This is a genomic window from Micromonospora foliorum, from assembly GCF_022229015.1.
GTDB lineage: Bacteria > Actinomycetota > Actinomycetes > Mycobacteriales > Micromonosporaceae > Micromonospora > Micromonospora foliorum.
Genome location: NZ_JAKKFF010000003.1, coordinates 1 through 45,670 on the forward strand (window position 1 = coordinate 1; position 45,670 = coordinate 45,670).

At 68.0% G+C, this 45,670-nt stretch carries 40 protein-coding genes and 2 pseudogenes; 27 read left to right on the plus strand and 15 right to left on the minus strand.

Going from position 1 to position 45,670, the window contains the following annotated elements:
• Positions 1–92: 92 nt before the first annotated feature.
• The 3 genes and pseudogenes from PSH25_RS00110 to PSH25_RS00120 all read right to left on the minus strand — a co-directional run.
• A pseudogene (locus PSH25_RS00110) lies at positions 93–794 on the minus strand (serine/threonine-protein kinase); the annotation flags it as partial.
• 83 nt (positions 795–877) lie between these two features.
• Positions 878–2,215 carry a glycosyltransferase family 4 protein gene (locus tag PSH25_RS00115; RefSeq protein ID WP_238656979.1) on the minus strand — a complete coding sequence of 446 codons (1,338 nt, stop codon included), beginning with the start codon at positions 2,213–2,215 and terminating at the stop codon, positions 878–880.
• A gap of 136 nt (positions 2,216–2,351) precedes the next feature.
• Positions 2,352–4,295: an amylo-alpha-1,6-glucosidase gene (locus tag PSH25_RS00120; RefSeq protein WP_238656980.1), complete on the minus strand. Its 1,944-nt coding sequence runs from the start codon at positions 4,293–4,295 to the stop codon at positions 2,352–2,354.
• A gap of 42 nt (positions 4,296–4,337) precedes the next feature.
• Between PSH25_RS00120 and PSH25_RS00125 the strand changes: the two genes are divergently transcribed.
• The 15 genes and pseudogenes from PSH25_RS00125 (at position 4,338) to PSH25_RS00185 (ending at position 26,047) form a co-directional block, all read left to right on the plus strand.
• A complete protein-coding gene (locus PSH25_RS00125) occupies positions 4,338–7,046 on the plus strand; it encodes an MGH1-like glycoside hydrolase domain-containing protein (protein ID WP_238656981.1) in 2,709 nt (902 codons plus the stop codon).
• 135 nt (positions 7,047–7,181) lie between these two features.
• Entirely contained in the window at positions 7,182–15,827 is an 8,646-nt protein-coding gene (locus PSH25_RS00130) for a golvesin C-terminal-like domain-containing protein (protein WP_238656982.1), read from the plus strand.
• A 5-nt stretch (positions 15,828–15,832) separates the two neighbouring features.
• On the plus strand, positions 15,833–16,336 hold the full coding sequence (locus PSH25_RS00135) for a hypothetical protein (protein WP_238656983.1): 504 nt from the start codon (positions 15,833–15,835) through the stop codon (positions 16,334–16,336).
• A gap of 260 nt (positions 16,337–16,596) precedes the next feature.
• Complete coding sequence (locus PSH25_RS00140; protein WP_238656984.1) at positions 16,597–16,848, plus strand: DUF3349 domain-containing protein; 252 nt, start codon at positions 16,597–16,599, stop codon at positions 16,846–16,848.
• Positions 16,849–17,009: 161 nt separating this feature from the next.
• Positions 17,010–17,177 (plus strand): hypothetical protein, encoded by a 168-nt coding sequence (locus tag PSH25_RS00145; protein WP_238656985.1) that lies wholly within the window; start codon positions 17,010–17,012, stop codon positions 17,175–17,177.
• An 835-nt stretch (positions 17,178–18,012) separates the two neighbouring features.
• Positions 18,013–18,735, plus strand: coding sequence for a DUF4184 family protein (locus PSH25_RS34095; protein ID WP_372492680.1), 723 nt, complete (start codon positions 18,013–18,015; stop codon positions 18,733–18,735).
• A gap of 134 nt (positions 18,736–18,869) precedes the next feature.
• Positions 18,870–19,009: pseudogene (locus tag PSH25_RS34280) on the plus strand (transposase); the annotation flags it as partial.
• 230 nt (positions 19,010–19,239) lie between these two features.
• Complete coding sequence (locus tag PSH25_RS00155) at positions 19,240–19,452, plus strand: hypothetical protein (protein WP_238656987.1); 213 nt, start codon at positions 19,240–19,242, stop codon at positions 19,450–19,452.
• Positions 19,453–19,512: 60 nt separating this feature from the next.
• On the plus strand, positions 19,513–19,815 hold the full coding sequence (locus tag PSH25_RS00160; RefSeq protein WP_238656988.1) for a hypothetical protein: 303 nt from the start codon (positions 19,513–19,515) through the stop codon (positions 19,813–19,815).
• Between the two features lie 455 nt (positions 19,816–20,270).
• Positions 20,271–20,675, plus strand: coding sequence for a hypothetical protein (locus tag PSH25_RS00165; RefSeq protein WP_238656989.1), 405 nt, complete (start codon positions 20,271–20,273; stop codon positions 20,673–20,675).
• Positions 20,676–20,693: 18 nt separating this feature from the next.
• Positions 20,694–21,038: a hypothetical protein gene (locus PSH25_RS00170; protein ID WP_238656990.1), complete on the plus strand. Its 345-nt coding sequence runs from the start codon at positions 20,694–20,696 to the stop codon at positions 21,036–21,038.
• A 161-nt stretch (positions 21,039–21,199) separates the two neighbouring features.
• A complete protein-coding gene (locus PSH25_RS00175; RefSeq protein ID WP_238656991.1) occupies positions 21,200–21,877 on the plus strand; it encodes a hypothetical protein in 678 nt (225 codons plus the stop codon).
• 328 nt (positions 21,878–22,205) lie between these two features.
• Positions 22,206–22,628: a hypothetical protein gene (locus tag PSH25_RS34335; protein ID WP_502361340.1), complete on the plus strand. Its 423-nt coding sequence runs from the start codon at positions 22,206–22,208 to the stop codon at positions 22,626–22,628.
• Positions 22,629–22,950: 322 nt separating this feature from the next.
• Entirely contained in the window at positions 22,951–23,916 is a 966-nt protein-coding gene (locus PSH25_RS00180) for a hypothetical protein (protein ID WP_238656992.1), read from the plus strand.
• A 247-nt stretch (positions 23,917–24,163) separates the two neighbouring features.
• Positions 24,164–26,047: an AfsR/SARP family transcriptional regulator gene (locus PSH25_RS00185; RefSeq protein WP_238656993.1), complete on the plus strand. Its 1,884-nt coding sequence runs from the start codon at positions 24,164–24,166 to the stop codon at positions 26,045–26,047.
• Positions 26,048–26,084: 37 nt separating this feature from the next.
• On the opposite strand, the gene PSH25_RS00190 is transcribed toward PSH25_RS00185, so the two are convergent.
• Both PSH25_RS00190 and PSH25_RS00195 read right to left on the minus strand, forming a co-directional pair.
• Complete coding sequence (locus tag PSH25_RS00190) at positions 26,085–26,372, minus strand: hypothetical protein (protein WP_238656994.1); 288 nt, start codon at positions 26,370–26,372, stop codon at positions 26,085–26,087.
• Positions 26,369–27,241, minus strand: a complete 873-nt coding sequence (locus tag PSH25_RS00195; RefSeq protein WP_238656995.1) for an FAD-dependent oxidoreductase — start codon at positions 27,239–27,241, stop codon at positions 26,369–26,371. Before PSH25_RS00195 ends, PSH25_RS00190 begins: the two co-directional genes overlap by 4 nt.
• 100 nt (positions 27,242–27,341) lie before the next feature.
• On the opposite strand from PSH25_RS00195, the gene PSH25_RS00200 reads away from it, so the two are divergent.
• Positions 27,342–27,941 carry a TetR/AcrR family transcriptional regulator gene (locus tag PSH25_RS00200; protein ID WP_238656996.1) on the plus strand — a complete coding sequence of 200 codons (600 nt, stop codon included), beginning with the start codon at positions 27,342–27,344 and terminating at the stop codon, positions 27,939–27,941.
• 71 nt (positions 27,942–28,012) lie between these two features.
• Here PSH25_RS00200 and PSH25_RS00205 read toward each other — a convergent pair whose 3' ends face one another.
• Positions 28,013–28,396, minus strand: coding sequence for a DoxX family protein (locus tag PSH25_RS00205; protein WP_238656997.1), 384 nt, complete (start codon positions 28,394–28,396; stop codon positions 28,013–28,015).
• Positions 28,397–28,575: 179 nt separating this feature from the next.
• On the opposite strand from PSH25_RS00205, the gene PSH25_RS00210 reads away from it, so the two are divergent.
• Both PSH25_RS00210 and PSH25_RS00215 read left to right on the plus strand, forming a co-directional pair.
• Positions 28,576–29,469 carry an RNA polymerase sigma-70 factor gene (locus PSH25_RS00210; RefSeq protein WP_238656998.1) on the plus strand — a complete coding sequence of 298 codons (894 nt, stop codon included), beginning with the start codon at positions 28,576–28,578 and terminating at the stop codon, positions 29,467–29,469.
• A gap of 105 nt (positions 29,470–29,574) precedes the next feature.
• Positions 29,575–30,693, plus strand: a complete 1,119-nt coding sequence (locus PSH25_RS00215) for a serine hydrolase domain-containing protein (RefSeq protein WP_238656999.1) — start codon at positions 29,575–29,577, stop codon at positions 30,691–30,693.
• Positions 30,694–30,753: 60 nt separating this feature from the next.
• On the opposite strand, the gene PSH25_RS00220 is transcribed toward PSH25_RS00215, so the two are convergent.
• Positions 30,754–31,956 carry a low temperature requirement protein A gene (locus PSH25_RS00220; RefSeq protein ID WP_238657000.1) on the minus strand — a complete coding sequence of 401 codons (1,203 nt, stop codon included), beginning with the start codon at positions 31,954–31,956 and terminating at the stop codon, positions 30,754–30,756.
• 178 nt (positions 31,957–32,134) lie between these two features.
• Between PSH25_RS00220 and PSH25_RS00225 the strand changes: the two genes are divergently transcribed.
• Entirely contained in the window at positions 32,135–32,752 is a 618-nt protein-coding gene (locus tag PSH25_RS00225; RefSeq protein WP_238657001.1) for a TetR/AcrR family transcriptional regulator, read from the plus strand.
• Here the strand turns inward: PSH25_RS00225 and PSH25_RS00230 are convergent.
• The gene (locus PSH25_RS00230; protein ID WP_238657002.1) at positions 32,745–33,389 is read right to left on the minus strand and encodes a hypothetical protein; all 645 of its coding nucleotides are present in this window, start codon (positions 33,387–33,389) and stop codon (positions 32,745–32,747) included. The genes PSH25_RS00225 and PSH25_RS00230 overlap by 8 nt on opposite strands.
• Positions 33,390–33,507: 118 nt before the next feature.
• Between PSH25_RS00230 and PSH25_RS00235 the strand changes: the two genes are divergently transcribed.
• Positions 33,508–34,218, plus strand: a complete 711-nt coding sequence (locus tag PSH25_RS00235; RefSeq protein ID WP_274526787.1) for an HAD family hydrolase — start codon at positions 33,508–33,510, stop codon at positions 34,216–34,218.
• Positions 34,219–34,629: 411 nt separating this feature from the next.
• Entirely contained in the window at positions 34,630–35,415 is a 786-nt protein-coding gene (locus PSH25_RS00240) for a L,D-transpeptidase family protein (RefSeq protein WP_238657003.1), read from the plus strand.
• A gap of 13 nt (positions 35,416–35,428) precedes the next feature.
• Here PSH25_RS00240 and PSH25_RS00245 read toward each other — a convergent pair whose 3' ends face one another.
• The 5 genes from PSH25_RS00245 to PSH25_RS00265 form a co-directional block, all read right to left on the minus strand.
• The gene (locus PSH25_RS00245; protein ID WP_238657004.1) at positions 35,429–35,704 is read right to left on the minus strand and encodes a hypothetical protein; all 276 of its coding nucleotides are present in this window, start codon (positions 35,702–35,704) and stop codon (positions 35,429–35,431) included.
• Between the two features lie 47 nt (positions 35,705–35,751).
• Complete coding sequence (locus tag PSH25_RS00250; RefSeq protein ID WP_238657005.1) at positions 35,752–36,183, minus strand: RusA family crossover junction endodeoxyribonuclease; 432 nt, start codon at positions 36,181–36,183, stop codon at positions 35,752–35,754.
• A 185-nt stretch (positions 36,184–36,368) separates the two neighbouring features.
• Positions 36,369–37,073, minus strand: a complete 705-nt coding sequence (locus PSH25_RS00255; RefSeq protein WP_238657006.1) for a VOC family protein — start codon at positions 37,071–37,073, stop codon at positions 36,369–36,371.
• Positions 37,074–37,266: 193 nt separating this feature from the next.
• Positions 37,267–37,449 carry a DUF397 domain-containing protein gene (locus tag PSH25_RS00260; protein WP_238657016.1) on the minus strand — a complete coding sequence of 61 codons (183 nt, stop codon included), beginning with the start codon at positions 37,447–37,449 and terminating at the stop codon, positions 37,267–37,269.
• Positions 37,443–38,243 carry a helix-turn-helix domain-containing protein gene (locus PSH25_RS00265; RefSeq protein ID WP_238657007.1) on the minus strand — a complete coding sequence of 267 codons (801 nt, stop codon included), beginning with the start codon at positions 38,241–38,243 and terminating at the stop codon, positions 37,443–37,445. The genes PSH25_RS00260 and PSH25_RS00265 overlap by 7 nt, the downstream gene beginning before the upstream one ends.
• A gap of 279 nt (positions 38,244–38,522) precedes the next feature.
• On the opposite strand from PSH25_RS00265, the gene PSH25_RS00270 reads away from it, so the two are divergent.
• Positions 38,523–38,777, plus strand: coding sequence for a flavin reductase (locus tag PSH25_RS00270; RefSeq protein ID WP_238657008.1), 255 nt, complete (start codon positions 38,523–38,525; stop codon positions 38,775–38,777).
• An 18-nt stretch (positions 38,778–38,795) separates the two neighbouring features.
• Here the strand turns inward: PSH25_RS00270 and PSH25_RS00275 are convergent, their stop codons facing one another.
• Both PSH25_RS00275 and PSH25_RS00280 read right to left on the minus strand, forming a co-directional pair.
• Positions 38,796–39,194, minus strand: a complete 399-nt coding sequence (locus PSH25_RS00275) for a hypothetical protein (RefSeq protein WP_238657009.1) — start codon at positions 39,192–39,194, stop codon at positions 38,796–38,798.
• Positions 39,191–39,517 (minus strand): hypothetical protein, encoded by a 327-nt coding sequence (locus PSH25_RS00280; RefSeq protein ID WP_238657010.1) that lies wholly within the window; start codon positions 39,515–39,517, stop codon positions 39,191–39,193. The genes PSH25_RS00275 and PSH25_RS00280 overlap by 4 nt, the downstream gene beginning before the upstream one ends.
• Before the next feature lie 409 nt (positions 39,518–39,926).
• Between PSH25_RS00280 and PSH25_RS00285 the strand changes: the two genes are divergently transcribed.
• From PSH25_RS00285 to PSH25_RS00305, 5 genes are all read left to right on the plus strand, one after another.
• Positions 39,927–41,213, plus strand: coding sequence for an ABC transporter substrate-binding protein (locus tag PSH25_RS00285; RefSeq protein ID WP_238657011.1), 1,287 nt, complete (start codon positions 39,927–39,929; stop codon positions 41,211–41,213).
• A complete protein-coding gene (locus PSH25_RS00290) occupies positions 41,210–42,193 on the plus strand; it encodes a carbohydrate ABC transporter permease (RefSeq protein ID WP_308193598.1) in 984 nt (327 codons plus the stop codon). The genes PSH25_RS00285 and PSH25_RS00290 overlap by 4 nt, the downstream gene beginning before the upstream one ends.
• 1 nt (position 42,194) lies before the next feature.
• A complete protein-coding gene (locus PSH25_RS00295; RefSeq protein ID WP_238657012.1) occupies positions 42,195–43,031 on the plus strand; it encodes a carbohydrate ABC transporter permease in 837 nt (278 codons plus the stop codon).
• 10 nt (positions 43,032–43,041) lie between these two features.
• Positions 43,042–44,250, plus strand: a complete 1,209-nt coding sequence (locus tag PSH25_RS00300) for an ABC transporter ATP-binding protein (protein WP_238657013.1) — start codon at positions 43,042–43,044, stop codon at positions 44,248–44,250.
• Between the two features lie 199 nt (positions 44,251–44,449).
• Positions 44,450–45,670 (plus strand): 4-alpha-glucanotransferase (locus PSH25_RS00305; RefSeq protein WP_238657014.1); only part of this gene is annotated, 1,221 nt, incomplete at its 3' end.

Genomic DNA, 45,670 nt, shown 5'->3' on the forward strand with positions numbered 1-45,670 from the left:
GGTGATGTCGACGTTTGCGTGTTCTTGCTTTCTTTTTTTCAATCATACGCCGCCCCCCGAGATTTCCCCCCTTTCCCTACCCCACTCTCTTCCGATCTCGGGGCGGGGTCCGGCGGGCCGGCGGCCAGTGCGCTCAGGGTGGCCATCGCGGTGCTGCGGGCGTACGGGGACTGCCCCTCCACGGCGGCGTGCAGGGTCGCCCCGAGCGACCACAGGTCGGCGGCCACCGTGGACGCCCCCTCGGCGGCCCGCTCCGGGGCCACGTACTGCGGGGAGCCGAGGACCATGCCGGGGCGGGTCATCGCGCCGTCGCCACCGTCGAAGGTGGCCAGCCCGAAGTCGGTGAGCATCACCCGCCCGTCGTGCGCCACGAGCACGTTCTGCGGTTTGATGTCGCGGTGCAGCACCCCGGCGGTGTGCGCGGCCCTCAGCGCGTCGAGCACGGCCAGGCCGATCCGGGCCGCGCGGGCGGGCTCCAGGGGGCCCTCGGCGTCCACGACGTCCTGCAGGGTGCGGGACGGGACGTACTCCATGACGATCCATGGGCTGCCCTCGACCGCGACGACGTCGTAGAGCCGGACCACGGCGGGGTGGTTGAGTCGGGCGGCGGCGCGCGCCTCCCGCATGGTGCGCGAGCGCAGCTCTTCCCGTTCACGATCGGCCAACCAGCTCGGTGGAACGATCTCCTTGACCGCCACCTCGCGGTGCAGCATCTCGTCGTGGGCGCGCCACACCCGACCCATGCCCCCGCGACCCACCAGGTCGAGCAGCCGGTACCGACCGGCGATCAGCACCTGTGCACGCTCCTCCTCAGCCGCTGTCCGGGCTACACCCTAACCAGCGGATCGGAAGTCACCTATCGATCGTCCGACTCAGCTCAGCATGCGGCGTGGTCGACGGCGGCGGCGAGAAGGTTCCCCTCCGGGATGGCGATCCGGGTCCGCCCGCCGGCGAGTCGGGCGGTGGCGCGTCGGGCCTGCACGGGGCCGTGTTCGCGACGGGCGGTGGCGTAGCTGGCGGCGGTGCGGGCCGCGATGGTGGCCCAGCCGTACCGCTCACCGACCATCGTGCGGGCCCGGCGGGCCAACCGCCGGGCGAAGACCTCGTCGCCGAGCAGTTGGCCGACCGCGCCGGCGAGCGCGTCCGGGTCGCTGTGCGGGAACGTCACCCCGGTCACGCCGGGTTCGACGATCTCGGCGAGGCCGCCGGTACGGGCCACGGCGAGGGGCGCTCCGGCGGCCGCCGCCTCCAGCGCCACCATGCCGAACGGCTCGTAGAGGCTGGGGACCACTGTCGCGTCGGTGGCGCCGAGCATCGCCGGCAGTTGGGTGGAGTCGAGGAACCCGGTGAACCGGACGGTGGAGCTGAGCGCCAGCCGCCGGGCCTCCGCCTCCAACTCGGCGCGGTAGGGGCCGTCGCCGGCGATCACCACGCGCAGCCCGGGGTGCCGTTCGCGGAGCCGGGGTACGGCGTGCACCAGGTGCTGGACGCCCTTCTCGTAGACCAGCCGCCCGGCGTACCCGACAAGCGGGCCTTCACCGGCGAACCGGGCCCGAGCCGACGCGACCGCTCGGGGGCGGGCCCGCCAGGCCCGGTCGTCGACCCCGTTGGGCACCACGTCGACCTGGGCGGCCGGTACGTCGAACAGCGCCGTCACCTGGTCGCGCATGTACCCCGAGCAGGTGATCACCCGAATGGAGGAGCTGCTGAGCCAGTGCTCGACGCCGTGGATGGTGCGGTTCATCTCCTCCGGGAGCCAGCCCTGGTGCCGGCCGGCCTCGGTGGCGTGCATGGTGGTGACTAGGGGGAGGTCCAGGTGCTCGGCCAGGGTGACGGCCGTGTGGGCGACGAGCCAGTCGTGGGCGTGGATGACGTCGTAGGAGCCGGCCTGGGTGGCGCGCAGCGCGGTGCGGGTGAGGGTGTGGTTGAAGGCCATGGTCCAGGCCAGCAGGGAGCCGGTGGCGAGGGGGAAGGTGACCGGGTCTTCGGGGGCGCGCAGGATGCGGACGCCGTCGGCGTACTCCTCCAGGGGTGCGCCCTCGCTGTGGCGGGTGACGACGGTGACCTCGTGGCCGGCGGCGGCGAGGGCGACGGAGAGGGCGTGCACGTGTCGGCCGAGACCGCCGACGAGCACCGGCGGGTACTCCCAGGAGAGCATCAGCACCCGCAGCTGTCGGGCGGGGTTGATGTCGATCACGTGGGCATCGGGTGACATGCGGCCCCCTTTGAGTTGTCCCCGGGCGCGCGCCGACCGACACCGAATCGATGTCGCCGTCGCGTCTGGATCGAGGCCAATCCTGCCGGGATCGCGATAACCAGCGGCGACACCACCGTTGCGGTCGTGTAAAGCGCTACTGGCTCTTTCGCCGCACCCGCAGCAGCTCGGCCACCGACCATGCCTGGAACGGGCACCCGGTGGCGGTGTGCGGCGCGAGGCCATCGGCCGTCTCGCTCACCGAGCCTAACCCATATTCCATCAAATGGGCCTCAATGCCGACGAATACGTCATCGACGGACATCTTCCCCCGTCGGGCGGCGTCCACGTACGGGCCGAGCAACCACGGCCAGACCGTGCCCTGGTGGTAGCCCCCGTCCCGGTCGGCCGGGCCACCCCGGTGCCGGCCCACGAACTCGGTGGAATCCGGGGCGAGACTGCGCGGCCCGAGCGGGGTGAGCAGCCCGCCCGCGACCCGCCGCAGCGTCGCCTCGTCCGGCTCCATCGGCGCGTACGGCAGCGACCAGGCCAGCAACTGGTTCGGGCGCAACGCGTCGTCGTCGTGCAGGGCGGCGCCACCCAACGGGTACGCCGGCGCGGGCGCGTCCAGCACGTCGTGCAGCCAACCGGTCGGGGCCGGGAACCGCTCCCGGAACGAGGCGGTGGCCTGCCCGTGCCGTCGCCACAGCTCGTCCGCGTCCTGCCCGGCCAGCTCGGTCAGCTCCGCGAGCCCGGCCAGCCCGTTGATCCACAACGCGTTGACCTCGACCGGCTTGCCGGTGCGCGGGGTGACCGGCACCCCGTACACCCGGGCGTCCATCCACGTCAGCGCGGTGCCGGCGGCGCCCTGGGTGAGCAGCCCGTCGGCTGGGTCGACGCGGATCCCGTACCGGGTGCCGGCCGCGTGGGTGTCGATCACGGCGCGCAGCGCGGGCAGCAACTCGTCGCCGAGGTCGGTGTCGCCGGTGACGGTGACGTGCCGGCTCACCGCGTGCAGGAACCACAGCGTGCCGTCGACGGTGTTGTACTCCACCCGACCGGTGTCGGCCGTGTTGGCGAGCATCCCCTCGGAGAGCGTCGCCGCGTACGCCCGCAGCAGCTCCCGACCCTCGTCGGCGCGACCCGTGCAGAGGAACAACCCCTCGTACGAGATCATCGTGTCCCGCGACCAGGCCCCGAACCACGGGTAGCCGGCGACCACGTCCACCGCCGCCTGGTTGGTGCGCACCACGAACGCGTCGGCGGCCAGCGCCAGGGTGGCGTCCACGTCGTCGGCCGGCTTCGCCGTCGCCACCACCTGACGGTTGCGCCGTCGGGCCGTCGCCACGATCTCCGTGGCCGGCGGCGGCTCCTCGTCGAGTCGACCGGCCCAGGCTCGCACCGACACCGTGTCGCCGGGGCGTTCCAGGTCGCCGGAGAAGCGGCCCGCGTACCAGAGGTCCTCGTCCGGGTGCAGCCCTCGGTTGGCCTCCTCGCGGTGGTGCACGCCCAGCCACCACTGCCCCTCGGGCGCCCAGCCCGGGCCGGCGAGCCGGTACGCGCCCTCGACCACCGCGCCGTCGGCCACCGCCTCGACCTGCGGGACCGGGCCGTCGGCCCGCCGTTCGCCGTGCGCGTCCCGCCAGGTGCAGGCGGCCGACAGCTCCAGCCGGACGGGACCACCGGCGACCAGCCGGTGCACCACCGCGACGCAGGAGCGGCCGGGCAGCATGGCCAGCTCCCGTTCGATCACCACCGCGCCGATCCGCCACCGCCAGCGGGGCAGCCCGTCGACCAGGTCGAAGCGTTCCAACAGCTCGAAGCCGCGCGGGTCCACGTCGCCGGAGGCCCACTCGTGCGCGCCGAGGCGCACCCGCGCGCCGGACGGCAGGGTGACCGCCGGATCGAGACTGACCAGTCCCACCTGACGGGACGCCGGCGTTTCGCCGGGAACCACCAACAGGCCGTGGTAGCGACGGGTCCGCAGCCCGCCGACCGTGCCCATCGCATAGCCGCCGAGGCCGTCGGGGACCAGCCACTCCCGGCTGGCCGCGCTGGTCAGATCGCCACAGATCTGCGGGCCGAAGTGAATGTCGATCAACTTTCCTCCACCGGCGGCGGGGTGTAACACGCCACGACGAGAATGGCCGCTGTGGTCAAGTACCGCGGCGACGTCAAAGATGTGCACGTGATCACTGACCGATCGTCCTCCGACGCCTCGCCACCCGACGCTGAGCGGCTCCGGCTCGCCCAGGCTGACTCGGGGGAGCAGGACTGGCGTGCATGGGGTCCCTATCTGTCCGAACGGGCGTGGGGGACGGTACGGGAGGACTACAGCGAGCACGGTACGGCCTGGGACTACTTCCCGCATGACCACGCGCGGTCCAGAGCCTACCGGTGGAATGAAGACGGGATGGCCGGCGTCTGCGACGAACGACAGACCTTCGCGTTCGCCCTGGCCCTCTGGAACGGCAAGGACCCGATCCTCAAGGAGCGGATGTTCGGCCTCGGCGGCGACGGCGGCAACCACGGCGAGGACGTCAAGGAGTACTGGTGGTACGAGGACTCCACGCCCACCCACTCCTGGATGCGCTGGCGCTACCACTACCCGCAGGCCGCCTTCCCGTACGACGAACTCGTCGCGGTGAACGCGTTGCGCGGCCGCGACGACACCGAGTACGAGCTGGTGGACACCGGGATCTTCGACGACGACCGGTACTGGGCGGTGACCGTCGACTACGCCAAGGCGTCCCCGACCGACCTCTGCATGGTGGTGACCGTCGCCAACCGGGGTGACCGGGCGGCGACCCTGCACGTCCTGCCCACCCTGTGGTTCCGTAACACCTGGTCCTGGGGCCTGCCCGGCGGTGACCGGATCCCCCGGCTGACCGGCCAGGGCACCCGGCTCGTCGGCGAACACCGGGTGCTCGGCCAGCTGCTGCTGGAGGGCGACGGCGGGCCGGTGCCGCTGCTCTGCGACAACGACACCAACGCCGAACGGCTCTGGGGCCTGCCCGGCCGCACGCCGTTCCCGAAGGACGGCATCAACGACCACGTCGTCAACGGCGCGGCCACGGTCAACCCGGCCCGGGAGGGCACCAAGGGCGCGCTGCACTACGTGCTCGACGTGCCGGCCGGCGAGCAGCGCCAGATCCGGCTGCGGCTGACCCGTACCGCGTCGCCGCCGGCCGCCGCGCCGCCGCCCCCGGCCGACCTCAGCGACGGCTTCGAGGCCGTGGTGTGGGCGCGGCGGGCCGAGGCGAACCGGTTCTTCGCCGGCGTGATCCCGCCGGCCGCCACCCCCGACGAGGCGCTGGTCGCCCGGCAGGCCATCGCCGGGCTGATGTGGGGCAAGCAGTTCTACCACTTCGACGTCAAACGTTGGCTCGAAGGCGACCCGGGCTCGACACCGCCGCCGGCCGGGCGTCGGCACGGGCGCAACAGCGCCTGGTGGCACATGACCAGCTTCGACGTCATCTCCATGCCCGACCCGTGGGAATACCCCTGGTACGCGGCCTGGGACCTGGCCTTCCACTGCGTGAGCATCGCCCGGGTCGACCCGGGCTTCGCCAAGGAGCAGATCCTGCTGCTGCTCCGCGAGTGGTACCTGCACCCCAACGGGCAGATCCCGGCGTACGAGTGGGCGTTCGGTGACGTGAACCCGCCGGTGCACGCGTGGGCGGCGCTGAAGGTGTTCGAGATCGACGGCGGCCGGGACTACGAGTTCCTGGCCCGGGTGATGCACAAGCTACTGCTCAACTTCACCTGGTGGGTCAACCGCAAGGACACCGGCGGCAACAACGTCTTCGAGGGCGGCTTCCTCGGGCTGGACAACGTCGGTCCGTTCGACCGCTCGGCGGCGCTGCCGGTCGCCGGGGTGCTGGAGCAGTCCGACGGCACCGGCTGGATGGGCATGTACGCGCTCAACCTGCTGGACATGGCGATCGTGCTCGCCGAACACGACCGGACCTGGGTGGACACCGCCACCAAGTTCTTCGAGCACTTCGCCTACATCGCCGCCGCCGCGTACGAGCAGGGGTTGTGGGACGACGAGGACGCCTTCTTCTACGACGTGCTGCGCCTCGCCGACGGCACGAAGGTGCCGCTGAAGGTCCGGTCCGTCGTCGGGCTGCTGCCGTTGGCGGCCACCACCCGGCTCACCGCCAGGACCCTGCACCACCTACCGGAGTTGGGCGCCCGGCTGCGCTGGTTCCTCACCAACCGCCCGGAGTACGCCCAGGTGATCGGCACCCGCCGGCTGGGCCCGGACGGCCGGCAGCAGCGGCTGCTGTCCATGGTCGGCCCGGAGCAGGTGGTACGCCTGCTCGCCCGGATGCTCGACCCCGACGAGTTCCTCTCCGACTTCGGCCTCCGTACGCTGTCCCGCGCGCACCTGGACAAGCCGTTCTCGGTCACCCTCGGCGGGCAGGAGTTCTCCGTCGGCTACGAGCCGGCCGAGTCGACGAGCGGGCTGTTCGGGGGCAACTCGAACTGGCGTGGTCCGATCTGGATGCCGACGAACTTCCTGCTGATCAGCGCGTTGCGGGACTATGCGGCGTTCTTCGGCGACGACCTCCAGGTGGAGTACCCGACCCGCTCCGGGGTGAAGCACACCCTGGACGAGATCGCCGACGACCTCTCCGCCCGGCTGATCGCGCTCTTCACGCAGGACGACTGGGGTCGACGGCCGATCTACGGCGCCTGCCAGCTCTTCCAGACCCACCCGGACTGGCGTGACCTGATCGCCTTCCCCGAGTACTTCCACGGCGACAACGGGGCCGGCCTGGGCGCCTGGCACCAGACCGGCTGGACGGCCCTGGTAGCCGACCTGATCCTCACCCTGCGCCGCTGACGTCCTCGTGGAGGCGTCCAGAACCCCTGCTCGGCCAGGGGTGGCTGCTGGAAAGTAGCTGAGTGATGCCCCTGCGTATATCGCCCGTTCCTAGCCTCCACCCGACGTGTCTGTCTCCAGACCGGAGGAAAACGGGTGAAGAAGAAATTGCGGGGTCCCCTGATCGGGGGACTGGCGCTGGCCCTGGTGGCCACGCTGGGCGGGACGGAGGTCCTACCGGACCACCAACCCGACAGCGCGGATCGCGCGGCGAGCGCCGCCGAGGACGACGGTTTCCTCTCCAGGATCGGGAAGGCCGCCGACAACCTTGTGGGTGGAAGCGGATCGGATCGGGCCAAGCCCGAGGCGGTCAGCGCCGCGTTGGCGGTGCAGGAGAAGCCGCCGGCGGCGAAGAAGTGGCCGCCGCAGAAGCGGGTCAAGGAGCTCACCGGCAAGCGGACCGCCAACGGCAAGGTCTACCAGCTCTCGGACGGTCGGACGCAGGCCGAGATCTCGATGGTTCCGCTGCACTACCGGGACGCGAACGGCACGTTCCAGACCATCGACACCCGGGTCCGTCCGGTCAAGGACAAGGGGTACGTCCAGGGCAACCGGACGAACAGCTTCACCAGCCTGTTCGGTGACAGCTCGGATGATCTGGTCCGCTTCGAGCAGGGTGGGCGGAGCATCGAGCTGGGTCTGGAGGGCGCGGCGAAGGGCGTGACGCCGACGGTGTCCGGCTCGACGGTGACCTACGCCGGTGTGGCCGGTGGCGCCGATGTCGTGTATGACGTCACCTCCACGGCGCTGAAGGAGAAGATCGTCCTGCGCCGGGCCCCGAGCGGCCCGGTGTCGTACACGTTCACGTTGGACACGGCCGGCCTCACCGCCCAGCAGCGGGAGGACGGCTCGATCGCTTTCGTCCGTCCGGGCGGCGGTGAGCCGGTCTTCGTGATGCCGGCGCCGTTCATGTACGACGCGAAGGACGACAAGGCGTCACCGGTCGGCAAGGTGTGGAGCGACAAGGTCACCCAGAGGGTGAGCCAGACCGGCGGCCGGTCGACGATCACGGTTACCGCCGACGGTGGCTGGCTGGCCGACCGGGCACGGGTCTACCCGGTGGTCATCGACCCGACCATCAAGGTCCAGCCGGTGCCGACCGACGCGCAGGACGTGCAGATCAACTCCGCCGACCCGGCCCACGCGTACGGGCAGGACATCACCAAGTGGCCGTTGTCCGTCGGCACGTCGGGCTCGGGCAAGTGGCGCTCGCTGGTCAAGTTCGACACCAGCCTGGTTCCGGCGAACACCACGATCGACGACGCGCGTCTGGAGATGTACTACTCCCAGACGCACACCGCCTGGCAGTACGACGTGCCGATCGAGGCGCGTCGGGTCACCGCCGTGTGGGACGAGGACACCGCGACCTGGAACTCGATGTACAACAAGGTCGACACCGGGCTGGCGGGCAACTTCGTGACCGTCGACGACGGTAACACCGGCTCGTCGGCGCAGGGCGCCTGGACAGCGTCGACGAGCACGTTGACCTCGGAGGCGGTCGGTACCGACTATCGCGTGAACAAGGACGCGGTGACCGGGGAGACCTACACCTGGACGCCGACCCTCACCGAAGCCGGTGACTACAAGGTCGAGGTGCACTACGTCGGCGCCTTCGACCGGACCGACACCGCCAAGTACACCGTCCACTCGTCGGGCGGGAAGAGGACCGACTACACGATCGACCAGCGGACGCCTGACGAAAAGGGAGCCTGGAAGACCCTCGGCATCCACCAGTTCGACGCCGGCACCACCGGCAAGGTCGTGCTCGGCGACGTGGCCAACGAGGTCGTGATCGCCGACGCCGTGCGGTTCAGCAAGCAGGGCGCGGTGAAGGACGCGGCGAAGTCCAGCGCCTGGCTGTCCTTCCCGGTGCGCAGCGTGGTGCAGCAATGGGTCAACAAGACCCAGGCCAACTACGGCTTCTCGCTGCAGGCGAAGAACGAGACGACCCTCGGCCAGGGCGGCCCGATCTTCGAGGCGTCGGAGTACGCCTACGCCAACGACCGGCGGGACTACAACCTGCCGAAGCTTGTCGTCACCTACGGGCGACCCGGTGTGGCATTGAACCCGCCGACGACTGTCACGTCGACCGGCGCCGTGTTGACCTGGCCGTCGTACGGTGACCCGACGCCCACCACGGCCGACAACGACGACGTGGTCGAGTACCAGGTGCACCGCAGCGTGCACCAGAACTTCACGCCGTCGGCCACGACGCTCATCGCGCCGGTCTCGTCGAGCACGCTGACGTATCAAGACACCACCGCGGTGCCGACGGCGGCGGACAACACCAACCCGATGGACCGCAAGTTCTACTACTACATGGTGGCGGTCAAGACCCGGGGCGGGCAGCTCTTCGCCGGTCCGACCCAGCCGGCGATGCTGCCGAAGGCCGGCCAGATCACCCGGATCTACCGGACCGCCGGCACGAACGCGACCGGCACCGACGGCGTCATCGACACCACACTGTCGAAGACCCGCTCGACCGAGAACGTCGACGTCTACGACGGTGACCCGTACGTCAGTCCGGGCAACAACTCCGACTACTACGGCGACACGCGGGGCCTGATCAAGTTCCCCGCCCTGGCCGGTGTCCCGACCAGCGCCCAGGTGGTCGACGCCCAGCTGAGGATGTACAACACCTACCTCTACCCGGGCACCGACACCGACGAGTACGTCGACGTCCACAAGCTGACGACGGCGTTCGACGAGAGCAAGGCGACCTGGAGCACCAGCAACGGCACCGCCGCGTGGCTCACGACGGGTGGTGGCGGTGACTACGACACCAGCTGGAAGGCGAGCTTCAACGGATTCACCAACGACCCGGAGTGGGCGAACTGGAACGTCACGCCCGCGGTGCAGGGCTGGCTCACCGCGCCCAGCAGCAACAAGGGTTTCCTCCTGCGCCAGCGCGACGAAACGAACCTCACGGCGCGGGCCATGCTGTTGTCGTCCGAGGCGGAAGAGCCCCTGCTGCGGCCGACGCTGGAGGTCACCTACCTCGAACAGACCGCCGAGTCGACCTACTACGCGGCCGCCACGCCGACGCTCACCACGCCGAACGCGACGTACAGCGTGCCGGTGACCCTGTCGAACCCGACGCTCGCCCCCTGGAACCCGACCGACTGGGAGCTGGCGTACGACTGGAAGCGGGCCGACGGGCTCACCGACGGCGCCGACACCACCTACGAGCTGAGGACGCCGCTGCCCAAGAGCATCCCGGCCGGTGGCACTGTCGACGTGACCGCGCAGCTGAAGACTCCGCCGTCGTCGACGGAGGGGAACAAGCGCACCGACTACGTGCTGCAGTGGGACCTGCGCAACAAGCTGACCAGTAAGAAGCTGTCGGAGACCGTCCCGGCGATCCAGCCGTTGCCGCAGAACGTGGCGGTGGAGGAGCCCACTTCGGACCAGCTGGGTCTGGAGAAGTTCTACTCGTACGCGGGGAAGAACACCGGTGCCGGCGGCACCCTGATGAACAACCTGTACGCCGGCAACACCGTCTGGTCGTACGACGCGCTGAGCAATCCGTCGCGCGGCCTGTCGACGTTCGTCCGGATGTCCTACAACTCGTTGGACACGTCCGACACTGTCGCCGGGTACGGCTGGTCGCTGCAGGCCTCGTCGCTGATGCGGCTGGGCAGCCCGCTGGACTTCCACCCCAACCCGAACCCCACGAAGGTCACCATGACCGATGGTGACGGCACCAGTCACTGGTTCACCTGGGACTCGGCGACCTCCACGTGGAAGAGCCCCAAGGGCGTGCACCTGTACCTGGAAAAGGTCACCGCGCTCGACTGCAAGCCGAACACGCAGGAGCAGCGGGCCTGGCGGCTGACCAAGCCGGACCGCACGCAGTTCTACTACGACTGCGAGGGCTTCCTCACCAGCACGGTGGACAAGAACGGCAACACGATGACGTTCACCTACGAGGAGCGGAAGTCGAACAACAAACCGACGAAGTTCCTCCGGTACATCACCGACGCGGCCGGCCGGAACACCCTGACGATCGACTACTACGCCAAGGGTCAGACCTACGACTACATCAACGACACCACCTGGGCCCGGGTGTCCGGGGCGACCAACCTGACCAACCCGAAGATCATCGACCACATCTCGCAGATCACCGACATCTCCGGTCGGAAGATGACCTTCACCTACACGGACAAGGGCCTGCTCGGCGAGCTGGTCGACGGGTACGGCTCCAGCGGCCCCATGGGTGCGCCGAAGACGTTCAAGTTCGCCTACGACATGACGCAGGGGAACAAGAACGTCAAGCTGGTCAAGGTCACCGACCCGCGGGGCAACGCCACCGAGCTGCAGTACTTCTCGCCGTCCGCCGGGGACGACCCGACGTGGCACTGGCGGACCAAGCACTACACCGACCGGAACGACAAGGCCAACCTGACCCAGTTCGCCTACGTCGACCCGGACGCCACCAGCAACATCCGTACGACGGTCACCGACGCGGAGAACCACTCCACCGGCTACCTCCAGGACGGCTACGGCCGGCCGATCGAGACCACCAACGCGAAGAACCAGGTCACCAAGCTCGAGTGGGACGGTGACCACAACGTCACCAAGCTCACCGAGGACAACCAGGCCGTCTCGACCTGGGCGTACGACGCCAAGACCGGCTACCCGACGGAGATCAGGGACGCCGAGGCGGTCAAGAACGGCACGCCGGGCACGGTGCTGACCTACCAGCGTCAGCTCAACGGCTACGTCGCCGACCTCACGGAGAAGACCAGCCCCGAGGGGCGCAAGTGGATCTTCAGCTACGAGGCCGACGGTGACCTGGCGAGCGTCACCGACCCGATGGGCACCTCCACCGCGACGGCCGGTGACTACACCACCTACAACACCTACGACGCGTTTGGACAGCTCGACACGGCGAAGGACGCCAACGGCAACAGCACCAAGTACAGCCGTTACGACGCCAACGGCTACCCGCAGACGATCACGGATTCCCTGACCAGGGCGACCACCTTCGTCTACGACGTCCGCGGCCAGGTCACCACGGTCACCGACGCGCTGGGCAAGAACACCACCCAGGCGTACGACACCTTTGGCCGTCCACTGGAGAGCAGGACGCCGAAGGACCAGGCCGCCGGGGTGTACATCACCAATCCGGCACCGACCTACGACGCGAACGACAACGTCACCCAGTCGACCGCGCCCAACGGGGCAGTCTCCACGGCCTTCTACGACGCCGCCGACCAGCTCACCTGGACCAAGGCGCCGGTCGACGTGGCCGGCGACCCGGAGCGCAAGACGTCGTTCACGTACGACAAGGCCGGCAACCTGCAAACCACGACCGAGCGGAAGGGCAATCTCCCCGAGGCGAACCCGGCCGACTACCGAACGACGAACGCGTACGACGAGATCTACCAGCTGGTTTCGGTGACGAATGCCAAGGGCGACAAGATCACCTACCAGTACGACAACGTGGGCAACGTGGAGAAGGTGGTGGACCCGCGTAAGAACGCTACCACCGACACCCTCGACTACACGTCGACGATGACGTACGACCTCGCGCACCGGGTCACGAAGGCCACTGATGCGCTGGGCAAGTTCACCAGCAGCACCTATGACAAGGACGGCCTGGTCACCGGCAGCACCGACCAGCTCGGCAACACCACGCTGGTCAATCTTGACCGGCGAGGTAAGCCGACCGAGGTCAAGGTGCCGTACAAGAACGTCTCCGGCACCATCTCGTACCGCATCACGAAGTACGAGTACGACCAGGTGGGTAACACCACCAAGGTCATCAGCCCGCGGGGTGTGGCGACCACCGACGACCCGGACGACTTCGCCCAGGTCACGGTCTACGACGCGCTGAACCGGGTGAAGGAGACCCAGTCGGCGTACGACAAGGACGACGCCCGCTACACCACTGCGGACAAGACCACCTACACGTACGACGAGGTGGGCCGTCTGGCGACGTTGTCCGCGCCGCCGTCGGCGGGTCAGTCGGTGCGCAACGACACCACGTACAGCTACTACGACAACGGGTGGGCGAAGTCCTCCTCGGACCCGTGGGACATCGTCACCTCGTACGACTACAACGAGCTGGGTGCGCAGACGGCCCGGACGTTGACGTCGGCGGGCGGCTCCTCCAACCGGACCATGAGCTGGTCGTACTTCCCGGACGGGAAGCTGAAGGCCCGGTCCGACGACGGGGTGCCGGTGGGTAAGCACGTGGTGCTGGTCGACAACTCGGAGTTCAACAACACCACTGCGACGGGCACCTGGCCGACGGCCAACACGGCCACCAACAGGTACGGCATCGACTACGCCACCCACGCGGCGGGCACGGGTACCAACGTGTTCACCTGGCAGTTGAACGTGCCCCAGGCGGGCAGCTACCAGGTGTACGCCCGCTTCCCGACGGTGTCCGGGGCGGCGACCGACGCGAAGTACACGGTCAACTCCAGCGCGGGCCCGACGGTGAAGACGGTCAACCAGACCGCCGGCGCCGGCACCTGGGTCAGCCTCGGCTCGTACAGCTTCACCGAGGGCAACGCCCAGAAGGTGACGCTGTCGGACCAGGCCACCGGCACGGTCGTCGCCGACGCGGTGAAGCTCGTCCGGGACAACGCGGCCGATGTCGACAACGAGAAGCACGACTACAGCTACCGGTACGACACCAACGGCAACCTGACCACGATCACGGACGCCTCCCCGGGCACCCGGGTCGACAGCTACGCGGTGACCTACACGAAGCTGAACCAGGTCGACAAGGTCACCGAGTCGAAGTCGGGCGCGGTGGTGAACTCGACGTCGTTCACCTACAACGAGAACAGCGCGCCGCTGACCACCGATCACGACAAGCAGTACGCGTCCTACACCTACGACGAGCGCGACCTGGTGTCGAAGGTGACCAACGGCAAGTCGGCCACCGACGCGTCGCCGAAGGTGACGACGTACACCTACACCGACCGGGGAGAGAAGCTCAAGGAGGTCAAGGGCAACGGCAACACCGTCGACTACACGTACTTCCTCGACGGGCGGCTGAAGTCCCAGACGGAGAAGAAGCCGAACGGGACCACCCTGGTCTCCGAATCGGTCCTCGACTATGACCTCAACGGCAACCGGTCGCACGACGTCACCAAGAAGATGAACGCCGACAACCACGGCGCTTACCTGAGCACGACCAGTGACTTCACCTACGACCCGCGGGACCGGTTGGCGTCGCTGACGAAGACCGGTGACGGCGCCGGCACGGAAACCTACGTGCACGACGCGAACAACAACGTCACCAGTCAGACGGTGAAGGGCACGTCCACCACGTTCAACTACGAGCGGAACCGGCTGCTGACCGCGGTGACCGGGGGCTCGACGGCGTCGTACAACTACGACCCGTTCGGCCGCCTGGACACCGTCACGGCGGCGGGGACGGTGATCGAGCGCAACGTGTACGACGGTTTCGACCACGTCGTCGAGAACCGGAAGAACAACGGCACCGCCACCTCGGTCACGAAGTACACCTTCGACCCGATGGACCGCACGACGACCAAGACCACCGACGCCGGCGGAGCCAAGGAGAAGGCCACGACCTTCAACTACCTCGGCCTGTCGGGCGAGGTTCTGGATGAGGAGGTCGCTGGAAAGCTGACCAAGTCGTACCAGTACTCGCCGTGGGGCCAGCGACTGTCGCAGGTCACCCACAACACCGATGGCACGGACGAGGACGCCTACTACGGCTACAACCCGCACACCGACGTCGAGACCCTGACCGACAAGACCGGTGACACCAAGGCCACCTACGGCTACACCGCCTACGGCGCCAACGACGACACCCAATTCACAGGCGTCGACAAGCCCGACGCGGCGGATCCGACCAAGGAGCCCTACAACGCCTACCGGTACAACGCCAAGCGGTGGGACCAGTCCTCCGGCAACTACGACATGGGTTTCCGCGACTACAGTCCCGGCCTGAACCGGTTCATGTCCCGAGACAGCTACAACGGCGCTTTGGCCGACATGAAGCTGGGCGCCGATCCCTGGACGGCCAACCGATATGCGTTCTGCGGTGGCAACCCGATTTCGGCCGTGGAGCTTGATGGTCACATTCCGTTGGGGCCGGACGATCAAGCCCTGATTGCTGCTGCCAGCACTCAGTTTGATACTCCCGATATCCCCGTTGTCGATCAGCTCCTCGAATATTCCGACACGGTTAAGGAAACTGCAGCCGCTGCTGGGGTCGATCCAGTCACCGTGATGGCGCTCTTGATTAAGGAGAGCAGCCTTCGGACGATGGGGGGTGGGGCGGCCAGGACCTACGAGGGCGGGCAGGTAGGACTGGATAAGTTGGGCGTCTGGTCAGCTCTGGTCGGCCACGGTCCCTCGATTGGCATGTGCCAGATGCAAGAAAATACGTTCAAAAAGACGGCGGAGCGGTACCCCGAGGTCTTTGCGGGTCGGGCCTGGGAGGAGATGATCAACGATGACGAGCTCGCCATCACGGCTATGACTTACCAGGTGAAGATGTTGCAGGAGACTGCCGACAGTCAGAACAATAACAGCGTGTTGACGACGGACCAGCTCGTGGCCGTCGGGTACAACCAAGGGGGAGACCGGATGGTTGATATGATGACATCAGGCAACCTCAATGAGGATGCCCAGAAATACGTGTACGGCCAAGATGTCAGACCAGGCTACTCGGACTTCAGATCCATCACCGAGTTTGCCTGGGGAGGGTACAAGAACACTATGCTTGATCCTGGGTGGCTGATAATGTAACTGTCATGACCAGTTCTCAACAGGCCCGCGCTGTCAGACCGACGGCGCGGGCCGTTAGCTTTCCTGCAGCGTGGCTGTTGTTGTTTCTTCTCGTTGCCTCCCTCGCCACTCTTGCCGGTTGTGCCGGGCAGCGGAAGGCCATCGAGGATCTTAAGAGATGCTCGTCGCGCGTCAGTCTCGACGGATACCGGGAGGTTGCCTCTTACGTGGACCGGGCGTCGTGGAATGTCGCGTATGTCGGGACTCCGGAAGCTGATCCGATGCAGCTTCTGACCGGGGATGCTGCCGACGTTTCCCTTGTCGATGAAATGCCGGACGGCCCATTCACTGTCATCGGCCAAGGTAAGGTCAATGGCGCTGAAGTATGTAAATTCTTCATTAAGCGGTGGAACAAGCTGACTGGGCCAACCGTCCTCGTGCAAGTTGACCAAGCGACCTTAGAGAACATCGAAAGTGGAAGAGAGCAACTTCTGCTTCTCTCCTTCATCTCCGTCAGCGATAAGAAATGATGCAGGCGCCGGTGCCCAGCGCCATGGTGATCGCGTAGTCGATCGGTGGGTGCCTCAAGCCTGGTGGTCTGCATTGACGCAAGCCATTGACCTTTGGAAAATAGAGAGTTCGTCCATGCCGTTGACCTTTCCGTTGCTTCCGCTCAAGCTCTGGCTCCCCGTGGGTTCGATGGGGTAGCGCTGATGACCGAGCGATTGCAGCTGACGTCAGATACGCATTCCTGGGCCTCTGAGCCGTGTTTCCACCTCATCTAAGGCCCATGCTGAAGATTCTCCGTCACGCATATCCCGAAGGTCGCTTGGGCAAGGACTACTGGCCCTTGTTGGCCGCGCTGCATGCCGATCCTACGGACGAGAATCTGGCTCTGTTGGTGGCCGAACTGATTGGTGGAGAGGCAGTCATTGTAGATAATGACGCGGCAGCTGCCGTCGGTCGGACGGCGGGCGCCTGCCTCGGCGCCGCTCTGGATTCTGGCCAAAACCGCATATCCAGGTTATTGCTGATGTGTTAGTCTGAATAAGGGGCAGAGGTGTCGATTGGAGATCGGTTCGGCTCCTACCTCCTGATCCACGCCATAAGTCGCCTCCGGGGCAACCTATGATGCTGTAGGCAACTTCTCGAGCCAATCAAAATCAGATTACGAAGCATCTCGACAAGGCGTACTACGTTTTGATGGATGTATCGCAGTTTACGCCAGAGCAGGTAGCGAAGGTGGAAGAGTTTATTGCTCCGCTTGGGGGCGAGTTTTCACGGTTGGAGGGCGGCAACGGACATGGCAGGCTTGATTTCTTTGTCGGAAAATCGAGACCTGGCATGGTCGGCACCGTCATGGCTCTTTGACTGGGTGGTTCGCCGGCTATCGCGGAGTCTTGTAGACAAAAGTGCGGCTGGCGCGCTTGATGAAGTTGTAGATAAGAACCTGGGAATAGTTGTACTGGACCAGTTCGATGAGGATGTGCGGCAGGAGTTGCTGCTGTCGATCAGAGACCGGTTGGTGTCTTGGGCGGAATCCGAACTTGTTCTACGCCCTGGGGCGGATCGAGAAGGTGCGTTGAATCAGATACGCGATTTCGCAAAGATGGCTAGGTTTCATTAAAACAGTTCCAATAAGCAGTTGTGGGCGGCTGGTGAGACCGAACGACTAGTGGCAGGATATGTGGACGTGAAGATACCCGGATACGAAGATTTTTCCTTGATCGACGGCACGCTATTCCTGGGTGACCCGATCTTTTGGCCAACATATCTGTGCGACACGGCTGATCGACTGGATCGAAAGCACCACCAGACAGCGGAAACGGCAGGGCGACCGGAGCTTTCGGCCACCCTGCCGTTCGGATCTGCTGGCGTGAATCGGCGGCAGGCTTGTCCTCACTCCGATTCGCAGGAGGCGACGGGGCGACATGATCGCACTAAATGATTGCCCGGGGATGGTTGAGAATCGGCCAATCTGGGATTGGCGCGGTCGGGCGAGCATTTTCAGTCCTTGCGGCTGCCCGTCGGATAGAGTCCTGGCGTGTTGTGGTCGAGAGTTGCGCGCTCCACGATGTCCTCGGGGACTTCGCGCTTCGCCCTACGACCCGTTAGGTCGCCTTGACACGGATGGAGGCGTTGTCGCGCCTCATGCCGCAGTTCTTGTCGCGCGAGAAGCCTCGAAGGAAGCAGGTAGCCTGCTCTTGTGCCGCTAACATTCCCCTCGCATCTGGCTGCAGTACTGCCGCTGAAGCTTTGGGCCCCAAGGCGGTTTGATGGAGTCGCACTCGCGGCCGGAACCGTTGCGCCCGATGTCGCCTACCTGACTATGGGTACCCGTATGTGGATCGCTGACACGCATTCAATACCGGCCCTTTTTTGGTGGTGCTTGCCGGTTGCCTTGACGTATGTTTGGATCTTCCGCCAACTCGTTCCTGTCGTCGCGCCGTATTTTCCAGGAAGATGGTCAGCCTGTGCCGATCTCGGTCAGGTCCGCTACGCCTGGTGGATCACCGTTAGTTCTGTCCTGGTCGGCGCGGTGACTCACATCGCCTGGGATTGGCTCACACACACCGACAGATGGCTCTGCGTGGTGTTTGGAATCCGCTGGTACGAGACCACGGGAGTTCCGTGGTGGACCGTCTCGGATTCGCTGAGCACCCTTGTGGGAGCTTGTTTGGTGGTTGTGCTCCTCCCTCGGGCACTTCCCGGCCGGGATGCACCGGGTCGAGGGGATAAGTCGGTTCCCGTTTCTCCCCGACTGTTCTGGGGGGTCGTTGCTGCTGCAGTTGTTGGGGGGCTGGCGTCCTTGCCTTTCCTGCCAGCCTCGGGAATCCCTGCGGCGTTCGGAGTTCGGATTCTGCATGTAATGGCGTTAGCGCTGCTTGTAGGTGGGCTGGTGGCTAAGGTTAGGGGCGACAGGCGTTGAGAGCGCAGTTTTCTGGATCTTCGAAGTTGAGTGGGGTTCGCGGCTGACGGCGACCCGGACATGGAGGGCTCGCAGCTCACGGGTGATCATCCGATTGGCCAGTTCGGATGGTCACAAGTGAAGAGCTGCGAGGGCTCGCCGCTCGCCGACCGGTTTGGCGCGAGCAGATCCAAGCGGGGCGATCGACATGTGCACCGTGTTCAAGGCCGCCATCCGGCAGGTTCTGCCGCACGCGCTGCTGGTCGTCGCCCATTTCCACGTCGTGCAGTTGGCAGCGCCGGTCGGCTTCCACATCACCGCCAACGGCACGAATCCCGACGGCACATCCGGCATCGCGATCGACGACATCGTTCCGAACACGTACGACGGGACTAACCTCGGAGCGTTCAACGATCCCAACACCGGGGCCCCGGTACCAACTGGGGGCATGAGTTGATCGCCGAGTTGAGGAGACGTGGTGCCTGAACCCGCGGAGTTGGAGGGTTGTTGCTTCTCATGCCGCCCGTGACGGACAGCGACACGGTGGTCGACTGGGACGAGATCGCCGAGTCCTGGGGGAGGGCCTTCCCGGCCGCGTACCAGCGCTTCATCGCAATCTATGGAGCGGGGATGATCGAGGACTATCTGGTGATCGGTACACCGGAGCCCTGGGTCGATCCGCCCGACGGGGACGGCGCTGACATGCGTGCCGGTACGGCGTTCGCCAGGGTCCTGTAGCAGGAGTCGCGTAAGGAGCGTGACCTTGAGGGCGCGACCCCGCGGCTGATCCTGTGGGCCGTGGACTCCAGTGGCGACAACCTGTGCTGGGACGCCTCCGACCCGGACCCCGAGAAATGGCCGGTGCTGGTCTACAACCGCGGCGAGAGCATCTGGCGTCGCTACGACTGTGGGATGGTCGAGTTTCTCGTCCGCCACCTGGAAGGAGACTCCCCCACCTGTCCTCTGGGTGACGTCGGCCTTTTCGGCCGTAGGAGGGCCGCCTTCCTGACCCGGACGGAGTACATGCGCCGGCTGCGGTCCGGGGTGGACCCGTGGACCGGCGAGCCCGACCCCTACGCCGGCATGTTCAACTACGGATAGCACGACCACGAGTTGAGGCCCGGCCGATGACGGCCGGGCCTCAGCCCTCCGTTAACAGCCTCCAAGTCGACGTACACGACGCAGGTGAAGACCCCGCCGTCGTCGACGGAGGGGAACCGGCGCACCGACTACGTGCTGGACTTTTTCGGCACCATCTCATACCGCTTCACCAGGTGCGAGTACGACCAGGTGGGTAACACGACCAAGGTCATCAGTCCGCGGGGTGTGGCGACTACCGACGGCCCGGACGACTTCGCCCAGGTCACGGTCTATGACGCGCTGAACCGGGTGAAGGAGACCCAGTCGGCGTACGACAAGGACGACGCCCGCTACACCACTGCGGACAAGACCACCTACACGTACGACGAGGTGGGCCGTCTGGCGACGTTGTCCGCGCCGCCGTCGGCGGGTCAGTCGGTGCGCAACGACACCACGTACAGCTACTACGACAACGGGTGGGCGCTGGCAAGCTGGAGAACCCGCCAGGGAAGGGTGGTGGAGGCACCGGAGGCGGCCCGAAGGTCACCAAGACCAACGGACTCGACCCGGGCGATAGGAACCTGCGTAGGGATTGGGAGTCCAACGGTACGACTTATCAGATCAACACGGAGAACGGATTCAACCGTCCGCATCGCACTGGTACGGATCTGCGGAGCGCCAACCTCACCCCGGACCAGGTCGAGCAGGCGATCATCGCTGATATCGAGAAGTTCAAGTCGGGTGGCGGTGCGCTTCCCCAAGTCGGGCGAAATGTGGGCACGGAGGAACGCGTGATCGATGTGGATGGGAAGTCGATCACCTACAACGCAGTCCAGATCGGTCCTGATAGGGTCGGCGTCAGCACATACTGGCTCAACTGACGGGGATGTGGAGGCCGAGTGGAAACCTTGCTTGACCTGGCTCGGACGTTGTCGTCGGGTCAGTTCGGCGAGCGCGGTCTGGCCGAGGTCAGGAACATCGAGCAGGAGTTCGTCGAAGTGATCACATTCACGCCGGCGGATGAAATCGTCGCCGTGCTCCATACCGTGCTCGACGAGGATTGGATGGGCCTACCGGTGTGGGCGCGCAATCTCGCGTACCGGATGGCCTGTCTACAGAGGCCGGACGACGTGGCTCTGCTGAGAGAGGCGGCGACGGATCTGCGAAACTTCGGTCCCGACTGGGATGAAATCGCCGCAGCGTTGAATGAAAGAGCGGAATCGCTGGAGAAGGATCAGGATTGAGAATGGCGACGATGCCCACCGGATGTCCATCCGGAGGGCATCGTTCCGCACAGCCGTTTCATGATCGATAGTGGCGGGGAGTGATGATGCCCGCGTTGGCGTGTCGGATATGGGCGAAGCTCCGTTGAGATCGAGCGCATGGGCTGGGTGGATATGGGGATGTGGGGAGTTCCCTGGCGATCAACCCCCGAGGCGGTCTCTACACCGACCGGGGCGAAAAGCTCGAGGAGGTCAAGGGCAACGGCAACACCGTCGACTACACGTACTTCCTCGACGGGCTGTTGAAGTCCCAGACGGAGAAGAAGTCGAACGGGACGACCTTGGTCTCCGAATCGGTCCTCGACTACGACCTCAACGGCAACCGGTCGCACGACGTCACCCAGAAGATGAACGACGACAACCACGCATGTTCCTGGCCATCGTCGGAGGTTGAGGTGCTGAAGAAGGTCGGATTTTTCCCGGAGCTGGATCCGAAGCGAGCTGTGGAGATGGGCGAGCCCAGCATCCACGCATCGGTGCGCGCCGTCGGGGAGCCAGACGAAGGGCAGATCCTGCAGTACCTGGATGATGGCCATATGATCATCCCGGCCATGGAGGGTGGGCCAGATGTCATCACTGGTGAGTACGGTTACCAGGAGGCTTCGGGGTGTTCCTCGTGGATCAGCGATGGGACTTGGGTGTGGCGCTATGACCTTGCGCATTACCTGAGAAGACATCACGTGGAACTCTCAACGGATTTTCTTTCGCACGTCGTGTCCAGTGGTTACATCGTTCCCCCGCTCAGTGATGAGGAAATGCTGGAGCTTGCAGATCAATTGGCCGCTGATTGGAAGCGCTGATTGAGTAACCAATGCGAGGCGCAACTTCGATGTTCTCGTCTACCATAAACAAATATCCCCGGGCGCTGTGGCCCGCCGACTGCCGGTGAGCCACAGCGAGCGTCTGAGGGAGATACGGGACGACTCATTCGATCGTTTGATTTGCCAAGCCCTGTTTGATCACTTGGAGGACCTTGAGAGCGAGGCGTAACCAGCCGGGCTGATTCACAGCATCGAGCCGGGGTCGTAAAGGATCCCGGCTCGATGCTCGTCTCGCTGGGCGGCGCGCGATTGGTTGAGTTCCGTGTTCTAGGGGGTGATGATGAAACGGCGCGACATAAGAGAGGGAATGGTATTCGCTGTTCCCCTTCGATTCGGCGCAAATGCTCTTGCTCTTGTCACCAGGCACGGACGTAGTGCGGTCACTGTCGGGTACTTCTTCGGACCAGCGCTCGTTGCCGTTCCAGAAGAACCTCCGAGTCTGCACCCAGAGAACGCGGTCCTTATTGCCAGGTTCGGTGATATCCCACTAGTCAACGGCGAATGGCCTCTTGTTGGCCGACTCCCTGACTGGGGCCGGATGATGTGGCCATCATCGGAATTTTACAGGGGTGACGTTAGGGCTCGTGGTTTCGTGGTCCTCTATGACGACGAGGACCCCAATGAGGTCGCCGGGGAAAGACTCTCGGAGTCTGGCGACGAAGATCTTCCATCGGATGACTTGCACGGGTACCTTATTGTGCGGGATAGGCTATCCAGCATTCTGAGCTAAGGCGTAGTGTGGCAGCTTCCCGATAGGGCCCTCTGTCGACGTGATTGCGCTCCTGAATTGGTACGCGCGCCAATTCCGCCTCACGATCATCCCTGCGGCGCCTCCCGGTGATATTGAAGATGGTTCGTTCGGCGGCATCGACGTCGCATGTGCCTGGCGATGGATCCGTCCCCGGGCAACCGGTATGTGCTTGCTGGTGGTAGTCCGATCAGCGTCATGAGTTGGACGGGCAACCGCGGGGGGCATGTCGTGGTCCGACGCGGGCCCACGGAGGCGTCGCACGACAACGCCGACCAGCTCGATACCGATTCGGGGAGGTCTCATGCAGGTTTTGCGGGACGCGGTGGCGCCATCTGTTGGGAGTGGATGGAAGGCGGTGTACTCCGGGCTTGACTTCTGGGGCAAGGAAATCTTCCTGTTGGCTTCGACGGTTCCCGATGAGGCCGGATGCGGTATGGCCGGGGCGGCAGGCGCCGCCTTGCCCGAGCGGGGGATGGCAGTCTGCCGGGAGGGGACGTTCACGCCGCTGCCGGATCTGCCCGAGGTCGCCGACCTTGTGGACTACGGACCTCGCGGATACGTCTTCGCCAGTCGTTCCATCAGGTCGGGCTCCGGTGGAGAGCATGGGCCACAGGCAGAGAATGTGTGGATCGGGGATTCCGAGGGCAGAGTCATCCGGAGCATCTCTGTGGGCAGCCAGTTCTCCCATCTGGCGGTCGACGATGCTGGTGCCCTCTGGGTTGGATACCGCGACCAGGCGGGTCTCTGGGCGCTACCTCCAAGTGCGGGACGGCAGGACCTCGCAGCTGGGGTCCTACTCCCCGGAATTTGCTGCTGGTCGGCGGACGGCCATCTCTCCTGGGTCCTCTCCACGGACTCCGGTGCGGCTGATGTCGGCTTCCACTGCTACGCGCTCAATGTGTCAACGGCCGGCGTGGTGGCAGCAGTGGACCTGGACAATTCGGTGGTCACATTGGATCGAGGCGGAGAGACCACTTTCAAGGCGACGAAGACCCAGTCGCCTTCCGGGCTGGCGGTGCGAGGCGATCACGTACTCCTCCTGGGTCGCTTTGAATGGCCGAGGAGGAGGGGTGGCCCGTTATCCGGTTTCGATGTGGCAAGCCGGTATCAGGTGACGGAGGCGGGCCTCGACCTGACTGAGGAAGTTCGCGTAGTCCTGCCCGACGGATCGCCACTGCCTGGTGTCCCGCAGGGAGTCTGCTCTCGGGGAGATTCCATCCTGATGCATTTTGGTGATGTCGCTCGGCCCTTTATCCTGTCCCTCTAATCAGCACGGCAGCCGGGTGGGCGTGGAGCGAGTTCCACACCCACCCGGCCCTGCTCCTGCGAGGACGGCTGCCTGACGTAGTCAGCCTTTCTTCGATGGAGCGCCTGTCCTACCGATTTCGTTACATCAACACGCTGTCGTGGAAATAGACGTTCGTCACCTCACTGTCGCCCCACGCCAGCCTTGTCGTGCCATTGCACCGCCGCCTAGCCTGAGCGCGCTCATGGGTTAACGGGGGAGCGGTGAGATGACGATCGATATTCGGCTGCTGGGCACTGTGGAGCTACGGGTCGACGGCCAGCTCGTGACGATGGGTGCTGCCAAGCGTCGGGCGGTGCTCGCCGGGCTTGCCCTTGAGGCGAACCGGCCGGTCTCGCTGGACCGGCTCTCGGACATGGTCTGGGCCGATTCCACGCCCGCGTCGGCGGTGGCGAACCTCCGCTCCCACGTGGCCGGCCTGCGCCGCGCGGTCGGCGACCGGATCGTCGCCCACCCAGGCGGGTACGAGCTGCGGTTGGCCGCAGGTGAGCTGGACGTCGTCGAGTTCCTCCGCCTGGCGGGGGGTGCCCGGGCGGGACGGGACAACGTTGCCCCGGTGGCCGTGATAGGCCAGCTCACTGATGCCCTCGCCCAGTGGCGCGGGCCGGCCGGTGGGGGCGTGCCGCGCAGCACCTCCCTGGACAACCGGTGGGCGACGCTTGACGAGCAGCGGCTGCAGATCTTCGAGGAGCTGACCGAACTCCGGCTGACCGTCGGTGAGCACTCCGACCTGCTCGCCGGTCTGCGCGAACACCTCGCGGCCCATCCGTTGCGGGAACGTGCCTGGGGGCAGCTGATGCTGGCCCTCTACCGGTGCGGCGACACCCCCGCCGCGCTGTCGGCGTACCGGGCGGCCCGAGACAGCCTCTACGACCAGCTCGGCATCGAGCCCGGTAGCGAACTGGCAACACTGCACCGCGCCATGCTCGACCGATCGCCCGAGCTGATCTGGGTGCCGCCTGTGGTGGCCGAGCCGGTCGCTGTCGCCCAGCACCGGGTACCGGCCGTCGACGGAAGCTGGGTGGCGCCCCGCGAGCTGCCGGCGGACCTGGTCGCCTTCGTGGGGCGTACCCGGGAAATGGCCGACGTGGTCGCCGCGGTGACCGGCCCTACGCCCGCCGTCGCGGTGGTCTGCGGCCCCGCCGGCGGCGGCAAGTCGGCGCTCGCGGTCCGCGCCGCCCACACCGTCGCGGCCGCCTTTCCCGACGGTCAGGTCTATGTCGACCTGGGGTACCAGACCGACGTGCCGGGCGAGGAGGTCGTCGCCCGGGTGCTGCGCAGCCTCGGCGTCGCCGCCGCCGACGTCCCGCAGCACCCGGAGGAGCGGGCCGGCCGGCTCCGCTCCCGGCTCGCCGGCCGTCGCCTCCTCTTGGTGGTGGACGGGGTCACCCACGCCGCGCAGGTACGCCCACTGGTCCCCGCTGGTCCCGGGCCCGGGCTCGTCGTGGTCGCCCAGCGCCAGTTGCGGAGCCTCGACGGGGTACGCCGGATCACGGCCGGCGCGTTCGGTGACGCTGACGGGCGAACCCTGCTCGGGGCGCTGGTGGGCCCGGAGCGACTTGACGCCGATCCCGCCGCGACCCGGGAACTGCTCCGGCTCTGCACCGGACTGCCGCTGGCCCTGCGGGTCGTCGGCGCGCGATTGGCCGGCCGGCCGGCGCTGTCCATGGATCGGCTGGTCGCCCAGATCGGCGACGGACGTCGTCGGCTGGACTGGTTGGCGCACGGTGACCTCTCCATGCGGGATCGGCTCGCCACCGGCTTCGCGGCGGTTCGCTCGGAGGACGAGGTGGCCGGTCGGCTCATCGAACTACTCGGCGGCGCACCGGACGGTCAGCTGCTGCCGGACAGCGCCGCCGCGCGGCTCGGCGTCACGGCCGAGCGCGTGTGGCGGGCGCTCGAGGAGTTGATCGACACGCACCTGGTGTACCTCGACGAGCCGGCTGGCTACCGGTTGCCGGCGTTGGTTCGTGAGTACGCCGCCGAACTGACCGCGCTGCCATCCGTGCCCCGACAGCTGATCAACGGGTGGCGGGTCACCCCTGGTGACCGTGACCGTCCGGCGTTCCAGGGCGTTTTCGAGCACCTCTGAGGGACGCGGACGAACGGCCAGGTGAGCGGGGCGTCGCTCAGCGGTTTGCCCGTTCGATACCTCGCCGGACGAGGCCGCTGACGCCGGGCAGGGTGATCGCCCGGATGGTCAGATCGCTCATCCAGACGTGGAATCGGCTGGGCGGCGCGTACTGGGCCATTCCCCGGCGGGCGAGGGCCTGTCGTTTGCTGACCTCCGGGCGTAGTCCGGTCTCCCACTCGGCGAGTGCGGCCGGGAGGTCGGCGGCGTGCCGCCGCAGGGCGGCGCCGAGGTGGTCGGCGCCGGCCAGTGCGAGGGCCGCGCCGTGCCCGGCGAAGAGCGTCACGCACCACGCCGCGTCTCCGAGCAGGACGATGCGGCCGTGCTCCAGCGCGGCATGACCACCTGGTTGACGGCGTCGAAGTAGGCGCTGGCCGGGTCGTTCTCCAGGTGGTCGATCGCGTCGGGCACGCCGCCCGACAGATCTCCGAACGCGGCCCGCAGCGCGTCGACCGGCCCGCGCCTCAGGTCGGCGGCGGGCTCCGCGCTGCGGTAGGTGAAGAACGCCGATGACCGCTCCGGGCCCAGGTTGACGATCGCCGCGGTGCGCCCGGGGCCGATGTACGTGGTGGCGGACGACTCGGGCACGCCGGGCACCGGGTGGGGCAGGGGGAAGGCGGCCACGAGGTACGGGAGGTCCACCCGGAAGTCGGGGCCGAACACGGCGGTGCGGGTGGCCGAGTGCACCCCGTCGGCGCCGACCAGCAGGTCGGCCTGCTCGACGGTGCCGTCGCTCAACTCCACGCGTACGTGATCGGTGTCCTGTTCGACGGACGCGACGGTGGTGGCGAAGCGGATGTCGACACGGTCCCGCACCGCTTCGAAGAGGCTGGCTTCCAGGTCGCCGCGGAACACCGAGAGTGCCCGTGGGCCGAGTGCGGCCTCGGCGATGGCGGACGGCACGGTGAACTTGGGTCGTCCGTCGGCGTGGACCAGCACGGTGGTGAAGAGCCCCAGGTCGGCGGCGGACAGCGCGGGGAGCAGGCCGAGGCGTTCGGCGGCGTCATAGCCGGGCCCGATCAGGTTCACCATGTAGCCGCTGCTGCGTCGGGCCGGGGCCCGTTCGGCCACGGTGACCTGCCACCCGTCCTGGTGGAGTCGGAGGGCTGTGGCCAGCCCGGCTATCCCCGCGCCCACGATCACCGCACGTTTCATCCAGCACCTCGCCACCGAGAATGAGCATCTGCTCAAACTAGTATGAGCGACTGTTCATACCGGCGCAACCGCCGGCTGCGGAACCGCCTAGACTCCAGCCATGCCGCGTGGAGTCGCCATCCCAGCGCTCAGACAGCAACTCTTCGCTGCCGTCGAGCGGTTGATCGTGGAAGAGGGGCCGAGCCGGCTCACCGGCCGGGCCGTGACGCGCGAGGCCGGGGTCGCGACCGGCCTGCTCTACGCGCACTTCGCGAACTTCGACGACTTCCTGACCGGGTTCGCGGTCGACCGCGTCTTCCACATCTCCGGCGAGGTGGCCGGCCTGCCGGAGCGCGCCGGGTCCGGCACTGTCGCCGACAACCTGCGCCAGGCCGTCCTGGCGACGCCGCTGGGCACGCTGACGGCGTTGACCCGGCTGACCGCATTCCGCCCGGAGTTGACGGCGAACGTCGAGGCGGTCCTGGGCAGCGGGATGTCGGGGCTGCGGGGGATCGAACGCGCGGTCGCCGGCTACCTGGCCGCCGAGCAGAGCCGTGGGCGGGTGCCGGCCGGCGTCGACACCGAGGCGCTCGCTCTGGCGGTGGTCAGCGTGCTGCACCACGTCGCGCTGACCGGCCACACCGACTCGTCAGCGGATCACCGGATCCAGCGGGTGATCGTCGCGCTCACCGACGGTTTCCCCGCCGCCGCGCCCTCCTGAGCGCCGCGCCATGGCGCATCCACCTGGACAGCGGGGCACGGTCGACCAGCCGGGGCAGGAGTGGGCTCAGGTCAGCCGCCGAAGGGCTCGGGCCCGAGGCGGCCCCAGGCCACGAACGCGGCCAGCGCGAGGTAGACCAGATTCAGCCCGACGAACTTCGCCTCGCCATAACGCAGGTGGGTGCTCGCCGCGCCGACCATCAGCAGGATCCAGCAGATGGCGGTCACCGCTACCAGCACCGGCGCGATGTCGAGCACGCCGGGCAGGATCAGGCCGACGGCTGCCAGGAGTTCGAGGACGCCGAGGGTCTTGACGAAGCCGACGCAGGCGTCGCCGGTCCACCCGCCGCCGTTGGTCCCGGCCAACTTCTGCTTGGGTACGAACGTCTTGGTGATGCCGCCGGTCAGGGCGACTGCGGCCAGCAGTCCGGCCGCGATCCACAGTGCCAGGTTCATGAGTTTCCCTCCGTCTCGGGTCGCACAGGAGACACCGCCCGCCGGTGCGCTGTGACAGTTCGTCGAGTGACGAGGAGCACGGGCGCCCGGCGTCACAGAAGGCCGGAGGCCGGTGTCTGGTGGGCGACGCGGTCGAGTTCGGCGAGACTGGAGGACGCATGGATGCTGGGGGCGGAATCATGAGTGCGGACGGCCGGGGGGACCGGGCCGTCGACGCGTTCGTCACCCACCGGAACCTGCTCTTCACCGTCGCGTACGAGATGCTGGGCTCGGCCGCCGACGCGGAGGACGTACTCCAGGAGACCTGGCTGCGGTGGGCGGACGCTGATCTCTCGACGGTGCGGGACCAGCGTGCGTACCTGGTCCGGATCACCACCCGCCAGTCGCTCAACCGGCTGCGTGCGGTCGGCCGGCGTAGGGAGTCCTACGTCGGCTCCTGGTTACCCGAGCCGCTGTTGACCGCACCCGACGTCGCCGACGACGTCGAACTCGCCGAGAGCGTCTCGATGGCGATGCTGCTGGTGCTGGAGACGCTGGCGCCGACCGAGCGGGCGGTGTTCGTACTCCGTGAGGTCTTCGACCTTGGGTACGACGAGATCGCCGAGGCGGTCGACAAGAGTTCGGCCGCGGTTCGTCAGATCGCCCACCGTGCGCGGGCGCATGTCGCCGCGCGGCGGCCCCGTGGGATGGTCTCGCCGGCCGAAACCCGACGTGCGCTCACCGCGTTCCGGCTGGCGGTCGAGACCGGCGACGTGCAGGGTCTGCTCGACGTCCTCGCGCCGGATGTCGTGCTCCTCGGCGATGGCGGCGGGATCAAGCAGGCCGTGCTGCGGCCTGTCGCCGGGGCCGACAAGGTGGCCCGCCTGCTGTGCAGCACACACGGCAGGACCGCGACCATGTCGCTGCACCCTGCCCAGGTCAACGGTCACCCGGCGCTGGTTCTGCGGCTCGACGGCGCGGTCGACACGGTCCTCGCGCTGCGTATCGATGACGGTCTCATCAGTGGGGTCTACGCGGTGCGCAACCCCGAGAAGTTGTCGCACATGCGGAGCGAAACGGCCCTGCGCCGCTGATCGCCCGGGTCTGCTCTCAGGGGGGAGTCCCGGGTGTTCCCGGATATGTCCGTCGCGCCTACGGGTTCAGGCTCGATGTCGACGAACTGTTCCCAGGGGGTCGGGATGAAGCGAGTGCATCGGGCGTTGGTCGCTGTGACGACGGCTCTGGCGGTGATCGGGGTGCCGGCCGTTGCCAGCGCCGCAGCGAAGGAAGCGGATCGCGGCGCGTTGCAGAAGCGGCTGGACGACGTCGTGGCCGCCGGGGCGGTGGGTGCGTTGGCGGAAGTGCGTGACGAGCATGGCGTCTGGCGGGGCGTCAGCGGTGTCGCCGAACTGGGCGAGTCGCGGCCGGTCCCGGTGGCGGGCCGATTCCGGGTCGGCAGCATCACGAAGACGTTCGTCGCCACCGTTGTCCTGCAACTCGTTGACGAGGGGTGGTTGCGGCTGGACGACACGGTCGACCGGTGGCTGCCCGGAGTCGTTCCGGACGGTCACCGCGTGACCGTGCGCCACCTGCTCAACCACACCAGCGGCCTGTACGACTATCTGCGGACGCTGCCGCTGCCGCCGGAACCGGAGTTCCTGACCAACCGGTGGCGGACCTGGAGCCCGGCCGAGCTTGTTCAGCGGGCGGTGGCCAACCCGCCCGTCTTCGACCCGCCGGGTTCGGCCTTCGCCTACTCGAACACCGCCTACCTCCTGCTCGGCCAGATCGTGGAGGAGGCCACCGGCCAGTCGTACGGCGAGGAGATCAAGCGTCGGGTCATCACACCGTTGCGGCTGCGCGACACCTCGGTGCCGGGGGCCTCTTCGCGAATCGCCGGCCCGCATCCGCACGGCTACGTGCGGATACGGCAGAACGGCGGGACGAGCCTCGTCGACTACACGAGGATGAACCCGTCGGTGATGGGCGCGGGTGGCGAGATGATCTCCACGACGAGGGACCTCAACCGGTTCTTCGTCGCACTGCTGGGTGGGCGCCTCCTGCCGGATCACCTGCTCGACGAGATGAAGACACCGGGTGTCGAGGGTGGCAGGTACGGGCTGGGGCTGGCCTGGTGGCGGGACACCTCGTGCGGCATCCGTGTGTACGGCAACGACGGCGATGCCCTGGCGTACCAGTCCTGGTCGTACCTGACCGATGACCGGCGCCGCCAGGTCACGATCGTGCTCACGCCCGACTTCACCGGCGACCCCGACGACGCCGTCGACGCGTTCCTGAACAAGGCCCTCTGCGGCTGACCGGCGAGAGTTGGTGAACCGGCCGGCATCGACCCTGCCGCACGGAGCAGTCCTGCGGATCTAGAACGGGGGCGTGGGGCTCTCCGGCGACCGGTGGCGGGAGCGTCGCGTGTCCGCTCCGGCGACGCCGAGCAGCACCACGGCGGCAACCGCGCCGGCGGTGAGCGGCTGGAGGTGCACTGCAACCGGCGTGAGCAGGCCGAGGGCGAGCAGGCCAGCGATCCGACTCCGGGAGACCCGGCCGAAGACCTGGTATTCGAGGATGGACCGCCCGGCGAGGAAGAGCACGGGGCCGCCGAAGATGGCGATGAGCCAGACCGCCGGGAAATGCCCGAGCGGTTCGGTGATGAACAGTTCGAAGCCGACGCCGGTCAGCGCCACCCCCGCGATCATGGCCATGTGGGCGAACGCCATGTCGGTCGCGAGTCGGGCGGCGTCCCGGGCGCGGCCGATGGCCGCATCCAGCACCCTTCCCGCAAGGTGGAAGTAGATCCGCCAGAGCAGGACGGTGGTCGTCAGGGCAAGAAGGAAGCCGCCCGTCTGGTCGGCATGAAATTCGCTACCGCTGTACGCCAGCCCGATGACGAAGACCGCCTCACCGATCGCGATGAGGAAGAACTGTTGGTACCGCTCGGCCAGGTGCTCGGCCGCGATCATTTGGCCACCGATCCGCTGCGCGCCGATGCGCGGGGTCGGCCAGCCGAGGAACAATCCGGTGTAGTCGATCAGCGCGGCGAGGGTCCACAGCGCCCCGCGGACCGTGCCCGTGCTGGCCAGGCCGCCGATGACCCAAAGCGGCGCGCTCAGACCGAACCAGACCAGGACCCGGGTGGTCTGTCGAGGGTCGGGTCGGCCGTGCCCGGCGATGTGGAAGTAGACCACCCGGCCGATCTGGAGGCCGACGTAGGTGATGGCGAAGAGACCGGCCCTTGCGCCGAAGCCGTCGGGCACCGCGACGGCCATCGTCATGGCGCCGACCATCGTTATCACGATGACGGTCTGGACGATCGGCGCTTCCGGGTCCAGCCAACTGGTGGACCAGACGGTCAGCGACCAGACCGCCCACAGGGCCAGGAAGAGGAGCAGGGCCTGACCGAGCCCCGCGTACACGCCGCGTTGGCCGTCGGTGAAATCGACGATCACCCGCGCCGAGATTCGGGTGAGGGCGAAGACGAAGACCAGATCGAGGAAGAGCTCCAGGAAGGTTGCCCGCTGGAAGCTGGCCTCGCTGCGCACCAGTCGTCCGACGTGGTTCTCGCTCATCGGCTCGCCACGCGCCGGTGTCGCCGAACGAGCACGTGCCCTCCCGTCGCGGTGATCTCCTCGCCTAACGAGGCAGGGGCCGGATGTGGCACGTGGGGGGAGGGGGCGGACGCACCACAACAGTCACCAATCCGTCACCTGGCCGCTACGGCAGGTGTACGCCCTTACGCTCGTGGGCGTGCCCGGACCTGCCGAGAAGGCCACTGAACAGGACCGGCGTGACCTCCTCGTCACGGTCGCGCGAGAGTTGGCCGAGACGGAGGGCTGGGCGGGTGTGACCACCCGACGGCTCGCCGAACGCACCGAGATCGACATGGGTGACATCTACCGGCACTTCGCCGACCTGGAGGCGCTGATCGCCGCCGTCGCGGTGTGCGCCTTCGCCGACCTGGCCGCCGATCTCGCCGAGGCGCACGCGGAGACCGTCGGCAGCCCCGAGGGGGTCTGGCCGGCGGTCGCGACCGCGTACCTCGACTTCGCGTACACCAATCCCGAGGTCTATGACGCGATGCTCGCGCTGACCCCCGACCTGGCCCTCGGCGTGGATGGTGTGCCGGCCGCGCCGCGGGCGGTCTTCGCCGAGCTGCGGGCGGCCCTGACCCCCCTGGCCGAGGGCCGGGACCCGGACACCCTCGCCGAGGTGGGCTGGAGCCTGCTGCACGGCGTGGTGATGCTCACCCGCGGTGGCCGGCTTCGACCTGAGGGGCAGGAGGAACGCGAGGCGCTGATCGCGCAACGGCTGTTGCGGTGGCCCGTGCCCACGCCACCGCCGACGCCCCCGATCGTGGTCAGTTGAGGGGCTGGCGGTCGGCCGGGCCCTTGTCGGTGAACCGGAACGTGGTGTTCAGCGGGGCGTTGCCCAACTCCTTGAGGACCAGGCCGTTGCCGGGAAGGTGCTGGAGGTATCGGGTCTCGCTGCCGATCGCGTACGTGCCGTTGCCCTTGGCGATGATGGTGAACCGCTGGATCGGGTCGTCCTGGTCGCAGACGACGGACTCGATGGTCAGTTCGGGTTCGATGTCCAGGCCGTTGACCTGCCAGCAGGAGGGGTCGTCGTTGGCGGGGTGGTCGTCCTTCACGCCGAAGGCCCTGATCACGTACCGGTCGCCGCCGATCGGCGTCGGCACGAACAGGACGCGACCGCCGGTGTCACCGCCCTCCTCAAGCCGCCCGCCGAGCTCCAGCGCCTCTCCCGAACCCTGCACCCGAGTGATCGTGACCTCGCGCTTGCCGGAGAGCAGCGGGTCGGCAGCCGCTGCCGACGACGTGGCCGGTGCCCCCGCGGTGGGCGTCGGCGCGCCGGTGACCGCGCCCGATGGCGTCGGCGTGCCCGCCGCGGTGCCCGGCGCCGTGTCCGCCTCGCCCTGGCACCCCACCAGCGCGCTGGCGCAGGCCAGCATCGCCGCGCCGGTGACCCACTTCATGGTGACCATGCCGTACTCCTCAAGAGCCGTCCCGAGCGGTTCACGGAAAATCCGGAAGATCTGAAATCCGTGTGCCGCCTATCCTGGCCCTCGGCCTGCCGGGCGGTGGGCGCGGGGAGGGGATGGCATGACGGTCGGCGTGGCGGGGCGGCAGCAGGCACAGGTGTTGATCTTCGATGCGGACGACACGTTGTGGGAGAACAACGTCGTGTTCGAGCGGGTGATCGACGACTTCCTGGGCTGGCTGGACCACCCCACCCTGGACCGGGCCGCGCTGCGGGCCGTCCTCGACGACATCGAGCGGGCCAACGCGGTGGCGCACGGGTACGGCAGCAAGGTCTTCCTGCGCAGCCTGGCGGAGTGCCTGGAACGGCTACGCGAGCGGCCGGCCACCGACTCCGAACGTCAGGAGATCGACCGGCTGGCGGTGGCCCTCGTCGAGCACCAGGTGGAGCTGATGCCGGGGGTGGCCGACGCGCTCGACGAGCTGGCCGGCCGGCACGAGCTGCTGCTGCTGACCAAGGGTGACCAGGAGGAGCAGCAGCGCAAACTGGACGCCTGCGGCCTGCTGCACCACTTCGGGGCCGCGCACATCGTCGTTGAGAAGAACGTCGACACGTACCGGTGGCTCACTCGGGAGCACGGCTTCGCGCCGGCCGACGCCTGGATGATCGGCAACTCCCCGAAGTCCGACATCCTGCCGGCGCGGGCGGCCGGGTTGAACGCGGTGTTCATTCCGAACGCGAACACGTGGGTGCTGGAGGAGGACGAGCTGGACCCGACCGACGACGGGGTGCTGCGGCTCGCCGCGTTCCGGGACCTGCTGGCGCACTTCTGACCGTACTGAAGGCAAACAGCGTCGGCGATCATGGTGGCGTTACGCCGAGATGCCTGTTTTTCCCCGTGGCATCACTCCTGCCTCCGGCGGTCCGACGCGGCTTGTCCGGCCGGTTGGAGCCCACCTAGCCTGGTCCGGCGCTCGCGGCCTTTCGGGGTGTGTCGGGGCGCGTCGGCGTTCGGCGGGTGAGCACCGTGGAGCTGAGTGCTGACGGAGTGGCTGGCCCACCCCGTTCTCGCGCGTGGCGTCGTGCCACGCCCGCGCGGCGGGGTGCCGGAGCTGTCCGCTCCCCTGTCGGACGGCCGAGGGTCAGGGCTGGGTAGTTGCGGACCCGGTCCTGACCCGGCCGGCGAATGTTCAACCATGCCGCGCGGGCAGACCGCGCGGCCGATCGACTGTCAGGATGGCGGCATGAAGCGCAGGTCCCTCTTGCTCGGCGCGGCGGCAGGTCTGGCCGCCCCGGCCGTGCTCACCCCGGCCGCACCCGCACTCGGTGCGAGCGGGCCGCTGCGGCCGGCCTGGGGCACGGCCCCGGTTCCCGGCTCGTGGTCGACGCTGCCGCGCCACAACCGGGCCAGTGAGCTGCGGACGCTGCCGGCGGAGACGAAGCAGGTAATCATCGTCGGCGCCAGCAGCTACACCACCACCTACGCGACGCTGGAGGCGTACGTGCGGGTGCGCAACGGCTGGCAGCCCGCCGCGGCGAAGTTGCCCGCCCGGATCGGCTCGAAGGGCTTCAGCGACAACCACGTGGAGGGCGTGCCGACCACGCCGACCGGCGTCTACTCGATCGGCCCCACCATGTACGGCATCGCCGCCAACCCGGGCGTGCGATTCCCCTACCACCGGCTGGTCAGCGGTGACTGGTGGAACGAGAACCCGTCGTCCGCGCTGTACAACACCTTCCAGCACAGTGCGACCAACCCGGGCGGGGCCAGCGAGGCACTGTGGCAGGAGGTCCCCGCGTACACGCACTTCGCGGTGATCACCTACAACATGCCGCCGAACGTGGCGAAGCCGGTGCCGAACGCGGGCAGCGGGATCTTCCTGCACCAGTTCAGCACCACCGCCGGCAACGCCACCGCCGGCTGTGTCTCCCTCGCCCACGACCACCTGGTCGACGTGCTCAACTGGCTGGACCCGGCGCTGTCACCACGCATCGTGCTCAGCCCGTACGCCCAACTGAGCCGATACTGAGAAGCGTCGCGGCTCAGTCGGCCTCGCGTCGGACGATCGCCACCGCGACCCGGCAGAACTCGTCCATGTCCGGGTTGAACCCGGCGGCGATGTCGGGGTGCAACCCGGAGCGGGTCTCCTCCAACAGTCGCTGGCAGACCTGCTCGACCGGTTCGCCCGCGTAGTCGCCGCGGACCCGGTCGGTGGCCGCCTGAAGGGCCGAGGTCAGCTGCTCCTCCAGCGGGCCGCGCAGCTTCTGCTGCACAGGATCGAGCCCGCGGGGGTCGAGCGTGACATGTGGCTCCGACATCGGTGCTCCCTTCGTCGGCGTCCGCGATACCCCACCGCGGACGTCGGTCAAACCCCGGTCGGTACGGCGGCGACCCGCACCTGGTACGAGAAGTCTTCCGCCGGTTCCTCGTGGTAGGACAACCGGCGGATCTGCCGGTCGTCGTCGTACAGCGCGACGTCCACCAGGACGCCGAGGTGGGCCAGCCCGATGGTCGACACCCGCTTCTTGTCCTGCAACACGGCGCAGACGCCGCCGAGCAGGGTGCTGGCGTCGGACGTCCGGTGCCCGGGCGGGCAGCGCAACACCAGGTCCACCTCGATCGGCCCGGGCAGCGGCGTCCAGCCGGTGCGCTGGGCCGCGGCGAGGGCGGCCTGGAGCAGGGTGCGGACCCTCGTCGCCTGCCGATGCCCGGCGGCGAAGATGGACAACGCTTCGGTCTTGACCGGTGGCAGGCCGCTCACCTCGAACGTCAGGGCGAGAGCGCGGGTGTCCTGCACGACGGCACCTCCTCGTTGGGACGATCCTGCCGAACCGGGGGAGCGGCGGTGGGTCGTTCCCGCGATTACCAACCGATCGGGCAGGCGTGGGTCGGCCGGAGGCGTGTCGACGGCGGCGGCGAACGCGCCGGCTACGGCGCTAGGAAAACGCTAGCCGACGCCGCCCGCGCTGGGTAGTCGGTCGTTCACCCGGTGGGGCGTGGGGCGAAGGCGCAGAACTCGTTGCCCTCCGGGTCAGCCAGCACCCACCACCAGTGCGCCTCGTCGAGCGGCTCCCGCAGCAGCGTCGCGCCCGCCGCGATCAGCGCCATCGGCTCCGGGTCGACCAGGTCGACGTCCCAGTGCAGCCGGTTCTTGACCGTCTTGGGCTCGGGCACCCCGGCGAACACCCAGTAGTCCCAGGGGAACCCGGACGCGCCGACCACCGACGCGTGGGCCGGCTCGTGCTCGACGGTGCCGCCGACCACCCCGGCCCACCAGGTCGCCTGCGCCGCCGGGTCGGCCGAGTCGACGACCAGCTCGAACGGGCCCGGTTGGGTGCCGTCGCGGGCCGGGAACGCGCAGAACTCGTTGCCCTCCGGGTCGTCGAGCACCCACCAGGTCGCCTCGCCAGCCGGCTCGCGGACCAGCCGGGCGCCGTCCGCGAGCAACGCCGCCGGGTCCGCACCGGCCAACCGCAGATCCAGGTGTACGCGGGTCTTGCCGACCCGAGGCTCGGGCACCTTGTTCACCCAGATCGACTCGGCGTTCGAACGCGCCGAGCGCGGGTCCACGCGGGTGTCGTCGTCACCGGCGTCGGCCACGTCACCGTCGAGCATCCGGGCCCAGAAGGCGCCGAGTGCGAGCGGGTCGGTGGCGTCCAGACAGAGATCCTTGAAGCGCGCGATCATCCTTCCAGCATGCCCGGTCCGGGCTGGCCGCCCGTGGAACAAGCGCCGCGTGGCGGAGTCAGTGCCGCCCGGCGGCTCGTCGATCATGGAGTTGTGGTGGGTGACAAAGTCTGCGCATAACCCCAAACCAGGCACCATAACTCCATGATCGACCCGGCCCGGCCGCGATCGTTGGGCTTCTCCGAGTTCGCGCTCAGTGCTGCTTGGCGTACTCGACGAAGGACTTCCAGGCCGTCGGGTCGACGTGCAGGGTGCCGCCGTCACGGTCCTTGGTGTCGCGCACCAGCACCACGCTCGGCAGGTTGTCGGCGACCTCGACGCAGGATCCGCCGTTGCCGCCGGACCGGGTCGACTTTCGCCACTGTGGGGTCAGCATGCCCATGACTTCGCCACTTCCTTGATCAGCTCGGTTGACTGCCGGCGGGGGAGCGCCTCGTTCCGCACGATCTCCCAGGTCTTCGCCAGCTTAGCGACGTCGGTCGGTGCATCGACGAACTGTGCGGTGAGCTGGTTGTCGGCGTGAGCCACCCTCTCACCGTCGGGCATCTCGGCGATGATGAACTGACCGGCCAGCCCCAGATACATCCCAGCATCCGTCGGCACGATGTGCACCTGGATATGCTCCGCCGCCGCCAACTGGGCCGGGTGCTCGCACTGCTCGACCATGAGACCCGGCTGGTCGAGCACCGGCCGGCGCAGCACCGCCTCGTCCAGCACGGCGATGAGCTGCGGCGGGCGCGGGCGGTGCAGGATCGCCTGGCGCTCCAGCCGGGCGGCGACGATCCGGTCCACGTCCTCGACGTCGAACCGGCCGCCGGCCAGCGTCGCGCGGGCGTACCGCTCGGTCTGGAGCAGGCCCGGCACGTACGCCAACTCGAACCAGCGCAGCGTGGTCGCCTCCCGCTCGAACTCGATCCACTCTCGGAGCCAGGCCGGCTCGGCGTCGAGCCGGGCCAGCCCGTCCAGCATGCGGAGGAAGCGTCCGCCGGTCTGGTGGTGGGTGTCGACCGCCCTCATGTACTCCTTCGTGGGCGGTCGCCCGCCCGTCTCCACCGAGCTGACGTGCGAACCCGAATAGCCGATGCCCCTGCCGAAGTCGTCCTGGCTGAGCCCAATCCCCGTCCGGAACAGGCGCAGCTCCTCCAGCACGTAATCGGTGACGGTTCCCATCGATTCCCCAACCTTCGCTCAGTCTGGCTCGGCGTGTCCCTCATGGGTGCTCACCTGGACCGCTGAGCTGCACGAATGGCGCGAGCACGTATCGACGGTAGTCGCCTCATCACCACACTGTCACCAGTGGCGGGTCCGCCGGTGGCCGGAATGGCGGCGGTGGGCCCTGCCCCCGGGGTCGCTCCCGTATCCCCCTTGCGGGAGCGGCCCCCTCCCCATTCCCGAGGAGGTCGACGTGCTCACCACGACAGCCCAGCAGCCCTGGGCGCGGTGGCGGTGATGGTGGTCCGGCCGCCCGTCCCGCACGTCGCCATGCGCCCGCTGTGGCGGTGCCGGAACTGTGGCACCGAGTGGCCCTGCCAACCGGCCAAGCTCGCCCTGCTGACGGAGTACCGGACCAGCCGGACCGCGCTGCTGATCTATCTCGGCACTCTGATGCACGAGGCGACGAACCAGCTCACCCAACTCCACCCGGATCACCCACCGGCCCGGATGACCGAGCGCTTCCTCTCCTGGGCCAGGGCCCGGGGCTGACGCCTGGCCCGCCGTGGTTCATCCCGGGAAGTGGATCAGCGGCACTCCGTCGGAGTATCCGGGGCCCTCGCCGGTGAGCACCGCGGCATCGTGGTTCAGGCCCGCCACGGCGGCTGCGGCCAGGTCGAATCGGCGGGTCCTGCGCTGCCAGAAGGTCAGCTCCGATAGATCCTCCGCCCGCTCCGGTAGCAGTGCGCAGGCGGGCAGAGTCAGCAGCTTGTGTAGCAGCGCCAGGTCCTTGCCAGTTGCCATGTTCAGGGCTTCGGCGGCTGCCACCACCGGCACCCCGAACCGCACCCCGTCCTCAATGACCTCGTGGACGGGCTCGCCCACGTGCACTGTGCGGAGGACGGCGTATCCCAGCAGGGCCGACCGGTCCAGGATGAGCCGGACCGGTGGTGTCGTCTGTGCGGTCATGCGGCGTCGGCGCGGGGAGCAGTGTTGTCGTCGCCGTTCATCTCGGCCTCCATGGCGGCGCGGATCTTGGCGCGCTCCGCCTCGAACCGCTCCGAGGGCCAATCGGCTTCCACGCCCAGGCGACGGGCCCGAGCCTCGGCGACACCCTGCTCAGTGACGTGGATGCCGGCGGCGAGCAACAACTCCTTGTGCTGCTCCACCTGCCTTCGGCGGCGCACCGAATCGGTGACGTAGGCGCTGGCCATGCGGTGGCCCTGGCTCTCCAGGACCTGTGCCACGTCTGGGGGGACGGAGATCGTGAAGCGGCGCTGCGGCTCTGTCATACGCGCAGCTTACACTTGTCATACTGTTGCGCCTCCACGCTCGGCCGCCGTCTGGCTCAAGGTCCTGCGGTCCCAGCCCATGATCGGCTCCCCTTCCTGAAACGCGGTTGTTTCCCGGCGTGGTGATGGCGCGACCTCCAGGAAGCCGTGTCGATCATGGGCGTGGTTGGGGCGGCCGGTTCAGGAAGCGAGTCGATCACGCGCCGCGTCGGCGTAGGGCGACGGCGGCCGGTCGCTGAGCGCGCTCCCGTCGTGACGGCCAGGTTTCGTGGCTTCGCGGGTGGGGCAGAGTAGCCGCTACAGAGCATCCGCGCCGGTGTTTCCGCAGCTTGCCGGCTCGGAATCGTCTCGCCGTGCGCCGGGGCACGGATGCCCTCCCCGGTCTTTCGCCGAGGAGAGGGGGAGGGCGATGACGGACCCCGAAACGTCTCGACACCGACGCCGACCGGTTGTTCGCCTGGGGGCGGCGGCTGCCGCGCTGGCACTCGTCGCGCCGCTGGCCGCGTGCGGCGCGGACGACGCCGGCGGCCCACCGACGATCAACCTGTACTACCCGCCCGAGCAGAACCTGCAGAAGGTCGTCGACGACTGCAACGCGCAGGCCCAGGGACGGTACGAGATCGCCTACCGGGTGCTTCCCCGGCAGGCCGACGACCAGCGGGTGCAGATGGTGCGCCGGCTGGCCGCCGAGGACAGCGGGATGGACGTGCTCGGCCTGGACGTCACCTGGACGCAGGAGTTCGCCAGCGCCGACTGGATCCGTGAGTGGACCGGCCAGGACAAGGCCGAGGTCGAGCAGGGCACCCTCGCCGGGCCGCTGGACACCGCCCGGTACGAGGACAAGCTGTACGCGGCGCCGAAGAACACCAACGTCCAGTTGCTCTGGTACCGCAAGGACCTGGTGCCGCAGCCGCCGACCACCTGGGACCAGATGATCAGCGCGGCCCAGCAGCTCAAGGACCAGGGCAAGCCGTACCAGGTGCTCACCATGGGCGCCCAGTACGAGGGTCTGGTCGTCCTCTACAACACCCTGGCCGAGAGCGCCGGTGGGAAGATCCTCAACGACGAGGGTACGAAGGCCGTGATGGACGAGGGCACGGTGCGGGCGTTGGAGCAGCTGAAGAAGTTCGCCACGTCGGGCGTGACCTCGCCGTCGTTCAGCAACGCCACCGAGGACCCGGTTCGGCTGGAGTTCCAGTCCGGTTCCGGCGCGTTCCAGGTGAACTGGCCGTTCGTCTACCCGGCCCTGCAGGAGGCGAACCCGGAACTGGCCAAGCAGGTCGGCTGGGCTCGGATCCCCGGCGTCGACGGGGGCACCCCTAGCAAGGTCACCATCGGTGGGGTCAACCTGGCGGTCAGCTCCTACTCCAAGCACCCCGAGCAGTCCTTCGAGGCGGCCCGGTGCATCCGCAGCGCCGAGCACCAGAAGTTCTCCGCCATCAACGACGGCGTGCCACCGACCATCGAGGCGGTCTTCGACGACCCGGAGATGACCGAGGCGTACCCGATGAAGGACACCATCCTGGAGGAGTTGAAGGACCCGGCGACCCGTCCGCTGACCCCCGCCTACCAGAGCATCTCCACCGTGATGTCGGCGATCCTGTCGCCGCCGTCCGGGATCCGCCCGCAGCAGACCGCCGACGAGCTGCGCGGCGCCATCGCCGACGCCCTCCAGTCCAAGGGGGTCCTGCCGTGAGCATCAACGCCACGCCGACCGGCGCCGACGTCGCCGCCGAGGAGACCCGCCGGCCCGCCGCCGTACCGAAGCAACGCGGCGGCCGTCGCAAGCCACCGTTGAGTGAGAACAAGAAGGCCGAACGCAAGCTCGGTCTGCTGCTCTGTGCCCCGGCCGCGCTGGTCATGATCGCGGTGACCGCGTACCCGATCATCTACTCGGTCTGGTTGTCGTTGCAGCGCTTCGACCTGCGCTTCCCCGACCAGCGGGAGTTCATCGGGTTGGAGAACTACGTCACCGTGCTCACCAACGAGTTCTGGTGGACCGCGTTCGGGGTGACCATGCTGATCACGGTGGTCACCGTGGCCGTCGAGCTGGTGCTCGGCATGGGCCTGGCGATCATCATGCACCGCACCCTGGTCGGCCGCGGCCTGGTCCGGACCTCGGCGCTGATCCCGTACGGGATCGTCACCGTGGTCGCGGCGTTCTCCTGGCGGTACGCCTGGACGCCCGGCACCGGCTACCTGGCCGACCTGTTCAGCGACGGCGCGCCGCTCACCGAACGGGCCAGCTCCCTGGCGATCATCATGCTGGCAGAGATCTGGAAGACCACCCCGTTCATGGCGCTGCTGTTGATGGCCGGGCTGGCGCTGGTGCCGGAGGACCTGCTCAAGGCGGCGTCCACCGACGGCGCGACCGCCTGGCAGAAGTTCACGAAGGTGATGCTGCCGGTGATGAAGCCGGCGATCCTGGTCGCGTTGCTGTTCCGCACCCTGGACGCGTTCCGGGTCTTCGACAACATCTTCGTGTTGACCGCCGGAGGCAACGAGACGTCGTCGGTGTCGATGCTCGCCTACAACAACCTGATCCGGGGCCTCAACCTCGGCATCGGTTCGACGATGTCGGTGCTGATCTTCATCACCGTGGCGATCATCGCCTTCGTCTTCGTGAAGCTGTTCGGCACCGCTGCTCCGGGCAGCGACGACGGAGAGAGGCGCTGACATGGCTGTCGAAACCACCACCAGGGCAAAGCTGCGCTGGGGTCTGCTCGACGTCCTCGTGGTCGTCTTCGCGCTGGTCCCGGTGCTGTGGATCGCGTCGCTGTCGTTCAAGACGCCGGCCACCCTCACCGACGGGAACTTCATCCCCCGGGAGTGGACGCTGGACAACTACCGGACCATCTTCCACACCGACCAGTTCGTCCGGGCGCTTGTCAACTCGATCGGCGTCGCGCTGATCGCCACGCTGATCGCGGTGGTGCTCGGCGCGATGGCCGCGTACGCGATCAGTCGGCTGGACTTCCCCGGTAAGAAGCTGCTGGTCGGCGTCTCCCTGCTGATCGCGATGTTCCCCCAGGTGTCACTGGTGTCGCCGCTGTTCGAGATCGAGCGTCAGCTCAAGATCTTCGACACCTGGCTCGGGCTGATCCTGCCGTACATCACCTTCGCGTTGCCGCTGGCGATCTACACGCTGTCGGCGTTCTTCAAGCAGATCCCGTGGGACCTGGAGAAGGCCGCGAAGATGGACGGCGCCACCCAGGGGCAGGCATTCCGGCGGGTGATCGCGCCACTGGCCGCGCCGGGGCTGTTCACCACGGCGATCCTGGTCTTCATCTTCTGCTGGAACGACTTCCTGTTCGCCATCTCGCTGACCTCGACCGAGCGGTCCCGCACGGTGCCGGCCGCGTTGTCGTTCTTCACCGGCGCGTCGCAGTTCGAGGACCCCACCGGGGCGATCTGCGCCGCCGCCGTGGTGATCACCGTGCCGATCATTCTGTTCGTCCTCTTCTTCCAGCGTCGCATCGTGTCCGGTCTGACCTCCGGCGCAGTCAAGGGATAGGTGGGTAGTCATGGCTGACATCGTGCTGGACAAGGTGAGCAAGAGCTTCCCGGACGGGACCGTCGCCGTGCAGGACGTCGACCTGGAGATCGCCGACGGCGAGTTCGTGATCCTGGTCGGGCCCTCGGGCTGCGGAAAGTCCACCACCCTCAACATGATCGCCGGGCTGGAGGACATCAGCTCCGGTGAGCTGCGCATCGCCGGGCAGCGGGTCAACGACAAGGCTCCCCGGGACCGGGACATCGCCATGGTGTTCCAGTCGTACGCGCTGTACCCGAACATGACCGTACGGGAGAACATGGCGTTCCCGTTGCGGCTGGCGAAGCTCGACAAGGAAACCATCGACCGCAAGGTCGACGAGGCGGCGAAGGTGCTGGAGCTGACCTCCCTGCTGGACCGCAAGCCGGCGAACCTCTCCGGTGGCCAGCGTCAGCGGGTGGCGATGGGCCGGGCGATCGTCCGCCAGCCGAAGGCGTTCCTGATGGACGAGCCGCTGTCCAACCTCGACGCCAAGCTGCGGGTGCAGATGCGCACGGTGGTGTCCCGCCTGCAGAAGCAGCTCGGCACCACCACCGTCTACGTCACCCACGACCAGACCGAGGCGATGACCCTCGGCGACCGCGTGGTGATCATGCGCGGGGGTGCGGTGCAGCAGGTCGGGCCCCCACAGGAGCTGTACGACCACCCGCGCAACCTCTTCGTGGCCGGTTTCATCGGCTCCCCGTCGATGAACTTCCTGCACGCCGCCGTGCAGGACGGCGAGCTGCGCACCGCCCTGGGCACGGTGCCGCTCGGCGACCGGGTCCGCCGGGAGCTGGAGTCGGCCGACGCGCCCCGCGAACTGATCCTCGGCATCCGCCCCGAGCACTTCGAGGACGCCGAACTGGTCGACGACGACACCCGCCGGCGGGGCATGGAGTTCGAGGCGCCGGTGGACATCGTCGAGTCGATGGGCTCGGACAAGTACGTCTACTTCACCGTCGAGGGCGAGAAGGCAAGCGCCGCCGAGTTGGAGGAGTTGGCCGCCGACGCCGGCGCCGCCGACTTCGCCGGCGCCGGCGGCAACCTGGTGACCCGGCTGTCCGCCGAGTCCCCGGTCGCCGAGGGGCAGACGCGGCGGGTCTGGTTCAACCTGGAGAAAATCCACCTGTTCGACCCGGCCAACGGCCGCAACCTGACCCTGCACGAGGGTCGGGCCGCCGGCGCGCTCGCCGACTGACAGCCAGATCGCGCCGATCTTGCAGTTTCGGCTGTCGACACACGTGGAATGCCCCTTGTGTCGGGACAGGAAGTGCAAGATCGGCGCGGCGAGGGCAGGGCGCAGCGGGGGCGTGGGAGGGCCGCGCCCGCCGTGTCCTGCGGGGTGTGGGCCGGCGTGGCAAGGTGGTCGCAGGTCGCGTCGTGAAGCGGGGGACGGGATGAACCGACGATTGGCCGCGCTGGCCAACGCGCACGGTGTTTCCACCTGGTACGAGGATTGGCGGCACCGCCGCGTCGAGGTCGCACCGGAAACCGTGGTGGGTGTGCTGGGGCTGCTCGGGGTGGACGCCACCAGCCCGACGGCGATCACCGACGCGCTCGCCGCCGCCCGTGCGGTCGACCGGAGCGCCCTGCCGGAGACGGTCGTGCTCACCCATGGCCGCAGCCGGGCGCTGCCCGGCCCGGGGGTGGTGACCCTGGAGGACGGTGGCCGCCGCGCGGTCGACGGTGAGCTGCCAGCGGACCTGCCGCTGGGTTGGCACCGGCTGGCCTGCGCCGACCGGGCGGTGACAGTGGTGGTGGTGCCGCGCCGGCTGCCGGTGCCGCCCCGCACCTGGGGGTGGATGCTGCAGCTCTACGCGCTCACCTCGGAGCGTTCCTGGGGGATGGGCGACCTCGGCGACCTCGCCGAGTTCACCGGGTGGGCCGGTGCCACCGGGGCGGGGCTGGTGCTGCTCAACCCGCTGCACGCGGTCGGGCCGGCGCACCCGGTGGCCACCTCACCGTATTCGCCGGCCAGTCGGCGCTTCGTCAACCCGCTCTACCTGCGGGTCAGCGACACCGCCGCGTATCGTGCGGCGGACCCGGCGACGCGTGCGGTGGTCGACGCGTTGCGTCCCGACCGGGGCCCTCTGATCGACTACGACGAGGTGTGGGCCGCCAAGCGGCACGCCCTGGAGTTGCTGCACCCGTACGCCCAGCCGGTGGATCTCGCCGCGGACCCGGCGCTGACCAGCTTCGCGACCTGGTGCGCGCTCGCCGAGCGGCACGGCAACGACTGGCGGGCCTGGCCGGCGGAGCTGCACCACCCCGACGCCCCGGCGGTGGCCGAGCAGCGCCGACAGCTCGCCGACCGGGTCGCCTTCCACGCCTGGCTGCAACACCTCTGCGACGAGCAGCTCGACGCCGTCACGGCGGCGGCCCGCTCGGCGGGGATGCCGGTCGGCGTCGTGCACGACCTGGCCGTCGGCATCGACCCGGGCGGCGCGGACGGATGGCAGCTCGCCGACGTGCTGGCCCAGGGGGTGCGGGTCGGCGCGCCGCCGGACGACTTCAACCAACTCGGCCAGGACTGGGGGCTGGCCGCGTGGCGCCCGGACCGGCTCGCCGCCACCGGCTACGCCGCCTACCGGGACATGTTGCCCCGCCCCCTGCGGCAC

Excerpts from the sequence above, each read along its gene's own strand:
- PSH25_RS00115 (WP_238656979.1), bottom strand. The coding sequence starts at position 2,215 with ATGTCACCCGATGCCCACGTGATCGACATCAACCCCGCCCGACAGCTG.
- PSH25_RS00125 (WP_238656981.1), top strand. The coding sequence starts at position 4,338 with ATGGCCGCTGTGGTCAAGTACCGCGGCGACGTCAAAGATGTGCACGTG.
- PSH25_RS00135 (WP_238656983.1), top strand. The coding sequence starts at position 15,833 with ATGACCAGTTCTCAACAGGCCCGCGCTGTCAGACCGACGGCGCGGGCC.
- PSH25_RS00140 (WP_238656984.1), top strand. The coding sequence starts at position 16,597 with ATGCTGAAGATTCTCCGTCACGCATATCCCGAAGGTCGCTTGGGCAAG.
- PSH25_RS00145 (WP_238656985.1), top strand. The coding sequence starts at position 17,010 with ATGGATGTATCGCAGTTTACGCCAGAGCAGGTAGCGAAGGTGGAAGAG.
- PSH25_RS34335 (WP_502361340.1), top strand. The coding sequence starts at position 22,206 with ATGGTATTCGCTGTTCCCCTTCGATTCGGCGCAAATGCTCTTGCTCTT.
- PSH25_RS00180 (WP_238656992.1), top strand. The coding sequence starts at position 22,951 with ATGCAGGTTTTGCGGGACGCGGTGGCGCCATCTGTTGGGAGTGGATGG.
- PSH25_RS00185 (WP_238656993.1), top strand. The coding sequence starts at position 24,164 with ATGACGATCGATATTCGGCTGCTGGGCACTGTGGAGCTACGGGTCGAC.
- PSH25_RS00195 (WP_238656995.1), bottom strand. The coding sequence starts at position 27,241 with ATGAAACGTGCGGTGATCGTGGGCGCGGGGATAGCCGGGCTGGCCACA.
- PSH25_RS00200 (WP_238656996.1), top strand. The coding sequence starts at position 27,342 with ATGCCGCGTGGAGTCGCCATCCCAGCGCTCAGACAGCAACTCTTCGCT.
- PSH25_RS00205 (WP_238656997.1), bottom strand. The coding sequence starts at position 28,396 with ATGAACCTGGCACTGTGGATCGCGGCCGGACTGCTGGCCGCAGTCGCC.
- PSH25_RS00210 (WP_238656998.1), top strand. The coding sequence starts at position 28,576 with ATGAGTGCGGACGGCCGGGGGGACCGGGCCGTCGACGCGTTCGTCACC.
- PSH25_RS00215 (WP_238656999.1), top strand. The coding sequence starts at position 29,575 with ATGAAGCGAGTGCATCGGGCGTTGGTCGCTGTGACGACGGCTCTGGCG.
- PSH25_RS00220 (WP_238657000.1), bottom strand. The coding sequence starts at position 31,956 with ATGAGCGAGAACCACGTCGGACGACTGGTGCGCAGCGAGGCCAGCTTC.
- PSH25_RS00230 (WP_238657002.1), bottom strand. The coding sequence starts at position 33,389 with ATGGTCACCATGAAGTGGGTCACCGGCGCGGCGATGCTGGCCTGCGCC.
- PSH25_RS00235 (WP_274526787.1), top strand. The coding sequence starts at position 33,508 with ATGACGGTCGGCGTGGCGGGGCGGCAGCAGGCACAGGTGTTGATCTTC.
- PSH25_RS00240 (WP_238657003.1), top strand. The coding sequence starts at position 34,630 with ATGAAGCGCAGGTCCCTCTTGCTCGGCGCGGCGGCAGGTCTGGCCGCC.
- PSH25_RS00245 (WP_238657004.1), bottom strand. The coding sequence starts at position 35,704 with ATGTCGGAGCCACATGTCACGCTCGACCCCCGCGGGCTCGATCCTGTG.
- PSH25_RS00255 (WP_238657006.1), bottom strand. The coding sequence starts at position 37,073 with ATGATCGCGCGCTTCAAGGATCTCTGTCTGGACGCCACCGACCCGCTC.
- PSH25_RS00260 (WP_238657016.1), bottom strand. The coding sequence starts at position 37,449 with ATGCTGACCCCACAGTGGCGAAAGTCGACCCGGTCCGGCGGCAACGGC.
- PSH25_RS00265 (WP_238657007.1), bottom strand. The coding sequence starts at position 38,243 with ATGGGAACCGTCACCGATTACGTGCTGGAGGAGCTGCGCCTGTTCCGG.
- PSH25_RS00270 (WP_238657008.1), top strand. The coding sequence starts at position 38,523 with ATGGTGGTCCGGCCGCCCGTCCCGCACGTCGCCATGCGCCCGCTGTGG.
- PSH25_RS00275 (WP_238657009.1), bottom strand. The coding sequence starts at position 39,194 with ATGACCGCACAGACGACACCACCGGTCCGGCTCATCCTGGACCGGTCG.
- PSH25_RS00280 (WP_238657010.1), bottom strand. The coding sequence starts at position 39,517 with ATGACAGAGCCGCAGCGCCGCTTCACGATCTCCGTCCCCCCAGACGTG.
- PSH25_RS00285 (WP_238657011.1), top strand. The coding sequence starts at position 39,927 with ATGACGGACCCCGAAACGTCTCGACACCGACGCCGACCGGTTGTTCGC.
- PSH25_RS00295 (WP_238657012.1), top strand. The coding sequence starts at position 42,195 with ATGGCTGTCGAAACCACCACCAGGGCAAAGCTGCGCTGGGGTCTGCTC.
- PSH25_RS00300 (WP_238657013.1), top strand. The coding sequence starts at position 43,042 with ATGGCTGACATCGTGCTGGACAAGGTGAGCAAGAGCTTCCCGGACGGG.